At 39.2% G+C, this 57,671-nt stretch carries 50 protein-coding genes, 2 pseudogenes and 2 CRISPR repeat arrays (1 of these 54 running past the window's edge); of the genes and pseudogenes, 30 read left to right on the top strand and 22 right to left on the bottom strand.

Going from position 1 to position 57,671, the window contains the following annotated elements; translation table 11 throughout:
• The 4 genes from ACM0OS_RS03185 to ACM0OS_RS03170 all read right to left on the bottom strand — a co-directional run.
• Positions 1-102 carry the 5' portion of an NYN domain-containing protein gene (locus ACM0OS_RS03185; protein WP_414541702.1) on the bottom strand. Its footprint begins 471 nt before the window's first position, so only the first 102 of its 573 coding nucleotides appear in the window; its start codon is at positions 100-102; the stop codon falls past the left edge of the window.
• Positions 103-573: 471 nt separating this feature from the next.
• A CRISPR array of direct repeats spans positions 574-1,550; the repeat unit is 36 nt; unit sequence GTTTCCAATTATTCCGAATTAACCCAATCGGTGGGG.
• Between the two features lie 219 nt (positions 1,551-1,769).
• Positions 1,770-2,045: a CRISPR-associated endonuclease Cas2 gene (cas2, locus tag ACM0OS_RS03180; protein ID WP_414541701.1), complete on the bottom strand. Its 276-nt coding sequence runs from the start codon at positions 2,043-2,045 to the stop codon at positions 1,770-1,772.
• A gap of 164 nt (positions 2,046-2,209) precedes the next feature.
• Positions 2,210-3,397, bottom strand: coding sequence for a CRISPR-associated endonuclease Cas1 (cas1, locus tag ACM0OS_RS03175; RefSeq protein WP_414541700.1), 1,188 nt, complete (start codon positions 3,395-3,397; stop codon positions 2,210-2,212).
• Positions 3,398-3,414: 17 nt separating this feature from the next.
• Positions 3,415-4,350 (bottom strand): reverse transcriptase domain-containing protein, encoded by a 936-nt coding sequence (locus ACM0OS_RS03170; RefSeq protein WP_414541699.1) that lies wholly within the window; start codon positions 4,348-4,350, stop codon positions 3,415-3,417.
• Between the two features lie 143 nt (positions 4,351-4,493).
• Between ACM0OS_RS03170 and ACM0OS_RS03165 the strand changes: the two genes are divergently transcribed.
• On the top strand, positions 4,494-5,528 hold the full coding sequence (locus tag ACM0OS_RS03165) for a M48 family metallopeptidase (RefSeq protein WP_414541698.1): 1,035 nt from the start codon (positions 4,494-4,496) through the stop codon (positions 5,526-5,528).
• A gap of 325 nt (positions 5,529-5,853) precedes the next feature.
• Here ACM0OS_RS03165 and ACM0OS_RS03160 read toward each other — a convergent pair whose 3' ends face one another.
• The 8 genes from ACM0OS_RS03160 to ACM0OS_RS03125 all read right to left on the bottom strand — a co-directional run bounded on the left by ACM0OS_RS03160 (position 5,854) and on the right by ACM0OS_RS03125 (position 15,856).
• Positions 5,854-7,326: a TIGR03985 family CRISPR-associated protein gene (locus ACM0OS_RS03160; RefSeq protein ID WP_414541697.1), complete on the bottom strand. Its 1,473-nt coding sequence runs from the start codon at positions 7,324-7,326 to the stop codon at positions 5,854-5,856.
• 380 nt (positions 7,327-7,706) lie between these two features.
• Positions 7,707-7,868, bottom strand: a complete 162-nt coding sequence (locus tag ACM0OS_RS03155; RefSeq protein ID WP_414541696.1) for a hypothetical protein — start codon at positions 7,866-7,868, stop codon at positions 7,707-7,709.
• Positions 7,869-8,028: 160 nt separating this feature from the next.
• Positions 8,029-9,759: a hypothetical protein gene (locus tag ACM0OS_RS03150; protein ID WP_414541695.1), complete on the bottom strand. Its 1,731-nt coding sequence runs from the start codon at positions 9,757-9,759 to the stop codon at positions 8,029-8,031.
• A gap of 15 nt (positions 9,760-9,774) precedes the next feature.
• Positions 9,775-11,553, bottom strand: a complete 1,779-nt coding sequence (locus ACM0OS_RS03145; RefSeq protein ID WP_414541694.1) for an RAMP superfamily CRISPR-associated protein — start codon at positions 11,551-11,553, stop codon at positions 9,775-9,777.
• Positions 11,554-11,620: 67 nt separating this feature from the next.
• Positions 11,621-12,055, bottom strand: coding sequence for a hypothetical protein (locus ACM0OS_RS03140; RefSeq protein WP_414541693.1), 435 nt, complete (start codon positions 12,053-12,055; stop codon positions 11,621-11,623).
• 2 nt (positions 12,056-12,057) lie between these two features.
• The gene (locus ACM0OS_RS03135; RefSeq protein WP_414541692.1) at positions 12,058-12,990 is read right to left on the bottom strand and encodes an RAMP superfamily CRISPR-associated protein; all 933 of its coding nucleotides are present in this window, start codon (positions 12,988-12,990) and stop codon (positions 12,058-12,060) included.
• Between the two features lie 32 nt (positions 12,991-13,022).
• A complete protein-coding gene (locus tag ACM0OS_RS03130; RefSeq protein WP_414541691.1) occupies positions 13,023-14,081 on the bottom strand; it encodes a type III-B CRISPR module-associated Cmr3 family protein in 1,059 nt (352 codons plus the stop codon).
• The gene (locus tag ACM0OS_RS03125; RefSeq protein ID WP_414541690.1) at positions 14,048-15,856 is read right to left on the bottom strand and encodes a Cas10/Cmr2 second palm domain-containing protein; all 1,809 of its coding nucleotides are present in this window, start codon (positions 15,854-15,856) and stop codon (positions 14,048-14,050) included. Before ACM0OS_RS03125 ends, ACM0OS_RS03130 begins: the two co-directional genes overlap by 34 nt.
• Before the next feature lie 297 nt (positions 15,857-16,153).
• A CRISPR array of direct repeats spans positions 16,154-17,134; the repeat unit is 36 nt; unit sequence GTTTCCAATTATTCCGAATTAACCCAATCGGTGGGG.
• A gap of 506 nt (positions 17,135-17,640) precedes the next feature.
• Between ACM0OS_RS03125 and ACM0OS_RS03120 the strand changes: the two genes are divergently transcribed.
• The 8 genes and pseudogenes from ACM0OS_RS03120 (at position 17,641) to ACM0OS_RS03085 (ending at position 25,163) form a co-directional block, all read left to right on the top strand.
• Entirely contained in the window at positions 17,641-19,764 is a 2,124-nt protein-coding gene (locus tag ACM0OS_RS03120; protein WP_414541689.1) for an AAA family ATPase, read from the top strand.
• Between the two features lie 1,478 nt (positions 19,765-21,242).
• Positions 21,243-21,629: a hypothetical protein gene (locus ACM0OS_RS03115; protein WP_414541688.1), complete on the top strand. Its 387-nt coding sequence runs from the start codon at positions 21,243-21,245 to the stop codon at positions 21,627-21,629.
• Positions 21,630-21,722: 93 nt separating this feature from the next.
• Positions 21,723-22,019 (top strand): annotated as a pseudogene (locus ACM0OS_RS03110) (XisH family protein); the annotation flags it as partial.
• A gap of 400 nt (positions 22,020-22,419) precedes the next feature.
• Positions 22,420-22,650 (top strand): element excision factor XisH family protein, encoded by a 231-nt coding sequence (locus tag ACM0OS_RS03105; RefSeq protein ID WP_414541687.1) that lies wholly within the window; start codon positions 22,420-22,422, stop codon positions 22,648-22,650.
• A complete protein-coding gene (locus tag ACM0OS_RS03100; protein ID WP_414541686.1) occupies positions 22,638-22,973 on the top strand; it encodes a XisI protein in 336 nt (111 codons plus the stop codon). The genes ACM0OS_RS03105 and ACM0OS_RS03100 overlap by 13 nt, the downstream gene beginning before the upstream one ends.
• A gap of 4 nt (positions 22,974-22,977) precedes the next feature.
• The gene (locus tag ACM0OS_RS03095; RefSeq protein ID WP_414541731.1) at positions 22,978-23,994 is read left to right on the top strand and encodes a tyrosine-type recombinase/integrase; all 1,017 of its coding nucleotides are present in this window, start codon (positions 22,978-22,980) and stop codon (positions 23,992-23,994) included.
• A gap of 3 nt (positions 23,995-23,997) precedes the next feature.
• Positions 23,998-24,465, top strand: a complete 468-nt coding sequence (locus ACM0OS_RS03090; protein ID WP_414541685.1) for a hypothetical protein — start codon at positions 23,998-24,000, stop codon at positions 24,463-24,465.
• Positions 24,466-24,467: 2 nt separating this feature from the next.
• The gene (locus ACM0OS_RS03085) at positions 24,468-25,163 is read left to right on the top strand and encodes a hypothetical protein (protein ID WP_414541684.1); all 696 of its coding nucleotides are present in this window, start codon (positions 24,468-24,470) and stop codon (positions 25,161-25,163) included.
• Between the two features lie 1,265 nt (positions 25,164-26,428).
• Here the strand turns inward: ACM0OS_RS03085 and ACM0OS_RS03080 are convergent.
• The 8 genes from ACM0OS_RS03080 to ACM0OS_RS03045 all read right to left on the bottom strand — a co-directional run bounded on the left by ACM0OS_RS03080 (position 26,429) and on the right by ACM0OS_RS03045 (position 30,887).
• Positions 26,429-27,364 carry a ParB/RepB/Spo0J family partition protein gene (locus ACM0OS_RS03080; RefSeq protein ID WP_414541683.1) on the bottom strand — a complete coding sequence of 312 codons (936 nt, stop codon included), beginning with the start codon at positions 27,362-27,364 and terminating at the stop codon, positions 26,429-26,431.
• Positions 27,357-28,001, bottom strand: coding sequence for an AAA family ATPase (locus ACM0OS_RS03075; protein WP_414541682.1), 645 nt, complete (start codon positions 27,999-28,001; stop codon positions 27,357-27,359). Before ACM0OS_RS03075 ends, ACM0OS_RS03080 begins: the two co-directional genes overlap by 8 nt.
• 287 nt (positions 28,002-28,288) lie before the next feature.
• Positions 28,289-28,951 (bottom strand): Uma2 family endonuclease, encoded by a 663-nt coding sequence (locus ACM0OS_RS03070; RefSeq protein ID WP_414541681.1) that lies wholly within the window; start codon positions 28,949-28,951, stop codon positions 28,289-28,291.
• Positions 28,952-29,076: 125 nt separating this feature from the next.
• The gene (locus ACM0OS_RS03065) at positions 29,077-29,370 is read right to left on the bottom strand and encodes a hypothetical protein (protein ID WP_414541680.1); all 294 of its coding nucleotides are present in this window, start codon (positions 29,368-29,370) and stop codon (positions 29,077-29,079) included.
• 68 nt (positions 29,371-29,438) lie between these two features.
• A complete protein-coding gene (locus tag ACM0OS_RS03060; protein WP_414541679.1) occupies positions 29,439-29,840 on the bottom strand; it encodes a hypothetical protein in 402 nt (133 codons plus the stop codon).
• A 300-nt stretch (positions 29,841-30,140) separates the two neighbouring features.
• On the bottom strand, positions 30,141-30,347 hold the full coding sequence (locus ACM0OS_RS03055) for a hypothetical protein (protein ID WP_414541678.1): 207 nt from the start codon (positions 30,345-30,347) through the stop codon (positions 30,141-30,143).
• 8 nt (positions 30,348-30,355) lie between these two features.
• Positions 30,356-30,619 (bottom strand): hypothetical protein, encoded by a 264-nt coding sequence (locus ACM0OS_RS03050; RefSeq protein ID WP_414541677.1) that lies wholly within the window; start codon positions 30,617-30,619, stop codon positions 30,356-30,358.
• Between the two features lie 43 nt (positions 30,620-30,662).
• Positions 30,663-30,887, bottom strand: a complete 225-nt coding sequence (locus ACM0OS_RS03045) for a hypothetical protein (RefSeq protein ID WP_414541676.1) — start codon at positions 30,885-30,887, stop codon at positions 30,663-30,665.
• Positions 30,888-31,069: 182 nt separating this feature from the next.
• Between ACM0OS_RS03045 and ACM0OS_RS03040 the strand changes: the two genes are divergently transcribed.
• The 5 genes and pseudogenes from ACM0OS_RS03040 (at position 31,070) to ACM0OS_RS03020 (ending at position 36,735) form a co-directional block, all read left to right on the top strand.
• On the top strand, positions 31,070-31,288 hold the full coding sequence (locus ACM0OS_RS03040; protein ID WP_414541675.1) for a hypothetical protein: 219 nt from the start codon (positions 31,070-31,072) through the stop codon (positions 31,286-31,288).
• A gap of 311 nt (positions 31,289-31,599) precedes the next feature.
• Positions 31,600-31,830 (top strand): hypothetical protein, encoded by a 231-nt coding sequence (locus ACM0OS_RS03035; RefSeq protein ID WP_414541674.1) that lies wholly within the window; start codon positions 31,600-31,602, stop codon positions 31,828-31,830.
• Between the two features lie 219 nt (positions 31,831-32,049).
• Positions 32,050-32,421 (top strand): annotated as a pseudogene (locus ACM0OS_RS03030) (Uma2 family endonuclease); the annotation flags it as partial.
• A gap of 440 nt (positions 32,422-32,861) precedes the next feature.
• The gene (locus ACM0OS_RS03025; RefSeq protein ID WP_414541673.1) at positions 32,862-33,347 is read left to right on the top strand and encodes a hypothetical protein; all 486 of its coding nucleotides are present in this window, start codon (positions 32,862-32,864) and stop codon (positions 33,345-33,347) included.
• A gap of 361 nt (positions 33,348-33,708) precedes the next feature.
• The gene (locus ACM0OS_RS03020) at positions 33,709-36,735 is read left to right on the top strand and encodes a plasmid replication protein, CyRepA1 family (RefSeq protein ID WP_414541730.1); all 3,027 of its coding nucleotides are present in this window, start codon (positions 33,709-33,711) and stop codon (positions 36,733-36,735) included.
• 620 nt (positions 36,736-37,355) lie between these two features.
• On the opposite strand, the gene ACM0OS_RS03015 is transcribed toward ACM0OS_RS03020, so the two are convergent.
• Positions 37,356-37,538, bottom strand: a complete 183-nt coding sequence (locus ACM0OS_RS03015; protein WP_414541672.1) for a hypothetical protein — start codon at positions 37,536-37,538, stop codon at positions 37,356-37,358.
• Positions 37,539-38,141: 603 nt separating this feature from the next.
• Between ACM0OS_RS03015 and ACM0OS_RS03010 the strand changes: the two genes are divergently transcribed.
• The 16 genes from ACM0OS_RS03010 to ACM0OS_RS02935 all read left to right on the top strand — a co-directional run bounded on the left by ACM0OS_RS03010 (position 38,142) and on the right by ACM0OS_RS02935 (position 53,938).
• Positions 38,142-38,486 carry a hypothetical protein gene (locus ACM0OS_RS03010; RefSeq protein ID WP_414541671.1) on the top strand — a complete coding sequence of 115 codons (345 nt, stop codon included), beginning with the start codon at positions 38,142-38,144 and terminating at the stop codon, positions 38,484-38,486.
• 283 nt (positions 38,487-38,769) lie between these two features.
• On the top strand, positions 38,770-39,225 hold the full coding sequence (locus ACM0OS_RS03005) for a hypothetical protein (RefSeq protein WP_414541670.1): 456 nt from the start codon (positions 38,770-38,772) through the stop codon (positions 39,223-39,225).
• 95 nt (positions 39,226-39,320) lie between these two features.
• Complete coding sequence (locus tag ACM0OS_RS03000) at positions 39,321-39,653, top strand: hypothetical protein (protein ID WP_414541669.1); 333 nt, start codon at positions 39,321-39,323, stop codon at positions 39,651-39,653.
• Positions 39,647-42,388, top strand: a complete 2,742-nt coding sequence (locus tag ACM0OS_RS02995; RefSeq protein WP_414541668.1) for a helicase HerA domain-containing protein — start codon at positions 39,647-39,649, stop codon at positions 42,386-42,388. The genes ACM0OS_RS03000 and ACM0OS_RS02995 overlap by 7 nt, the downstream gene beginning before the upstream one ends.
• Positions 42,385-42,906: a hypothetical protein gene (locus tag ACM0OS_RS02990; RefSeq protein ID WP_414541667.1), complete on the top strand. Its 522-nt coding sequence runs from the start codon at positions 42,385-42,387 to the stop codon at positions 42,904-42,906. The genes ACM0OS_RS02995 and ACM0OS_RS02990 overlap by 4 nt, the downstream gene beginning before the upstream one ends.
• Entirely contained in the window at positions 42,872-43,606 is a 735-nt protein-coding gene (locus tag ACM0OS_RS02985) for a hypothetical protein (protein ID WP_414541666.1), read from the top strand. Before ACM0OS_RS02990 ends, ACM0OS_RS02985 begins: the two co-directional genes overlap by 35 nt.
• An 84-nt stretch (positions 43,607-43,690) precedes the next feature.
• Positions 43,691-44,749: a type IV secretion system protein gene (locus ACM0OS_RS02980; RefSeq protein WP_414541665.1), complete on the top strand. Its 1,059-nt coding sequence runs from the start codon at positions 43,691-43,693 to the stop codon at positions 44,747-44,749.
• Entirely contained in the window at positions 44,749-45,474 is a 726-nt protein-coding gene (locus tag ACM0OS_RS02975; protein WP_414541664.1) for a hypothetical protein, read from the top strand. The genes ACM0OS_RS02980 and ACM0OS_RS02975 overlap by 1 nt, the downstream gene beginning before the upstream one ends.
• Before the next feature lies 1 nt (position 45,475).
• Complete coding sequence (locus tag ACM0OS_RS02970; protein WP_414541663.1) at positions 45,476-46,963, top strand: TrbI/VirB10 family protein; 1,488 nt, start codon at positions 45,476-45,478, stop codon at positions 46,961-46,963.
• A complete protein-coding gene (locus ACM0OS_RS02965) occupies positions 46,960-47,868 on the top strand; it encodes a hypothetical protein (RefSeq protein WP_414541662.1) in 909 nt (302 codons plus the stop codon). Before ACM0OS_RS02970 ends, ACM0OS_RS02965 begins: the two co-directional genes overlap by 4 nt.
• 57 nt (positions 47,869-47,925) lie before the next feature.
• On the top strand, positions 47,926-49,116 hold the full coding sequence (locus tag ACM0OS_RS02960) for a hypothetical protein (protein WP_414541661.1): 1,191 nt from the start codon (positions 47,926-47,928) through the stop codon (positions 49,114-49,116).
• On the top strand, positions 49,113-50,975 hold the full coding sequence (locus ACM0OS_RS02955; RefSeq protein ID WP_414541660.1) for a TraM recognition domain-containing protein: 1,863 nt from the start codon (positions 49,113-49,115) through the stop codon (positions 50,973-50,975). Before ACM0OS_RS02960 ends, ACM0OS_RS02955 begins: the two co-directional genes overlap by 4 nt.
• Positions 50,976-50,984: 9 nt before the next feature.
• Positions 50,985-51,416, top strand: coding sequence for a hypothetical protein (locus ACM0OS_RS02950; RefSeq protein WP_414541659.1), 432 nt, complete (start codon positions 50,985-50,987; stop codon positions 51,414-51,416).
• 71 nt (positions 51,417-51,487) lie between these two features.
• Positions 51,488-52,795 (top strand): hypothetical protein, encoded by a 1,308-nt coding sequence (locus ACM0OS_RS02945; protein WP_414541658.1) that lies wholly within the window; start codon positions 51,488-51,490, stop codon positions 52,793-52,795.
• A 448-nt stretch (positions 52,796-53,243) separates the two neighbouring features.
• A complete protein-coding gene (locus ACM0OS_RS02940; RefSeq protein ID WP_414541657.1) occupies positions 53,244-53,522 on the top strand; it encodes a hypothetical protein in 279 nt (92 codons plus the stop codon).
• Positions 53,519-53,938 carry a type II toxin-antitoxin system VapC family toxin gene (locus ACM0OS_RS02935; protein ID WP_414541656.1) on the top strand — a complete coding sequence of 140 codons (420 nt, stop codon included), beginning with the start codon at positions 53,519-53,521 and terminating at the stop codon, positions 53,936-53,938. The genes ACM0OS_RS02940 and ACM0OS_RS02935 overlap by 4 nt, the downstream gene beginning before the upstream one ends.
• Positions 53,939-54,091: 153 nt before the next feature.
• Here the strand turns inward: ACM0OS_RS02935 and ACM0OS_RS02930 are convergent.
• The coding region (locus ACM0OS_RS02930) for an AAA family ATPase (RefSeq protein ID WP_414541655.1) at positions 54,092-57,671 on the bottom strand (3,580 nt) is incomplete at its 5' end.

Genomic DNA, 57,671 nt, shown 5'->3' with positions numbered 1-57,671 from the left:
GTTACATATTTTTTGCCAGTCGATTTTTCTGTTGAAGCTTTGTGCTGCTAGGTAGGTATTATCGCTGTCTGCAAAAATCAAGACACGACGAGATGTAAGCATAGGTTTTTCCCAACTGCTTTCTGTTTGGGTTTGGACTTTGATATGGTTTATTAAAACCTATGCTCGGAAACGCGGGTTTCCAAAAGAAGCGATCGCCTAACAGTTTGGTGACACACCCATCAATTTAAGGTGTTGCGTTAGCGTCCGCGCAGCGTTTCGTAAAGCCTGCGGCATAGCTACGCTTAGGGCGCAGCCTCTCGTAGAGAAGGAAAGCTTACCGCAAGGTATCGTTTGTTTATGAGGAGTATTTAGTACAGATATATTATTGAGTGCTATGAAGACTATATCGATTGTTTTCATTAATAGTTGATTTTTATTAATAGTTGATTTTTATTAATAATTAAAAATACCTGAAACTGCCTTTTCATAATAATCATTACAGTTTCAGGTATCATAATTTCTTCAATTATCCGAATTAACCCAATCGGTGGGGAGTCTCAATTGCGTGTGGAATCGTCACAATTACGTCAGGTTTCCAATTATTCCGAATTAACCCAATCGGTGGGGTCGATACGGTGGAGCTGGTTAAGTCATTGCCTCCAAAGTTTCCAATTATTCCGAATTAACCCAATCGGTGGGGGTTATTAGCAGCAAAAGCAGACAACGATACATACGTTTCCAATTATTCCGAATTAACCCAATCGGTGGGGATTATTTATTATTGGAGACAAAAATTTGGATTTTTGGTTTCCAATTATTCCGAATTAACCCAATCGGTGGGGTCAGGGCAAGGACAAGAACTACACCCGTATCATCGGGTTTCCAATTATTCCGAATTAACCCAATCGGTGGGGATTTTCAGGTGGATATGGAAAATGTCTGTGTCCATGGTTTCCAATTATTCCGAATTAACCCAATCGGTGGGGTTGTGAGGGAATATGCTCAAACATTACAGCATTCGTTTCCAATTATTCCGAATTAACCCAATCGGTGGGGTGAAAAATGGGTAGGCAGAACTATGGAAGCACTAGATTTACGTTTCCAATTATTCCGAATTAACCCAATCGGTGGGGCTTATGTGAACTGTATGGATTTTCCGAAGCTGATGCTTCGTTTCCAATTATTCCGAATTAACCCAATCGGTGGGGTTGGCGGGTAGATCTCGACGTGATGGGAATAGAATGTTTCCAATTATTCCGAATTAACCCAATCGGTGGGGTCACTAAGTCAAGTAATGATTTATTTTGAAGTCTCAGGTTTCCAATTATTCCGAATTAACCCAATCGGTGGGGTCAATGGGAACTTGACACTCAAAGGTGTCAGAAAAGTTTCCAATTATTCCGAATTAACCCAATCGGTGGGGATTAAACGAACCTTTGCAATCGCAAAGGCAGTTTGTGTTTCCAATTATTCCGAATTAACCCAATCGGTGGGGAAAAATGCAAAAATTCTTCTTGTCCGGTGGGAAATATGTTTCCAATTATTCCGAATTAACCCAATCGGTGGGGAGTTCGTCTAGCAGCCCTTACCCAGTAAGGGTTTCAGACCACAAATCGACACCACTGGTAAAATGATAATACATTTATCCAAAAAACGAAACATACACACACCTCAAAAGCTTACCCTATAAGCAATCGACACCACTCAACGAAAAATATGGGGTTTGGGCGATTCTCTGACTGGTGTCGATGGGGAATCAAAGAACACAACCCATAAAAGCCTCAAACCTAGATTACATAATACTTTGGCGGTGGTTGGGGTGCTTCACCACCGATTGTTAACACCCTCTCAACGGCTTCTTGGGATATCCAATAAAAGCGCACATTATCCTCCGCAGGTTTAACTAACTTTCTCACATTTATATAAAGTTGTCGCATTTCCTCCAAACTCAAAAAACACTCAAATACAGAAAACTGGACTCTTCGCCCGTAACCTTCTAAAAAATTGGATAACTTCGTGCGCCTTTTGTCATTAGGAATATCATATACAACAACGACTAACATTTAGATAAATAAAAAGTATAAATTAATGAAACTACAAGTTATTTTACTGGTATTATAAAACTATTTAACACAAATCCCATCATATTCCACCATAGGGTTTAGGATTCCTAAACCCCTACAGGCTTTTCGTAAAATCAGGGTTTTTAAATCAACTTTAAAAAAAATTAAGAAGGTCTTAAAAATGCTGCATAGGGAATATCCGATAATAAACAACGTTTATATCTTCTGACTTGTAATTGAATTGCATGACGGTATGCGACTTGAGATTGTAAATCGGGGTGGGATGTTTCTTCATTCATTCGGGCTTCAAATTTTTGGAGAAAAATTCGCCTTGCTGATTGATTTAAATACACTCCTCCCGTACTATCTAAAATATCGAAATCCTGCGGTTTAAACACAGAATGATTAATTATGTTCATAACCAAACTATCGACAATAACAGACCGAAATTCCTCCATTAAATCAAAAGCTAAATAAGACTTTTGTCTTTCCCCATAGTGAAAATTACCGATATATGGTGAAAGTCCTTCCGCAACAATAAAACTCATGACATTATTCAATAACAGTGTATAACCAAAACTTAAGAGAGAATTTATCGGGTCTGTTGGTGGTTGACGATTGCGGAGAGAAAACTCAAAATTGGGGTTAGTAACTAACTGTCCAAAAGCCGGAAAATATCTTGCGGCTGTGATACCTTCATAACCGCGTAGAGAATCTAAATTCTCAACTAATTCTAAAGAGTCAATATCTTTGCTGATGCCATATATTGCCTGCTCTACTGCTGTTATTTTGCGTTTGCGATTAAAGCGCATTAATAACTGCTTGGAATTGGTTAATTTTCCATAAACGATCGCCTTGGACACATGAAATTGAAAATAGTCGTCATCGCGTCGTTGCATTTGAATGAGATGATTATCTATATTTGTAGATTCCTCACTGGCTAAATGTCCGTGATATTGACCCAGTTGATTGAGAAACAATACAGCAATTTTTTCTTTAAAACAGGCATTAATCACGGGAGTAGAGAGTTGGATATTGCCAAAAATCATGATTTGTTCGACTTCACGAATTGGTATTTCCAGCTTGGGTTTTTCGCTGACATGAATAATAAAACGGAGGTGGTCTTTATAGATACTTGTTCCTTGTTCGAGCAGATAAATTGCAGCCATTTCCTGATTCCAAATGTTTTTTTGTAAAGGACTATGTTTGTCATCACCATCATCAGAGATAATTTCCTTGTCTGTGGTGATATCTGTTTCCACTAAATAAGGTTGATGGAGGAATGCAATTTGATGTTCTTGTCCTTGTGCTAAAATTTCTAGTTCTTGGTTTGGTTCTGTATCTAACTGCAACCTCTCAATTTGCGGTGCTAATTGGCGCGGAGGCGTTTTTTTTTACGTTGCTTTGATTGTGGTTGGGGAAGTGAGTTATTTGTAAATTTGGTGCGGTTTGTATCGATGGGAAAAATCGCGTTATCTATAAATCCATGACCGAGAAAACAAAATCCATGCTCAAAATTAGTAATTCTGGTTTTTTCGGGATGTATCTCTAATCCCATCCCAGCTAATAAATTGATGATTTCTGTTTGCGCTGTCAAAATCTCTGCATGGGTACGTGCTAAAACCACAAAATCATCAGCATAACGCACAAGTTGTAAATTACTGGCGGTGATCATTTCATCAAACTCATGCAGGTAAATATTGGCTAAGATTGGTGAAATTACTGCACCTTGAGGAATACCTTTTTGAGAGAAGATTAAACCCGCATCGGTTTGTACACCCACTGATACCCAGGATTTAATCAAACATAAAATACCGGGATGGTCGAGATGGAGTCTAATTTGTTGTAATAAGCGGGAATGTTCGATATTATCAAAAAATTTGACGATATCAGCATCGAAGACCCAAATATAACCTTCATCACGAAAGTCGGCGATTTTTTCCACTGCATTCAGATAGGATAAATTGGGACGATAGGCAAAACTTGCACTCGAAAATTTGGACTCCAAGACGGGATAAAATACATTTAATAGCGCTTGTTGAACAATGCGATCGCGTACTGTTGGTATTTTTAATTCTCGTAAATTACCATTACGTTTGGGTATGACAACTTGTCTGCAAGGTAGAGGTTCATAGCTACCATTAGCAACTGTATTGCGTAATTCATAGATATTTAATGCTTGATTACGAGCAAAATCATCGATGGTTTCTCTGTCGATACCCGCACAGCCGCGTTTCTCTGCAACTTTTTCCCAGGCTCGTTGAAAATTGTGCAAAGCCAAAAATTCACTAATTATTGCTTCCATAAAACCGATGGGATTGAGGATTTTTGATTGGGAGAATCCAGGTTTTAGTTTAGTTCCTGCTTGGAAAGGCGAGTTTCCATAGGGATGGTAAGTTACAGCATTGAAAATTTTCTAGCTGTAATTTAACTAAATGGAGTCAAGAGATGAGATTTAAAAATGCTGGCGGTAATTTAGCTGTAATTGCGATTATGGCACTATTTTGTTTGATAGTTTTGATTTATGGTTTGTGTGCCAGCTATTACGGTTTACTGTTATTTCAGCAGGGCGCATTAAGTTTTATTCTGGGGTTGTTTTTCTTGGTTTGTATTGGATTTCCCAGTCTTTATTGGGTTGTTACTACAAGTTACCGATACTTTTCCGCAGTTCCTACTTACATCAATCAAAGAAACATTCGGGTGATTAATCCATTTTTAGTAGATGAAAAAGGGCTGTATTCAGATACAGAAAAATGGTTGTGTAGCACAATTCGAGATATTGCGATCGCTGAAAATATCCCCAAAACTCCTGTAGTGGGAATTGAATTGTGTGATGATAATCCCAATGCTTATGCAGTTGGTGCTACTCGCTCGTATTCAATGGTAGTTGCAACTACAGGTTTAATTAAAAATTTAAATCGGGAAGAAGTAGCTGCGGTTATGGCTCATGAAATCGGCCATATTGCTAACTTAGATACGATGGCAAAAACCTTACTTTCCGCAACCTGGGGTGGGGTAATGATGACTCTTTTTAGACCCATGCTATTGGTTGTTTGGTATTTAGGTAGATTTGCAGCTTTATTAATGTTAATTGCGGGTTTAATTTATGGTTTGTTGGGAAATTGGCAACACGCAACGGGCTTTTTCATTGGTGTTGTAATTTGGCTAGTATTAATGTTATTACCATCAATGACCCAACTTTTGGTGACATTACTGACCTTTTGGCACAGTCGTTGGCGAGAATATCACGCCGATGCTGTTGCTGCAAGACTCACCAGCGTTGACGCGATGGTATCAGCACTCGCCACCTTGGACAGACTTCCCTTTCAACCACCAAAAAAGAACCGTGAAGAAATGTCAACTTTATGGATACGAGTGGAAATGAAAGAAGAAACCGGGGTTTTTCATTGGTTAAAACATAGCCATCCGCCAATTCACAAACGAATTGAGGCCTTAAGACGGGGATTTTATATGAAAACGTAGTACCGGCTCCCGGAAGTAAATTTAGGGTGCGTTATAAGGCAGCGCAACGCACCGATTTATCATCAATCATAGAGATGCGTTAGAAGATATTTGAAAAGTGATGGCTGATGTTTAAAAACTTTATTTCCTCCTAAATCTTCCTTAAAAAGGAGGACTTTGAACAGGTTATTCACCCCTTTTGAAAGGAGGTTAGGCAGGGTGGTTTCATACAACCGTAGACTTTTGAAACACCCTCTTAGCCTACGGTGTAACACACCCTAGCTTAAATTCCTATTTCTTGATATACATTGAATTTTTCTCACCGACTTACTTGATATAAAATTAGCTAACAATCATAAAATGTATACGCTTCACGAATGTTCTTGGCGATGTGTTTTCGTAATTCCATCGGCAATAAAACCTCAACATTAGCACCCCAAGCAAGCAAACGCATGATGATATTATTATCATTGGCGCGATAGATGACACTGTAATAAGCATCGTCAGGATGTTTTGTTACAATAGTATTTAATAATTTTTCTTCCTGGGGATTACTTGTATAATGATGAATTATTTGTGCTAGTTTGGCAGGTGATTTTATGTAAGTAAACGTGTTATGACGAAAGGTATTTTTAATGTAGCGTTGGTGATAATCGTGCTTAAATCTCAGCAACATGAAGTGAGGAGGTTTATTCATTTCAAATCCCCAAGCACTGCTGATTTCTTTTTCCACATCATCTGGCTCTGGTAGTTGATTATTGAGATATTTATCTAACATTTGTGGGGGAATAATTTGATTTGACCAATCCACAAAGGCAAATGATTTAATCCGTTCCAAACGATAAATGTACCAATTCACATCACCTTGAGGATTTAACCCATAACCACAAAGATATTTTGCCCTTTGCAGGTAATAAATACACACCGGATAAACCAAGCATTTTTTATCACCACAACGAGCGCTAGCATAGTTTAAAAATATTGGTTTAATTTCCCGACTTTGCCAATTTGCTTGTAATTCCTCTTGTAAATTATCAGTATTAAGCTGGTTATCCTCAGATAAAATATAATCTACGTGCAAAAATATCCGTCGAGTTCCGTAAACTTCCCCAGAAATTTTATCGGCAATCGGTGCTAATTTGGGGTCGAGAAAACTCAACATATCCAAGGCTTGGGCTAAATCTGCCATTTCAGTAGGATTTAATTCGGGAAAAAATCCACTCCAATTTATTGGCTTTTTAGCAACCTTGGTACACAGCCAATCGGGTAATTTATCTACTCGATAGATAATATTTTGCTTTTTAAATAGGGATGTTTCGCATTTGAGACATCCTTTAGCTATCAAAGTATTGATATCTGCCTGTAGGCTTTTTCTCACTTTAGCAAACAGACGATGGTGAATTACTTTAATAATCGTTTCTTGGGATATATAAATATTTTCTTGTAATTCCTCCAGCCACTCATCAACATTAATATTATAAAATCGTAACCAATCGACAGTCGTTTTATAACAGGGGCAGAGGGGATGATGGGGTTTGAAGATTTCGTCATTTTTCTCCAATAAACGACCAAGGGGATGTCCCGATTGAAATGATGGTTGCAGATGGAATAGGTCTTGATTAAAAAAGTATTCGCTCCATTCATTGAAGGTTATACCAGTATAGCGATCGCACTCCAAATTTTTGCTTGCTTCTCCATAAAACCAATTGATTAAAATCCAGCGTCGCATTGCTGTAATTAGGTTTTGGCTCTGGTTGAGGGAACCATCCACTAATCGCTGGAGGATGAAGAAGTGGGGGAATAATTCGGGTATATGCATTGCAAATTCCCTCTGTTGTGCGCGCAATTGTACAAGCTGGGTTTATTCTTATTTCTTTTTATTATTGTTGGGAAGGAGTAAAAAATCGTCTGTTTGTGATGCGATTGACGAATTTTTATGAAAAAGTCTCCACGCTGTTATTGGAGACAATTTTTAGATGCACTGGGGATAGACGATGAAAGAGGTTTCCAATTATGCGCCTCCACATTGTTAGTGGAGACACAAACTTTAACTTTGTGCAGGCTGATTACAGTAGGTTTCCAATTATGCGCCTCCACATTGTTAGTGGAGACCTAAATATCGTGAAGACTACCAAGAAAGTTTGGAGTTTCCAATTATGCGCCTCCACATTGTTAGTGGAGACCTTAGCAGTAGAAGCATCAATGCCAAAGGATGCGGAGTTTCCAATTATGCGCCTCCACATTGTTAGTGGAGACTGCTGGAGTCGATAAGACTTGATATACAAGGCTTTCAACACCCGTTTGCGCGGATGAAATTAAAAAGTATCGTTTGCGCGATCGCTTGTCAAGTCCTCCTTTCATCAAAATGACCTCAAACACTTTCCTGGTATAGATTACAGAGTTTGCGCGAACCTCTTTTTCTCCTAAAAACATCCAAAGCCATACCTGATAAGCCTTTACAGGTTATACAACAAGCGTTCTATAAATCCACCTGCTGGTTCGCGCAGTTTTAGGTGGTGTTTTAAGTGATGTCGTTGGCGATCGCTTCTAGTTCATCATACAAGTTCCTGTCATTATAAGGTAGACCTAAATTCTTGATTTCCTTAATAAATTTTTCTTTAACTTCTTTTCGGTATGTAGTCAAAACATCTGTGTAAGTTGATGTTTTTGGATTCCCTAACAGGTATTTAATTACTTCTTGCTCGTTAAATCCCACAAGATTATGCATTAACCCATTACGAATATCATCATCATATTCATTTTTATCCCTTTTCCCAATGCATATCCATTCAAGTAAATCCCAATGTTGGAAATTTGGTTGCAGTCCACGAAGCCATTTAAATAAAGCCGGATTATCTTTGATTAGCTTAAAGTTGATTTTTTTAAATTTCTCTTTTTCCGTATCTCCATCATCGTAAAAATGATTTAAAGGAAAAGATATTTTTTTTAAGATTTCGATTTTAAGTCTCTTTTTATCATTCTTTTGTAATTTTCCAAAGGAATTTTCAAGCTCTGTATCAGCACTATCTAAAAATAGTAAGCCTAACTCTTGCCACTTAATTAAAATGGAAATATCAAAATCTTTCTCCACTTCTTCATGTTTCAAAGTAATTATTTTATCTTTAATTGCATGAGAAATCGCCGCTCTCATAAAAGTTTCCTGTGCCGCAGCCAATAAAGCAATACCCGGAAGATAATTTTTTTCTTTAAAGAAAATTTCTATTAAGGTGAGCGCATCAACAACACGCTGTGTTGCTGCTTCTACATCATTGAAATCTTTTCCCTGAGTTAAACTCTCACAAATATTAAACACGTTCACCATATTCTCTAAACGCGGTATGACATCTTTGGTGTGAACATAACCAATTTCTTTTAACATTGCCAAAGCTGTACCAGGTAAACCATCGAGAGTTAATTGTTTCGCCTTCTGGATTTGGATTCCCATCCAATAATTAGAAATATTGACTAATTGAGGTTCTGATGCTGGCTGATTATCATCATTGAAAAATATGTTGCTAGATAAAAATTTGATATTTTTAAAATTACTTAGACTGATAAACTGTACTGCCGAAGAAATTGCCGGAGTTCCCGCTTGATGGCTAACATATACAGTTTCGTTAGGGTCATATTCAGAATATTCTGCTAATTTATTTTTAATATTTTTGAATTCTTCTTTCACTACTTCTAAAGTTTCATTCCAGTTATCGAGTCCTTGCTGGAATGGTCTTAAAGTGAAAAACTCTAATTTAGTTGATAAGAAAAGTTTATGTTGTTGAAAATATTGATTAACTATAGGCTTTAAAGTGCAAGTATCTTGCCAAAAAGGAGAAAATATATTTCTGGCTTTTTCATTCAAATCACTATTCTCTTCAACAAATATATTTCTTTGGTCGGTCAGTAATACAATAATAAGAGATGGTGTATTATTACGATTTTTTAAAAAGTGTTCTGAAAATGTATTTAACAACGGAAAGGCTAAATGCTTATCATTGTTTTCTGCATTTTTTACATCGTTCTCATATAAAATATTATCTTCTATATGGTTTTCATATACAATACCTAACACCCTTGCAGGAACTGGGTAAAAACTAGTCATTTCGTCTTTTATGAAGTTGCCGGCACTGGAAAAATCCTGAAAATTTTTAAGATCAGACTCACCTTCTACTTCATTATGAAAAATATTCCAGTCATCAAGTGCATTTTGTGTTAATTGCACATCGCTGTTTCCGGTAGTGATAATCCAAATCGACATATTTAATTCCCCTAACTAGCAAACTTTTATAAACTCAGTTTTGTCTCTGAGAAAATTCAAAAACTTTTCTGTTTCGTTTTTCATTTCATCTGATTCGTCAGGAAAGATAGTCAGGATTTCCACATAACCTTCACCTCTCACAATCTCGCGTTGATTATTAGTAATAAAGTGTGGATACATGCGATGCCAAATACGTCCGGTATATCCCATACTTCCGGCTAAAGTGTTGGGTATGTTGGAGTTTCTCGATGCTTTAATTGTGTCATGACCATTATAAGAGTCATGAAACCAACGGATTGCTTGACTTTTACCATTTTTGGCGAAATGCGCCCATACTTCAACTTTTGGTGAATACCAAGCCTCCCGCCAGTATACTATGTCATTGTTTTGATTTGGTAGGTTGCGATCGCGTTCTATTCGCTTATTTTGTGGTTTAGTATCTATCCAAACACGTAATTCATCGCGGATTTTTTGAATATATTTAGGAATATCAACTTCAAGATTATCAACAGAATAATATTCTGATACATTCAAATATTGCCAATGACAACCAATTACTTTTTCTGGATAGTCATCAAAATAAGTTCGATCGAATTCTTTGTGACAAACCCTGCGCCAAGATTTTCCAAATCCACCAAATAACATAGCAAATTTAACTAAAGCCTTGGCTGTATTTTCTAAAATTTTCCTATCTGCATCATTTATCTGAGGATGCATACAAAAAATATTTAAAGTTCCCTCTGAGAGTTCGTAGTGTCCAGGATGGGTTTCAGTAGAAATGATCTGTGAGGAGTCAAAATTAAAATCTACTCCTAACTTTCCAACAATTGAATCTCTCTTACCAAAACCACCCCATAATTGATTAGTAATGTCTTTAGCTGTTCTTTCGTCAGTCATTCCCGCCAATAAGCGTAAGGTATGACCACGTAATGCAGCTTTGAACATATTTGGACGAAATTCGGTTATTTTATTAACTAATTTTGAGGCTGCGCCTTGTCCTTTTAGTTTAATCGACAATAACAAATCCGACCTATTAATAAAACGATTTTTTTCGGTATTGTCTAAGGTATTATCTAGGAAAATAAAATATCCGTAACCAGCACTAACTCTAGAACCAAGTCCGTTTGCTAAGGTTATTTCCCAGATCTCTTTGATTTTACGCCACTCTGAATCATCTAAATTTTTATTACTGGAAAATCCGAATTTTAATGTACTTTGATATAGGGATATCTGGGAGTTAGCATTAGTAATTTTGTCTTGAATTACTTGCTTTTCTTGTTGACTGTGGATAACATCTACCAGACTTTCAGGATTTTCTGTCCAATCCATATTGATTGGATAAGCACCATGAAAACGTAAAATTCCCGGTTCGCTACTACCATTAGATAGCTTTTTTCCACAATATTTCTCAGCTTCTTTCTTCCCCTGTTCTTTCCCATACTTTTGCTTACAAGCGCGGATGAAAGCACCTTTCATACTTGCACCAGAGAAATAGGGAAAACCTCTAGCACCAATAATCGGACGAATAACACCTTCATCCTGTCCGCTATTAGAAACTAATCTCCATTTAATTTTGTATTCCCATAATTTCACCTGGGAACCAAATCCTGGGAGTTTTAAAGTATTTTTTGAATCCTTGTTTGAGTAGTAATCAAAAACAGCCATCCACTCATCAACCCATATCTCTGCATCTTGATACTCATCGTTTCTCGTTCTCTGTGTATCTACACGCTGAATTTGGCAACGCCCCCCAATTTGAGCGCGAAACATCATTGGTACATCTTGAGAATTCATAAGTTATCTGCCATCGTTACAGGAATTTTGATTATTGAAATTCGTTCATTGCTGGTTTTAAATTTACTTAATCATTTGACTTTTTATATCGTTGTGTCCACCAAACCAAACTGTCACATAATTGAGTTAAAACAGCTAAAGTGACTCTCTGGTGTTCGATGGGGAATTTTTTACTATCCCAGAACTTTTGGGTCATTCTATCAATACCTGGGGTACTAAAATTTCTCCCATTCCGTTCTATATTGTCATTTGGGACTTCAATTCCCGCAATTTTCATGGTATCTACTAATTTGTCCCAGACTGCTTTCCAAAATAGACCTTTTTTGAAATCTTTGGTGTTTTCTCCTTTACACATTAAACGTAAATGCTCTCCCCAAAATCTTTCTAAACCGTAAGCTGCGGTGACACGCATTTTGTGAGATTCATTTAAAACATCGTCATCTCGGTATTTAAGTATCAGTTTTTGAGCTTCACGATCAAATTCGTAATAATGCAATGTCATAGTTATTCCTGGCCTTGTTTCTCTGATTGTTGAGCTAATTTATTTTCTGGATGATGTTTAATTGTTAAATGGCAATTACCGAAACCGATAGATTCGAGTCCACCCAAATATATCTCTCCATTTAATTCTCCCTTAATTGGTTTCCAATTCCAATTTTTATCATGTGGTTTAATAGCAATTGGAAAGGCTAAAATTGTACCTTCTGGCAAAGCTTCTATATTGAAAAAATGTCCTTCTTTTGCTTTCTTCATATCATCATCTAATGCAACTCGACTCTGACGATATAAAGCCATATCATGAATCATCGGCATATCATTGTCATCTACAATAACTGCTGGCAATTCTTCACCTAAAGGGAATAAAGCTAATAAGTCTTCTTTTTCTTGACAATTTAATTCTTGAAGTTCTAAAAAGCCAAAATTGAAAAAGAGAAATTTCTTATTCTTGAATTTAGAGCTTTCTGATGTGGATTTTAGTGCGCTATTCCATAGTTTTTGCGAAGCTTTATACTTGAGAAGATGTATGTTAACTTTATTTAACCCAGCTATCCGGTTATATCTTTTCAATAAACTAGGACAACTAACCCAAACTATGGGTTGTCCTGGACAGAAAACAGGTAGCCAGACAATGGAAGCGTGTTCTAACTTAATCACAGCTTCTGTGGTGCTATCTGGTTGTCCTAGTTCAGCTTTTTGACCATACCAAAATTCCTCATTTTGTTCAGGGGGAATTGTTTTTCCTTGTTTCTCTAAATATTTGCGATATTGCCGCATATCTGCTCGTAAACGCCCGCGAATTGAACTACCATTAATAATGCCTGTTTGAGTAAATTGGTCACGAAATATCAAGTTTAAATTACCGTTTTCTTCCCCTGCGCTTGCACCAACATGAACTGGTGCTAAAGTTTCAATAATCCCGTAAGCTTTTTGATACATTATTCTCTCTCTTGTTTGGTTGATAATTGATTTTATTGATATTTTTGTAAGCCTTTAAGATCTACTGGTAAACATAAACCACAACCGATTTTCTTTAAGCTATATCCCTGACAGGGAAACCAATTTTCATCAAACTCACTCCACGATTTATTAAGTGGTTTTGGTAATACATATACACTCCCTGCGGGAACTGCATAACGTCCTCTACCCAATCTTTCACCTGAACTATACCGATAGGGTATGGCTTTATCAGTTAATAATTTAGTTTTATCTTCTGGAAAATATGACGCTAAATCTGGGTGTTGGGGAAATCGATAAGAAAAGCGTGTTGAACCCCAAATAGCAGGAGTAATTAAAGCAAATGCTTGTTTGATTGGTTCTTTGAAAAGTTTCAAGATTTTACTTGTCTCGTCAATTTTTTGACATTCAATTTCTACAATATGGTTTTCTCCTCCAAAGCGATACCATCTATTATTTAATTCATGTAATTTATTTGATTCATGTAATTCATGTGTTGATAAGTAAACTAAACAAATATCTTCTGGCATTTGTACAGCATTTTCTAAAAATAATCCATCTTGTTTTTTGGGGTGACGTTCTTCGTCTTTCATATGAGGATGAAGAAAAGATATATATCTCCACGGTTGATTTTGACATTTTGGTTGCTTGTCTTTCCAAGAACTAATTCTTTGCCATTGAAATGCTGGTTCTAGTTGTTCTTCATTTGCTGCATATTTCTTGTCACGTTGCCAATTACCATTTTCAAGTTTCCATTCATCTTTTTGATTATTTTTACCAATAATTCTGTGCCAAGGAATCGGTACATAAAAATCTTGTTTGTTTTGTTCTTCTGCCCAAAACGGCCCTGCGGTATGTAAGTTTTCACATAATTCTTGATGAATTTGTGTTTTTTGTGATTCTGTGAGATTCTTTCCTGCTAATTTTGCACTAAAAAATAAACCCGAAAGTGCAGCAGCACTTGGTGGAAATTTTTCTCCAGAACGACCAACTAAATTTTCTGGAGACAGAAATGCTCCTGAACTACCATATAAGAAACCTAATGGTCTAATGAAGATGAAGTATTTGAACATAAGTGCCAACCAATTGTAATTAAGTTTTCTATCCAATCAATCATTTGTGATGCACTTTCTGCTGGGTTTATATCTTTATCTGCTCCGATAATAAATTTTTCATGTTTGGGATTTAACTGTTGTTTTTTGGGATTTGATGTATCTTTTTTGGATTGAGATTTTTTATTTTGTGAATGGGATTTTTCTACACTTGAATCTATTAATATATCTTGCCAATCAGGAAAATAAATCTCAAAAAAATCTAAAAAAGCTTGGCGATCGCTCTCGTTTCTGTTTTGTTTATCTGTTCTCTGACGACGGTTTTCTCCTAGTCCAAAAGCGTGACGGGCTTTGAGTTGGGCTAAATCGCTATATATATGCGTCCAATTCGGTTCATATTTACTATCCCGACCTTTGCACTCCCATTCTGGATAGGTGTTACCATTGCGATCGCGGTAATTTTTCAAAATATGCAAATACTTCCACGGACAAGTCCACTCCACATACTGTCCACTATTAAACACGATTCTAATGGTCACGCGATCGCGCTTTAAACTTTTGGCTGTTTCCTGTGCTTGACGACAATGTTGTAATACATCTCGCTGAGGAACACTTCCTGCAACCCAAACAAAACCAACACTTACACTAATACCTTGTCCGTTCTCTTGCCATTTATCATTTAATATCATCAACCATGACAACGCAGTCAATCCAGGAATCGGTTCTTTGACATTTTTACTATAAATTACACCTAAAAAATCATCTCCACCAGCATAAACTACTCGTCCAATATCATCTTGTCCTGCAAAGTTATTATAGAAATTCTTCCCCCAATTTCTTAAAGCCAGAGTAAAATCTCTTATTCCTTGTTCACCATAATTTTTCGCTATTTCTTTGAGTTTATTACCAACCTTATCTCCATCACCCATAAACCAACCCGTCCATTGTCCTGGTTCATATTCTGATTGTTTGGTTAGCGATTCCGTAATTTTTTCTTTTATCGTTGGTTTGCGTTGAATTTCGCTAAAATTCTTTTCTAGTTCTTCAAATGGTTTATTCTGATTTCTTCGTTGGTTAATTTTCTTCCTCACTTCGTACCGTGTTACCAGGCGTTTAGTTAACTCTGGAATGCTAAGTTTTTCAGTAGAATCAATAACTTCATTTGTAATTCTTTCCAATTCTTCATAAAAAGGCCTTATATTGCTATCTTCTCTTCTATAGTTGAAATGGTCTAAATTCGGAAGCTTAGGCAGTTCTCCTCCTAATCCTGGAAATGCAATTCCATCTGTACCTGTTAAACTCGAACTTTCCCCAATCCAGTTAATCGCAGTCCAAGCACGAGAAAGTTTGCGAGTTTCCAAATCTTCCATTGCTGCAATTATTCCTTCACCTTCCGTTTTTCCTACTCCCGTTCCCCAAAAGATTTCCCAAGCATGGTTTCCCCAATGTCCCCACTCACGTTCCCATTCATATTCATAATCGGATAATTCTGTCTCAATCCAGTTACGACAGACTGCAAGTATATCCTTCCAAGCTGTTAATAATTCCTGCCGTGCAATATCTTCAGGAAAATTACCTTTTATAAGGATGCGGTTCGGCATTCCTTTTTGCAAGTGAATATTTCCAGGGGAAATTACCTGAGTATCTGGATGTCTATCTGCTGCTAGCACTATTTGTTGACTGAGGTAGGACAAAATTAACGACGCACCATATAAATCCCTCAACTTCCGCGATTTTTCGATAAATCCCTGCACTGGTGCAAAGGTAATTGCTGTATAGATTGCTTCATCAGCCATACTCTTTCTCAAATGGATAATAATCTAAACTTACATTCTGGTGTAAAAAACGTATCATGGACAACTCGATCGCTATCCAAAAATACTGATTTTCTTTATCTCTGTAACAATACGTAAAAAAGAAAAAGAAAAAGTAAAAATAAGTTCCTTTACTTTTTAGTATTCAGGCGATCGCTTGTTATATTTAGTTTTGCAGAGATGACCTAAATTGAAAATACGAACTCATGCGAATGACGAAAAATACTTTGATGAGCGGTAACTTCGGGGTCATTGGACGGGGATGAAATAGGCACCTATGTTTCCAATTATTCCGAATTAACCCAATCGGTGGGGTAACACTTCTACCTTTGTTTTCTACTAAATCAAATCTGTTTCCAATTATTCCGAATTAACCCAATCGGTGGGGTTGGATGATAAGTGTTTACATTCCAGAACAATCTTTTTTGTTTCCAATTATTCCGAATTAACCCAATCGGTGGGGTGTATTTTTTGGGATTCAGACTATGTCTTTTATTACTTCGTTTCCAATTATTCCGAATTAACCCAATCGGTGGGGCTAATTGGGATTTCTCGCTCCCAAGATGATTTTATGTTTCCAATTATTCCGAATTAACCCAATCGGTGGGGATATTTATATGCAAGTTGATCGCTGCGTAAAATGCGTTTCCAATTATTCCGAATTAACCCAATCGGTGGGGTATCGAGAGTTATCAGCTTGCCTTCAAAACTAGCTGTTTCCAATTATTCCGAATTAACCCAATCGGTGGGGGCAATAAGGTTGAATTATGTCCATTTCAGTTTCTGACGAGTTTCCAATTATTCCGAATTAACCCAATCGGTGGGGTATGGGGGCTAGTCGCTTGGGGTTATTTAACTCTTGAAGGGTTTCCAATTATTCCGAATTAACCCAATCGGTGGGGTAACAATCAAAGTTCGTCAAGCTCTTCGGCAACGTGTTTCCAATTATTCCGAATTAACCCAATCGGTGGGGCTAACAAGTTCCAAATTATTCAAGTGATTGATAGAAGTTTCCAATTATTCCGAATTAACCCAATCGGTGGGGTGAGGTCTTCTCAAATTCAAATGTAGAGGTAACACCCTACTGTTTCCAATTATTCCGAATTAACCCAATCGGTGGGGTTAAGCGGGAAGAACGATTGGCGATTGCGGAAGTTTCCAATTATTCCGAATTAACCCAATCGGTGGGGTCAAGCATGGTGAAAAACCCATTGAAGAGCTGGAGTTTCCAATTATTCCGAATTAACCCAATCGGTGGGGAGTTCGTCTAGCAGCCCTTACCCAGTAAGGGTTTCAGACCGCAAATCGACACACCTCTAAAAAACATTGTAAATCCAGTCGCAAAATTAATCAAACACATAGCTCAAACCCTTAAACAGCAAGCAATCGACACACCTCAACGAAAGAATAGGGGTTTGGGCGATTTGGGGAGGTGTGTAGATAGTCATGTTACAAAAACTCCTAAAATAACCTCAAAACTAGACACAGAAAGACTTTGATACCAGACTTGCTTTGAGATAACATCTGATTGGTCATTCGCACAAGCAATGTAAAATTATCATTTGTACACGACTAAGATTAAACCTAGAGCGGCAAAACTAACTTGAGAGGTGAAACGAAAGGCTTAATTGCGTTTGCGCGAAAGAAAATCAAAAACGATTTTTCTAGGTTTCCAAAATATCTCTAGCAAGTTTTACCACACTAGAAAATGATATTGCTCTGTGATATTACAAATTCATCAAAGCAACTATAAAATTATACTTTATATGCCAACGTCCCAACTCAAGACTCAACAGGCAGCTAAAACCGACTCCAAAACCTACGCTCATTTTCTCATCGGAACACCAGGAAGCGGTAAATCTACCTTTGCAAAACTCCTATCCAGCCTGGAAAATTGCGAAATTATCTCTACTGACGAAATCCGCCAAGAACTGTATGGTGACGTGACAATTCAAGGCGAATGGCACACAATTGAAGCCACTGTTATCAACCGTATTTGTACTGCATTTAGTTTAGGTAAAAGTGTTATTTACGATGCTACCAATTATAAGCGTTCCTTTCGCATGGACTTTTTACTCAAAGTCAAAACCCAACTTGCACAATGGGAGTTACCCCAACTCCACTGGGTTGGCTGGTATTTAAAAACTCCCTTAGAAATTTGCATTAGCTGGAACCAACAGCGCCAACGCCAAGTTCCCCCAGATATTATTGAAAGTATGTATAAACTGCTGCAAGAATCACCACCGATTACTGATGAAGGATTCGCCGCAGTCAATAATATTGATGTCACTTCACCCGAATTTTCCCAACACCAAATTGCTAAATCAATTGCAAGTGTTCCACGTCAAATTGTCAGCTTTCAAAATCGCCATGCAAAAATCACACTCCATCGTTACAGTCATCTACTAGATTTTGAGCGGTTGATGTATTTGATATTCTTAATTATTAACTATCCTGGAATTGGTGAGTTGCACTTAACTAAGCCTCAACTCCTAGAAAATATACTTGGTCATATTCCAGATTTTGCTAACTCCCTGCAAGAAATTACTGCCGTTATGGCCAAGATGCGGGGTGAAATCTATGCTAGGGAAGATGCTATAGCTGCTGATTTAAAATGGCTAGAAGCTGAGGGAATTATCAATAGTAATTTAAAAGTCAGCGGTCAAGATTTATCAACATTTGAGCCTGATGAGTTGATATCTTTAAGTGCAACACACTCCTACTCAGACAAAAAAGTTTTTGGACGTTTAATCGGGACAATCCGCTTTATTTTCCACTACCCTTTTTTAGCTGACATGGGTGTAGGTAGTTTGAACACTTTACTTCGATCTCTTGCACAAGCCGGGGTAATTGACAACTATCGTCAAGAAAAAGATAGAATTCGTAAAGATATTGAAAAAGTTTTAAAACCCTATAAAATATTACCTGAGTTTCCTATGCGTCACGGTTATTTTGCTGGTACAGGCATCCTTTCTAAACCAGAATTAATCAAAGTCTTTGATATTATTCAATCCCAAGCCAACAGTTTAAATGACCCCCAAGCTCTAGCAATCTACGAAACATTTAAGCAACGTTTGTTACAAACCCGTACCATAGAACATACTGAAAATATTTATCCCGTCAGAGCGATCGCTAATAGCTCCATAGTAGACCCCAAGCATCTCCATAGCAGCGCCTTAAGTAATAATCTCACCCAGTTGGAAACAGCAATTGTCGAAGGAAGGCTGTTGGAGTTACAACGGTTTGCAGGTGCGGGTAGATACGAAGGGGATGAAAAAGACTTTTTCTTAGCCTATCCATTGCAAATGGTGTTTTCCAATTTTGCTTGGTACTTGGGTTATGAATGTGTGAGCGGTGAAACATCTAGTTTACTGCGATTTGAACGTCTGGATAGATTGTTTTTAGGTAAACCTCAAACCCAACAACGCAGCCGAGAAGCACAAGAAAAAGTGTTGCAAAAGTTACAAAAATTATTTAAATCTGGTGCGGGTATGTATTTAGGAAATAGCAGTACTGACCAACAACAATTTCTTAGTGCAGATCAACAAGAACGAATGCAAGTCTGTGTGACAGTGGAACTCTGGTTTAATGATCGGATTTATCCCTTTATTACCGAGGGGACAAAACGGTTCACACACATGAAAATGTCCCCACCAATTCAGAAGACAAGGAGTAATTTACCCAAGTCTCTATTTTGCTTGGCTAGAACTGGCGATCGCAATTTTCCCCATCGGTTTCAAGCAAAATTTCCCAAGTGGACATTAGATGATTTTGATTTGTGGAGATGGATTGTGGGGTTTGGTGGCAATGTTAAGGTAGTAGCACCACAGGAGTTAGTGGAAAGGGTGAAGGAAATAGGTCAAGGAATCGTAACTAATTATGAAAGTTAAGATACAGTTGTGGGTTCGCAGATAAGATGAAATGTGAACAACGAAGTTATAGGGGTTCCAGGCACCGAGATTCGCGCATAAAGTGAAATCGATTGTGGGGTAAGCGTTTGAGCCTCTTAGCGACTTTGCACATAAAGTGAAATTTTGCATCTAATCACAGAAATTCACAGTATTTTTGGCAATAGTGGTAGTATTTTATATCCAAGAATATAAACGTTACGCACAAAAGCTACTTGACTACCTTCTTATCAAGAATGTATTGGTAATTTTATAGAGCGGGCGATTGCGCGGAGCGCAGTGCCGGAGGCAATCGCACAGGGAATAACACTTAGATAATGTATTGTTTTTGTGGGTTTGCAGACTAAGTGAAATTTTTTCAACGCAAGAATAAGGGTTTGAGTAATTTTTGTTGCAGACTAAATGAAATTTTTTGCGGACTAAGTGAAAAATTCCCCCTAAATTCGCAGACTAAATGAAATTTTCCGCAAAATAAGTATAAGATGTGTCAATTCGTTACCCCACAAACCTTTGGAGCAAAATTTTATAATTAGCGATCGCTCTGTGGCTACGAAAGAATCAGGGTTACACCAGCAGATTTTCAATTAGTCTGCAATAGAATTTCACTTAGTCCGCACGAATTTCAATTAGTCTGCAAACCGACATTTTATACTTTAAAATGGCAGACTATTTTGTAAGCATATAAAAAAGTTCAACAATTCTAGTCTCTCAAAGCATTGATTTTTCGTGGTTGGGTGCAAGTCCACGTAAAAATAAGTTGAACAATTTGGGGATGGAAAAGTGATCACTCTACCACTTTTTCAATACAGAGATACCAAACTCAAATAAAAAAGTTGAACAATTAGGAAAGTAATCCTACCCGAATGTGGGCGCGATCGCTCTAGTAATAATGTAGCGATCGCACGGCGTACAGACAAGCGAGCGATTTATGGACGGATGCCTGGAGCTGGATAAAGCACCTAACAGAAATTGTTGGACTTTATTATTTATTGTTGATGTCGGTTCGCAGACTAATTGAAAAAATCTTAACGGAGTAATCAGGGTTCTGGCTTGTTTTGTCGCAGACAAAGTGAAAATTTGTCGCAGACTATTTGAAAATTTCCTACCAAATTCGCAGACTATTTGAAATTTTCCGCCAAATGAGGAGAAAAAAGTGTAACTCTTTACAGTACAAGGCTTTGGAGCAATAATTCTGTAACTAGCGATCGCAGTTTATCACGAAAAACTTAGGGTTTCAGAAACATAATTTTCAATTAGTGCGCGAATATTTTCACATAGTCTGCGACAATTTTCACTTTGTCTGCGAACCGACACCGTTCCGGCAAACTTATGCTTACAGTCACACTAAGTAGTGAATTATCGGAGTTTATATCGGATAAAAGATAAGGATACTTTATTTTGTGTTGTAGTCTTGTGTTACAATGTAACTTTAAGCATAATATGAGCAAACAGCTTAGTTAATGGTTTCAAGCGTGGCACAATTAACCATTCAAATACCGGATGAACTAGCCGGGCGTTTAGAACCGTTGCAAAGTCGCTTGCCTGAATTGCTCTGGCGATTGTTGGATAGTGATCCCACACAAACAACACAGCAGTCTCAAGTTAATACGGCGACTGGAGAAATTCCCGAAGTTTATCAAGAAGTGCTAGATTTTTTGATTAAGCGTCCAACATCAGAAGAAATTATTGCCTTTAAAGTCTCAGTCAATGCTCAAAGAAGGCTAGAAGTATTATTAGAAAAAAACCGTTTTGGTACACTTACTCCTATAGAAACGGCAGAATTAGATGTTTACGAGCAATTAGAACATCTGATGATTTTGCTCAAGGCGCGTGCTATGAAAAAGTAATCAAAGAAAATGCCTTCTAATTCAATTTCTACAGAACTGAGAAAGCTGATCGTAAATAGAGCTTCAGGACGCTGCGAATGAAGATATGAGAATATGCCAGCAAGAGATGTTTTTCACGATGCAGTCAAGCAAGGATTAATTGCCAATGGATGGAAAATTACCCATGACCCATTGCCAGTTAGTTTTGAATTGGGTGATATGTATATTGATTTGGGTGCGGAAAAACTGTTGGCAGCCCAAAGAGGGGAGGAAAAAATTGCAGTAGAGATTAAAAGTTTTGTTAGAACTTCGGCAATCTATGAATTTCACACAGCATTAGGACAATTTATCAACTACCGACTGGCACTGTCTGAGCAGGAACCAGAGCGCACACTGTATTTAGGGGTGGATCTAGCGAAGCTGTCATGAGGGGCAAGATAGCTGGAAACTATTGCTATTGTCGGTGGAACCATAAGATTGCCGTTTTTACGTGCTTATGCTTCTAATTAAAATTGGCAATCTTATCCTTCTAATGTCTCTAATCCTTGCAGGCTATACATTTGGCAATAAAATGGTTGATAATGCACCCGGACTAAAAAAGTAGGATTGAAATCCCCTAAAAAGCTGAAACTTCTCTGGCATAAGCATTTGGTAATCCTACACCCACTTAAAAATCAAATCTTAAGATTACCTTTTTTTGGCAAGCTTATAATTCCATTTTTGATTTCCGGCAATATTATGGTTCCAATGCATCAAAAAAGGATGCGATCGCTCTCACGGAAGAATAAGTATTACAGCCCTAAAAGCGGCAATGTTATGGTTCCAGTCGCGGCAATGTTATCGTCCCACCGACAGTAAGAGTTTTCAGTCTATCTTGCCCCTGGTGACAGCTTCGCTATATCTACGCCATTTAGCAGTACCAATTGATGCTTACAGTTCATTTTTTACAATTAGACTCGTACAAAATATTATCCGTATTCATCAATTGAAATTAATAGTTTATAACCCAGAGACAGAGGAGATTGTAGAATGGATAAAATAACACAGTACAGTGAAATCGTACAAAAACTGCTACGTGAATATGCAGAAATTGGTAGTCCTGATTCAGATATAGAAACGCAAATAGTATTTGATACCGAACGCCATCATTATCAATTGATGAATGTGGGGTGGAAAAATCAACGCCGAGTTTATGGTTGTTTTTTACATATTGATATTAAAGATGGTAAAGTCTGGCTGCAACATAATGGTACAGAATCCGAAGTTGCAGAAGAACTGGCAAATTTAGGAATTCCTAAGCAAGATATTGTGATCGGATTTCACGCTCCTTTTAAGCGCCAGTTTACAGATTATGCAGTTAGTTAAGCCAATGAACCACAATACAGATTATTTACCTGCAATTAAACTGATTCCCCTGGATGGTGAAAGTTCATTAAAGATTGCCGGAATAAGGACGACAAAAACATCAACACCTACTGATATTCGCCTTGTCAAAGTACAAGAGTTTTTACGAAGTAATAACCTGGCACCTAACAGCCGCAAGCTATATGAACGTGAACTAAAGCGGTTTTTGGCATGGACACAACTGCACTATCATGAACTGCGTCCACGCCATTTAGGGCAATACAAAGAATACCTACGAGATGAAGTGCAAACTGATGCAGGTAAACCGCTTTCAAAAAGCAGCATCAATGCGGGGATTGCGGCACTCAAAAGCTTTTTTAAATGGATGTGCTACACGTATCCTGAGCTTGTTACTAGTAATCCTACATTGGGTATTAAACTGGAGAAAGTGCCACTGCCACCAGCTCAAAGTTTAACCATAGAACAAATGCAACGGGTGTGGTCAGCATTGGATTTGCTGGGAGAAACAAAACAACGGGATACGGCACTGGTTCATATTCTCAGTCATGGACTCCGCGCTGGGGAAGTTGTACAATTAAATGTTGGCTCGTTTGATGGCAAGCTGCTGTTTTTACCTGATACCAAAACTGATGAACCCCGTTTAGTACCGTTGCGAAAAGAAAGTCGGGAAGTGGTAGCAGAGTATTTACAATGGCGAGAACAACAGGGGGAGGTTTTAACCAGCGACTCCCCATTAATGATTTCACACCATGCTTCATATAAAGGCGATCGCTTGAGTTATCACGGGATTTACTTTGCAGTGGAGAAAATTGGGGAATTAGCAGACATTGAAGATTTGCATCCTCACCAATTCCGGCATACTTACGCTACCGAGTTGTTGCTATTGGGTGTTGATCCCAGCCATGCGCGGAAGTTGACGGGACATCAAAGCGAGAAAGCATTTCGGCGCTACACACTCCGTAGCGAACAAGAAGCGGCGATCGCTGCTTACTACCGTGCAATTGGTGAAGAAGTGGAGTAAGGTATGCCAAAGCCACTTGATCCTAAGTGCCAGCTATGTGCCAAGTTACCGACTTCTAAAGCAAAGGTACTGCATGGTGCTGAAGGGGATGGATGTTGGAATCCGCGCATTTGCCATAATCGTCGTTCGTTCTATCGTCGCCGCACTGAGAATCAGTCAACAGAAATTGATGCCATTTCAGTTGAACCACCAGCAACATATTTTGCAGTGCTGTACTTATATAAGGAACCAGGGGATAAGCCATTACACGCCTTGGGTGCAGAATTATGGCTGGGACAAAAGCCAATTTGTCGGTTAGAGCCAATTCACTGTTTTGGGCTAACGGCGGGAAAGATACGCGCCTACACAGATAAGGTGTTGCAGGCGTTTGCCAAAGAATATGGTGTCTCACTATATCAATATAAGGATATGTTTGAGATTAGCCCATCTCATTGCCCAGTACGTCCTTGTCCATTGCATCCAGAATCATAACCATGTCCACGTATCGTCAGTTAACTATCTGGGATGTGCTAGATGAGATGTCAGAAGCTCCACCAACATCTTCACTTGATGCAGTATGGCAGTGTTTAGATGCAGAATTGCATGATTTACCTGTGGAAGTACAATTATCAACCGCAGCACTGGCTTTTTCTCAAATTGCAGATATTCTCAAATCTCGTGCTGAGTCGGTTTTGCAGGATGTACGCGATCAAAATCATCCTGAAGGTCCCGTGATTAGTACCGATATGTTTGCGGGATTAGTACGGACAACAATGCAGTTAGATTTAGACGATTTAATAGAACCAGTAATACCGCAGACTTTTAAACCACATGGGGCGCATCACTTTTCTCATATAGGTGAGTCCAATGATTCAGTAGTAGCCCCGGTGGAGAAAGAAAAAGTGTTGGCAATGGTGGAAGAAGTAACGAGTTTAGAGGATGTTCGGAATTTGGCCAGTGATGAAGATGTAGAGAGATGGCAAAGTGCGATCGCTCTTTATTTAGTCAATATCAAAGACGACATTTCTGTGGACAAACTGCAACGGGTTTTGAAAATGCCAATGGTAGAGGTATGGTTGGGATTATTGCTGGGTGGGTTTCAATTGGAGCAACGTGGTGAGTTCTACAATAGCCAGGATATCTGGCTATTGAGAAATTCTGCGAAAAATTTTGTCCCCTCAAGCCAGTAGTGAGAAATACTACAAATCAAAGTCAAGGGTAAATGTTTGATTGTCAGACTCTTTCGGGGTTTCGGATATAGATGAAAAGTCTGCTGGTCTTGTTTGTTCTTAGCTGGGGACACGAACAACCTCAAAACCATCAACTAAAAGTTGAGGCTGCCATAACCATTATCAAAGCCAGCGGGAAAATTTTTTGCAAGGCGTGAATGTTCGACATGGGGGTCAAGAGGGGTACAAAGATGTCACTTGGAAAAAATACCCTAAGCAACACCTATGTGTACCCTACATAGGGGCTAAATAGTCATCAAATTTCTCAAAGTGTTTTAGGGTATATATAACCCCCATATATACCCCACTGGGAATTTGGAAAATTTTAATTCATGACCAAATTAAGGTTTCACCCCAGAGTGACGGAAGGGAAGCAACGCTCCAAAGTGAGGTGGCTTGGCTGGGGGACTGGGAAAGCAAATACAAGAAACGCCAAATAAAAAGGCGTGTATTTCTTATACAATAATGATTTGACGGTTCGACTGCGCTCACCGTCAACCCTGAGCGCAGCCGAAGGGTTGAGGCATTTAGCTGCCAATGAAAAATATTTTCTTTTCTCCAAGAGCTACTTCCGCTCCCCCTGCTCATTTCACGACGATCTCACTATGAACGCGTTGCTCCCGACGGAAGAGGGTTAGGGACTTCCAGAAATTAAATTCTCCAACTTTGAGAGCGAAGACGATAATCAGATTCTTTCTCCCCCAGCCTCCCGATCTGGCACTGCGCTACTTTCAGAAGCCGCTCCAAGTCTACGCGCAATCACTATAGCTTTAGTCAACTCAATTTGACCTTCTCCGCTCAAAATTTCAGCAGGCAGATTCAGCAGAGGTAAACAATTAGTATGAAAGGATTCCGCAGAAAACCGACCAATGCCAGCCATAACTGATTCAATAGTTTAAAGTTGGAGGAAAACGTTTTCCTCCAATTCTTGACCACGATTTTTGGCATGGTTGGTAGGATGCAACAGAAAATTTATCTCTCTGTTTAATCAGACATTCGGCCAATGCAATCTGTTTTATATATGTGAGTGCATATTTTATTATTCTGTTGATCCTTGTGGGCAATATCTTTGGGTTGCGATTGTATATCGCTATTGCCAGGAGGTCCTTTGCATTTCCCCGTCAGCTAAATCTAGTGGTTGGGGCAGTAACTTATTATGCAGATGGCGTGTACTAATCAGTTTTCTGTTCTAATTTAAAATTTGTTTTTGTCAAAAGCTCAATACCTTACCCATCAGTCTTTTTAACTAAATCTTCTATTTGAGACAGCAAAGAATCTAACTTTGCTCGTTTATCTGGGTCATGCCAAATATCTGCTTTCTTTAATTGTTGACCAATCTGGGAATACCTCTGAACATAGCTGGTACTAGGTTGTTCTGTTTCAGCATTATTTAGTTCTTGGATTTTTTGTTTAATTTCGCTCAAACTCAAATTTTTGGATACTGCTAGCTTGAGTAAAGTTTTTCGCTGTTGCTCATTTTTGACACGCGCGATCGCTCTAGCCTTAGTAAACTCAATCTGACCGAATCGTAGTGCGCTCAAAATTTCAGCAGGCAGATTCAGCAACGGTAAACGACTGGTACGAAATGATTCCGCAGAAAACCGACCAATGCCAGCCAGAACTGATTCAATAGTTTGAAGTTGGAGGAAAACGTTTTCCTCCAATTCTTTACCACGATTTTTAGCATGGTTGGCACGATGCAAGATAGAAGCCACCTCATCATTAGTGATGTTGAGAGTAATGGAAAGTAGCTTAAGAATAGCCTCAGTTTCTTCAACTGGGTTTAAGTCTTCGCGTTGCAGGTTTTCAATCAGAGAGACTTGGAGAGCTTGTTGTTCGTCAAGCTCCTTACTGACTATGGGAACATCAGGTAATTTCAGTTCTTGTGCTGCTCGATAGCGTCTTTCCCCTGCAACTAGCTCATAATTCCCATTTGCCAATGGGCGAACCAGCAAAGGTTCCAAAATCCCATGTTCTTGAATTGATTTGACTAACTGAGCTTGCTTATTGGGGTCAAAGTAACGACGGGGTTGTTGGGCAGGAAGTTGAATTTGTTCAATTGGTATAGTTTGAGAAAATTGAACACTTGCTGGGTCTGCAATAAATTTTTGGGCAATAGAAGCAGCAAGTCCTTGACTAAGTGGCTGCCTAGCTTTAGGCATTTAAAACCTCCAAAGCTTTTTTAAATATTTGTTCAATTTCACGTCTAGCAATTCCGGCTGTGGAGCCAGATAAATCAAAAACTGTAGAATTTTGGCCGTAGCAGTCAGCAATAATTTGGCGCTGATGAAGCACATTATCCAGAACCATAACATTTGGCATCAGTCGCAGGACTTCGATGGCTTCATCCTTTAATTTAGTTCCTTTGACTGCTCGATTTACAAACATCACTGCTTTCGGCTCTCCACGGCGAATCCTTTGAGCTTGCTGAATCAGTCGTACAGTATCCGAAGCACTCTCCAGATCAACACCCGTAGGTTGGCAAGGAACAATCACTAAATCAGCAGTTAAAATCAATGCTCTACTTGTTTCAGATAGTGCGGCTGGCCCATCAGCAATCACCCAATTGTATTCATCTATCAATTTAGGTAACTCATCCAAAAGTACATCAGGTGCTTGAAGAATCTGGCAAGGAACATCATTTTCTAATCGCGCTAGCCATTTGGAAGATGAGCATTGAGCATCAGCGTCTACAACCAACACAGATTTACGTTGTTTTTGCAACCAACGTGCTAGATGCACGGCAACTGTTGACTTGCCGGCTCCTCCTTTTTGATTGATCACTGCAATGATTGGCATAGCTTGGCTCAAAAATACATAGTACAGTTTACGGTAAACTTTCTCTTGTAAAAGTTGTGTTGTATAAAGCTAGTCATGTCGAACTAGCTGCAATATCCAAAAAGAAATAATACTGAATATTCCAATTGATTAAGCAAAAATACGGTATGCCAATTTAGCACAAAACCTTCTGTATTAGGCTGAACAGCCAAACCTAGCTTTAGTTTTTTTGTACTATATGAGTAGCTAATATTAAATCATTTGAACTAAGATGACTGTTAACCATCATCTGTCAAACAGCAACAAAATTAAAATGTATTTGGATCAATTCCTTGCTGTTGTAATCTGACTAATAAGTTTTGTAATTGTTCTTCCGGGGTTTGGTATCTGTTGCCATTTTCGTCATACCAAAACAGCCATTCTCGTGTTCTTCCTTGATAAGTACCCTGTTCCCGTCCAATACCTAAACCAATTTCCGGCATCCAAATTTTATCCCCTGGTTGTAAAATGTATTTACCTTCAACTAAGCGATAAACTTCTAAACGTTGGCGTTTACGACGTAGCCGCGTTGGTGCATAAATAACATAATACAAAATGCCTAATTCGGCATAATCGATTTTTTTCTGTTCATATTCGCCGTTGTAAGTTTGAGAAACAACTTCTAAAGCTAAAATAGGTGGAATTCCATCTTCTTCCCAAAAAACATAGCTAGAACGTCCATTTTCACCAACAAAACGTTCTACACCCAAAGTGAGGAATCCATCGGGAACTATGGCAGGTTTTAAAGGTGTATAGTAAATTCCCATGTTGATGCCGAAAAACCAATCATCGCGGTTTTGCCAAATCGCAGCTAAGATGGCTAACAATAAATTGGGGATTAATATTTGCAGTTCGTTATCCACAGGAGTATCATCAGAATCGGGTAATTCAGCCGATGAAGGTAAGCATTCTAATGGATTGTAGTTATACATAATACCTTGGTGGTTGACAGTTATCAGTTAACAGTCATCAGTTGAACAATCATCAAAACAAGCTTATTTTTCCTCCTTCATTTAAGGGTAACTTAGTCTGCACGCAAGAGACTTTAAAATAGAAGTTAGTCATCAAAATTGATTGGCTTACCGTGGAAGTGCTGGTAGATTTTTTCAGGGTGCATCCAGTTGGGTAGCGTTCTTTCTTCATCCTCTAAGTTGTTTCGATTCTCATCTACAAGCCCGTAGCGGACAAATATCCTAGAGAGTGGTGTTTCACCATTGGCGCTAAACTTTTTCAGTAAAATTGTCCCTGCCTTACGTACTGATGCTGTACGGTCTGGGAATGATTCATTGGTAGCATTATGGGTGATTCCTAGCAAGTATTCTTTGGCTTTACGGGTATTGGTGAGAGTCATTTTGAAGAATGCGATTGCGCTTCGCGCAATCGCACCAGCAGTATAAGTCTTGCCTGAGCCTTGATTACCTATGAGCTACAATGGTTTGAGTGAATTGATGATTTTCCACCATTACTAAACCAGCTATATCTAAATGTTTTAGATACTTGGCTTAAATCAAGTCTTTGCATCAAATCTGCTAAAAATTCGGCACAAGTTAAGTATGTTTTCTGTTGATAGTAGTGCTGAAATAGTTGCCAGGATTCAGTAAAGTGTTCTGAATTAATTCGGAAGTTTCTATGTGTGCGTTTTAAGTTCGCTATATGGTAAATTATTTTACCTGCTTTCGGTGATTCGATATCAAAATCAAAGTAATTCTTCAACTGAGAAATCAAACGATGCCAACTAGTATCTGATATTTGTTTCTTACAGATATTTTCATAACTTCTTTTTAGCTGCCTATATTTTTGACAGTATCTCTTGCTTGCCATTGTTAATTTCCACCTTGTTAATAAATAAAAAAGCACATTTCGCTTTATTCCAGTTACTTACTATATCCAGATAGCTTGAATTAAGTAAGTTGCTATGGCAACGAAGGTTGAAAAACTGTTACTCTCCAATTGGTAACATTGCATTTATCTATGTATTGATGGTTGTAATGCTTGCTAGATAGAGAAAGTGCGCTTTTAGAAGAAATGGAAAACAGCTTTTACCGCCTTAATAGACTTCTTGTAGGGAGAAGGGATGGAATTTTACTTTACCCTTTTGGCGACTGGTGCAATCGCTATTTTTCAGGCTGTAAAACCTTCAAGGGCGAATATTCTGATTGCTTCAGAAGATAGTAGAGTTTGTGACTGAAGTTCGATTAAAGCCTGTTCCGCATCCCCTAGAGTCACATCGGGGTGATATTTTAATGTTTTGAAATCTGGATGCTTGCGGATTTGTGCAAGTAGCTCTTGGGCTTGATTAATCAATTCTGGTAGTGGTTGATTTGGCATAATTTACCTCAAAAAATTGACACTTGCAATGATGATTGACTGAGTACAGAAGCATTAGTAGACATACCTTGCACTTCGTAACAACGAGTCAATAAGCTGTTTCTGTTGATGGTCAAGTCTTTCTTTTTTCGCTGTCCAGCCATTGGTCTAAAAGTATATTTAGGTGCGTTAATTGTGCCGCTTTTATGCCTGTATTGATACAGAGTTAGGTCAATTTGGTACACTTTTGATTGAGTCAGTAGCGTGGCATCATTGACTAGTGAAAGATTCATTATTCTCCTCAAATGTCAAGGGTAATTATGTTGAATGACGGCATCAAATACCGTTATTTTCTGCCTGAGTAGATTGAAAATTTTCAATGCCTTCTTGAACTTCACCTAACGCATGAATTACATCAAGTAAATTAAAATCATTCGCTCTAGTAAATTCTTCAGTAGCTTCTATTTCTCTGTATTCTGATTTGGCTTGCAGCATTCTCAATGTTTCTTCTATGCCTTTAAGAATGCTCTGAATTTGCTCTGTAGTTAAAATTTGAGTCATTGCTTCTTTTTTTTGAGATGAGGTGGTTGGTTCTTTACTCCTCACGCTTATTAGTGTACTTAAATGCCATTATGCTGGCATGGCGGGTGTGACGGTTTTTGTGCTGGCATAATGGCAAGCTGGCACAAAATAAATCTTCTATACTCGTGGCATGACGGCAATTAGCCAAAGGATATAAAATTATGGTGCAAACTGAATTACAGTTATTCGTGCCAGACAAACCCAAAAGCAAACGACAAGACCCGAATTTTACAAAAATTACAGCAGATGTCAGTAGAGATAATGCAGCAAAAGTAAGAGCTATCAGCGCTTTATGTGATATCAGTTTTTCTGAAGCTGTAGACGAAGCTTTAGCAGACTGGATTGAAAAGAAAAAGGCTGATAAAAAATTTGAAATATGATTGACCCTGTTTTGTGGGTTGCTACATTCCACTTGCCCTTGTATGGGTTTGAAACAAGTCCGTACATGAGGTTTAATACTTGCTCTCATTAGCGTTGGGGTGAGAGTGGTCTGTCGGTTGTCCCTCACACTTGCCATGCTAATAACAATATAATAGCTTTCGCAATACATTAACGATACAGTTAGTTGATGTATTTGCTCTTAACAGATAAGATAACTGTATTTCTATTGTATTGCTAATAAGTTTTGATTGTGAGTATACTGCTGATGTGCTGCAATTGAGGAGGTAGAGTGTACAGCGAAATTCTTGAAATGACCAAAAGACGGCGAATAGCGACCACGTATAGGCTAGATAGCTGGGTAACAGACCAGTTAGTTGATTTAGCTAATGAAGCGGGGGAAAGCGTAAACGCCTACGTTGAAAAAGTTTTATTTAAGCATTGTATAGATAATTTGCCTGAAGATGACAGAGTTGAACCATTAGGTGATCAGCGTAGGCGGGCAAGCAAACGAGGTTTAAAATTAGTGGAAGATGAAGAATGATTAACCCACAAACTCTTGACCTAGCCACTCTGCCTTGGCTCCCATTAGAAGAAAAAACCACCTTCCCAAAACAGCATTCATTAAGCCAATTGACAGTGAATCAGCTTATTCACCAGATACAGCACTTCCGCCTGCTATGAGGTACGCACACAGTTGCAAAAGTTAGGATAGGAAAGGGATATGGGTAAAATTGTGCTTCATAATAGCCGGAAGTGCTGTATTCTGCTCCTTAATAGCCCTAATTTAGCCAATGAACCTCTGTGGAAACAAGAATCCACTCTCAGCCTTGCAGCGTCAATTCCGTTGGTTATTGAAGTAGTCAGCACCAACTGGAGAGACGAATATTTCACGAAACTAGGTAAATATGAAGAGGTGGGAATCCCCGAATATTGGATTGTCGATTATCTTGCCCTCGGTGGACGTAAGTTTATTGGCAATCCCAAAAAACCAACTGTTTCCATCTACTACTTAGTGGAAGACGAATATCAAGTTAGCCAGTTCAGGGATGACGATCTCATTCAATCACCAACTTTCCCCGAACTAAATTTAACCGCCGAACAAACTTTTCAGGCGGGGAAACGACTAACGTAGCCACAATGAGGCAGCGAGTTATTAAAATTTATCTTTGAGAGCGGAATGAGGAATGTTATTCTAACTACAGCTATGTTAATCAAGCCCAAACCACCCTTGTATCTACAGGAGGAAAAGCCACAAAGCAGTATATTAAGAAAATAGAAATATCCAGGTGAGCCGTTAGACGAAAGATTGGTGTTCGGAGATCTTGGGGAAGGTCAAAAACACTTAAATCTCGAGAGCTAACCGGAACTCACGACTCAACCCTTGTGGCAATATTAGCACACACGGGCGGGTATGGTATGCCTTTTTTTTCAGAAAAATTCTGGAAGGTATCTAGCGCTACAATTTCTCCCGACCCTAAATAGACAGAAACGTAGACTGAGGTCGAGTTTCACAGTTACAAGTATCTAAAGGAGAATTTCACGACTAGATACCTCATAAATGAGGATAACTTCGTGATTACTTTCATTTTTCAAGTTAATAAATTTTTATCAAGAAAGGCAGAGGGCAGAGGGCAGGAGGCAGAAGGAACACTGTCACAAAAATTGCTCCACCTGGAGAAACCACAAAACCGCATTCTCTCCTCTACTCTGTGCTGCAACCACAAGGAGCAAGGGTTTAAGACCCCCACTGTTGCGTCATCTGACCGCAGGGTACAAGAGTTTAGTGGATCTAAATCAGGAGGAGTTGAATTACCTTCTGACTTGTTCCTTCTGCCCTCTGCCTCCTGCCTTCTGCCTTCTTCAATTACTAAATTCTGCTGGCAAAGTTATCTACAAGCTACTAGCCTCATCAATGAGCTAAAAAGCGCATCAGAACTACTGCAACTAAATTACAGAGAGTTTCCAGCATGGAGTGTCAGACTTCAACCTGAAATCTTTGACAACGCAGCAAATCCGCCACCAGCAAAAAGACACCAGCTGATGACCGATTTTTCTTAAGAATGTACCAAAAATAGGAAATCGGCTAGCTACCCACAGAACAGACATTGTATTGGCATTCTACAAACATTTTGTAGCTGCTCACTCACAGACTGACTGCTGCCAAGCAACCAACCGCAAAAAACGTAATTTTACTTTAACAATGTCTGCACCATTATGGTGAAACTAGTTTAGTTGAGACCAAGTAGGATGAATTGTTTGAAAGCAAAACATTATGAGCATTTCAAAAAAAACACTTCATACATTCAGCTAATAATTTTTAGCTGTGATAGAGAACAGGTTTCAGCATCGCTAGTTTCGCCTTAACTGTGGGTAGCTCCGATAGACGCAATTATTATCGGGGGCTACAAAAGTGTTACAAATCAATACAATTGACATTCAAGGGTCTATCTTTGAAGCTAAACACCTTCAAGAATGGCTGAATAGCGGAATAGATCAAGAAATCTTCGCTCTCAATGCCAAGTCACTTTCCGGCACAGTACCTTATGAATTTCTCATTTACAGCCCGAATATCTCACGCCGTAATGATGGACGACTCAGGGATGGCGACTTAAAAAGATATAGCCACTTGGAGTATGGGGGGTGGTGGTGCAGTGGCATTGATCCCCTGAACGATTACAAGTTAATGATTTGGGGTTGCTTCAAACCCAACCAACCCAGGCGTGACCAGAAAAAAATTCATAAATTTCTCAAGTACGAGCATCCCCCCAAAGAACAGACACGAGCATTCTTCCTGCAAATTACAAAACAGCATTGGGCAAAAATCTCAGACCGATGTAGCATTCCCATTACAAAAGAAGATTTGCAGCATCCTGGCGGTTTCTGGCATTGGGTTTGGCTACATAATGTCCCTGTGACGATTGTTGAGGGGGTCAAGAAAGCAGCTGCATTACTGTCAGCTGGTTATGCGGCGATTGCGCTACCTGGGGTGAACGCTGGTTATCGGACTCCCCAAGATGAATACAGCATCACTATTGGCAAACCTTTCCTCATCCCTGACCTGAAACATTTCGCCACTGCGGATAGGCAGATGAACATTTGCTTTGACCAAGATTCCAAGCCAGAAACAGTGCAACGAGTAAAAACCGCTATCAATCGCATGGGGCGTTTACTCATGGCAGAGGGCTGTGAGGTCAAAGTCATTGAATTACCGCCAGGAGGGGAGAAGGGCGTTGACGATTTTATCGTGGCTGAAGGTCAAGAGGCGTTTCACGCTCTTTACAATACCGCCGAAGTCTTGCAAATGTGGGAAATCAAGCTGTTTACCATCCTCACTTACCCGCCGGCGATCGCACTCAACCAGCGTTTTCTAGGTCAAATTCTCGTCCCAGAAGGCGAAAAGCTGATTGTTTTGAAGGCCCCCAAAGGTACAGGAAAAACCGAATGGCTAGCTGGTGAGGTCGCAAAAGCACACGACCAAGGGCGGAGAGTGCTAATTGTTACTCATCGCATCCAACTAGGAGAAGCGTTATGTAATCGTTTTGGTGTCAACTATGTTACTGAAATTTATGGCTCAGAAACAGGTGATTTACTCGGCTATGGCGTGTGTATTGATTCACTGCATTCTGAAAGCCAAGCCAAATTTAACCCCAATGACTGGTCTAATGATGTGATTATCATCGACGAATGCGACCAGGTGTTCTGGCATCTGCTCAATTCTAAAACCGAGATAGCTAAACGCCGGGTAGCGGTACTCAATAACCTCAAGCAATTAGTTCAAAATGTTCTCAGTAGCCAGCATGGTAAAATTTACCTGTCTTCGGCAGATGTCTCAGATACAGACGTTAAATATATACTATCTTTGGCTGGTGAATACCGAGTTAACCCCTTTGTAATTGTTAATAACTATCGCCCTGATTCCGGCAAATGTTACAACTACAGTGGCAACGATCCCCGAAAATTAGTCGCGGCGATGGATAAAGCCTTGTCCAAGGGAGGCCATCACATACTTTGTTGCTCTGCTCAAAAAGCCAAATCACGATGGGGGACTAAGACATTAGAAGAACGGTTTCGCCGGAAATTCCCAAACTTGCGAATTTTGCGAATTGATAGCGAGTCAGTAGCCGACCCGACACATCCAGCTTACGGCTGCATTGGGCATCTGAATGAAATTTTGACACAATATGATTTAGTGATTGCCTCGCCTAGTTTAGAAACCGGAGTTTCTATCGATATCGTTGGCTATTTTTCTACAGTCTGGGGCATTTTTCAGGGAGTGCAGCCAACTAACTCGGTGCGCCAAATGCTAGCCAGATTACGAGAGACAGCCGACCGTCACATTTGGGTGAGAAAACGCGGTTTTGGCAGAATTGGTAACGGGATGACTGCAATCGGGGCGTTATTGCGAAGCCAACACTCAGCAACTCGCGCTAATATTGCCCTATTGTCCGCAGCTGATAATGAAGATTACAGCTACATTGACCAGAATTTTCAACCAGAGTCGTTACAGACTTGGGGAAAACGTGCTTGTGTCATCAATGCTGACATGAAATGTTATCGTGATGCTGTGCTTAAAGGTTTGCTAGGTGATGGCTACAAGATTTTAGATGCCGCAGATATAGATGACGATGAAGGTAAAAAAATTCTAGAATCGGTCAAGGCAGTATCCCTTAGTGTGTACACAAACGAGTGTGAAGAAACTGCTGCTGTGGAAATTCCCACAGATACTGAACTCAAGAAAATTAAAGAAAAACGTGCGAAAACTCGTACCGAACGCCAGCAAGAACGCAAAGCAGATTTAGCCCATCGTTACGGTATTGAAGTCACAGCTGACTTAATCAGGAAAGATGATGACGGTTGGTATCCCCAACTGCGGATGCAATATTATCTGACATTGGGGCGAGATTTTCTCACAAAGCGTGATGCCAAACGAGCTAAGGCACAAGCAGAGGCAGGTAATGGTGCAATTTGGAAGCCTGATTTTAATCAGCAACAGATGATGCCTGCGGTGATGCTCATAGAAGAACTCAAAATCCTTGAATTTCTTACCCCAGGAGTGAAACTTCGGGGTTCTCTTCCTGAATTACTGGCATTAAAAGCAATAGCAGTCCAGCATCGGTATACTATCCAAAATTACTTGGGGATTACGATTTCCGAGAAACTGACCCCCATTGCGATCGCCCAAAAATTATTAGGCTGTATGGGGCTAAGTTTAACCTATGTCGGTCGGTTAGGTTCTAGAAAAAATCGTGAGCAAGTTTACGAGTTTATTTCCCCCGATGATCAGCGCGATTTAATTTTCCACCAATGGCTAGAGCGAGATGAATCAGCTCATAAGTTTAGTGAGCAAAAAGAAGCAAATTCTCATTTGGTGTCACCTACTAGTAATAAAGAAATGATCACTCAACTAAGCGACACGAAACCAACAGTCCCCCAAACGGTTATTTAAGGGGAGTAATGTTCCAATTTGGTGTCACCTACTAGTAATAAAGAAATGATCACTCAACTAAGTGACACGAAACCAACAGTCCCCCAAACGGTTATTTAAGGAGGAGCAATGTTCCAAAGTCAGATGGCAAGCCTGGGGAGGCTGGGAAAGATACAATCCGGTTGGGATCAGAAATTTGCTCATGAAGGCAAGCTGAGGGGCAGGGGTAGAGGAATATGTTGCTTTCTTCTGTCAAGTCGCTTCTCTGCGAGACGCTACGCGTTAAGCGGAGCTATGCCGCAGGCTCTATTTTTAATTTTGCATTTTGAATTCAAAAAAGGTCAGTGGATAATCCCCATCAACTTTGCCAATGGTTGTAAATTGCTTGCTTGTGATTGGTTAGTTGTAGCATTTAACTAGCTTATGAGCGAGAAAATAGGTAGTTTAAGCAAAGAAAACGTGATTGCAAAAGGTACACTGCAACTGAAGCTTTTGTAGTTCATTATTCCTAAAAAGCTTAAGTTTATTGCAAGTACACTTAGGGCAATTGATAGAAGAGAGAGCATCGATTTCAATTTGAGCCTGAGTTTGTTGTGCGATCGGGGAAGGTTGGGAAAGTTGGGGAACCGATGCTTCTGTTCTCAGGCTACCAATTTTGGGGAAGACTGTGACTCCTCCTCCCAAGCGTGGATTAATAATTCTCGATGAAAATCAGTGCCTTTATCTCTGAGCCATTTACGAACTTCTGTCGGGAGCTTAACGCAAACAGGTTTAGGGTCTAAACTATCTGGTTGACTAGCAAATTTTCCGTCTTCGCCTCTCATGGGAAATTACCAACGCGATGAAAGCAGTATGCAACAAAAAACCGCCGTATACAACGATTAAATTATAGATAATATTCCTCTTAATCTTGATTAGATATAGAGAAAGCTTATTAAAACCAGGGTTTACCGTGGTTTACCGCCGTTTACCACCGTAAACTACGGCTAAAGATAGAGAAAATCAGCAAAAATTTTGATTAGGCATAAAAGTTTTAAATAATCAACTACTGAAAGTAAAGTCATTAACGTAAATTTATACGTAGAAATATCAAGTTCTATTTAATTGGTATTGCTTTCTTTTGCAGATTTAGTTTAGAGTCATGCTACAAAGCATTCACTAACTGTTTGGAGAGTAATTATAAATTTGAGATAACCACCTAAAGCAGGGAAACCCTCTACCTGTGGTCGTTTCTCAAATAAATGTTTGGGCTTTCAGACACATATTATCATGTTTTCCCACTTTCCCTTTTCAAAAGGGGACAAATACGCTTTTTGCTGGCTATCAGCAGAAAAACGCGTGCAAATTCTCAATCAGTTGTTTGGTTAATTTACCAATTTCTAGATGAGAAAGTCTAGTCAAGAAAAATTAGAAGTTCTGAGCATGAGATGGAGGCACTACAAGTCAGAGAATTAACCAGACCAGAAGTTGCAGCAATGATGAAGCCAAAGGTTTCAGCAAGGCAACTCCAGGAATACTTGAATATTGCTCGTAAGTATGTACCAGAATTTAACAAATTTAACGATCCCACTACAGGACGTTTAAAAGGAATGGCCAAACTATACGAGTGTCATGTTCCAGTACTTCAAGAAATTCGCTCCCTAGCGAGGGAACATACCCTAGCAGATATAGAGAGTGTATTTCAAAAAAGAGCGTCATCGAAGATAGCAGGGGGAGCCGGGGGAGAGGAAAGTGCTGGGGGAGTAATACGAATGGCACGCTCGTTTAGCTGAAAGGTAAGTAGCGTAAGGATTGCAGAGGGGCAGGGGTGCAGGGGTGCAGAGGGGAATTTCTAAATATTCGTTCTTCGTATGTCTAAAACTTCTTCTTTCTCCCCTGCTGCTTCAACGATTTTCCCTTTTCTTAGTGCCATTCGGAGTAATACCAATTCATCAAAATTCTGTAACAGATCCAAACCTAAAAACCCTTGTCAAATAGCCTGTTTGATAAGCTTTTTGAATTTTGACTTCCGCGCAGCGGTACTAGGGGCTTGAAAGAAAAATGCCTTCAAAAAAAATGAAAAAAGGAGCTATTGTTTTGATTAACGAACGCTTACCACGACAACCCAAATCTAATAGCCAGAAAGTTGCTAAAGTTATAGGCAAGTATGGACGTAAATATCAGCATCATATTTATGCTGTGGGTACAACTTTGATTATTGCCAGCCAAATAATGCCAGCACAAGCATTTGGCTTGTTCGACCCAACCCAACAAGCATTGACATGTATGTTCGGTACTACTGGTGCTTTGGGTAATGCTGCTATCAATGCATTACCTGGAGTCATAAATGCTGCAATAACGGTCATGCTATTTATTTATTTCGTAGCATCTGGCGTGAAAGTTGCAAATGCTCTAGGTGATGGGCAAGAAGTTACACAGATGGTGCAGCAACCAGTAGGAATTTTCTTTATAACTCTTGTGTTATTCATTGCCCAAAATATACTGTTTGCTGGTATTACTGCGGCTTGTTAAGTTATTCCCATCCAAGGATTAATGTTATGGACATTAATCCTTGACTATCTTCTCAATTCCCATCCACAAAGGGATGTGGTTTCCCGGTGATGCTTATGAAAGATAAACAATCAATCAAACCAGTCAATCAATCTCTGGGTAAAAGTGCATCAATTGGCATCTTTACAGGATTTCAATTTGCTGTTTCTCTTATGTCATTTGGAGTAGGTTTTTTCATTGCTTTTTTCTTTCGCTTAGGGATGATATGGAGCATATTAATTGGTCTCTGGTTTAGTGCGACGACAATAACTTTGTCTGGAAAAAAACCTTATTTGTTTTGGTCAAAAATTTTCCCAGGGGTTCCCATGTGGACGCGTGGTTATGTCCGATATTCTTCCCCTCAAGAGAAGAAAAAAGCCGGCTTGAAAAAACTTCCTAAATCATGGTGAAAACAACATCTAAAAACAGAAGTAAAAAACTCAGCCCTTTCGAGGATGTATTAGACTTGACAACGCTTGTAAGGCTAAGGAAGGGAGGATATACTATTGGTGCTTATTTACTGAGTAAAAAGCAAGTAGGCGATACTAATAATACTTTGCAATTGGTTTTCGGCTATGCCTGTACAGGCTTTCATCCTTTATTTAATTCAGACGAGCAAGTAGAAGCGATTTCCCATGCTTTTGAGAATGGGTGCAAAGAAATACCACCTGGTGAAAAATTCACATTCCGGTGGAGTTCATTGTGTGATGAAGAGGAAGCTGTTGAACGTTTTCGCCATCGTTTAAACAATCCTGTCAATGATGAAAGCGAGTTTTTAGACTGGGGTCAACTAGCCCGAATTCAAGAGTTAACCAGAGAAAAACAACGGAAAAATATCACTCTCAATATTTATACTACTTTTACCATTAAACCAGGAGGAACAGAAGCAGGCGATTCAGTTGACCGAGCCATAGTGAAGCTATCCAATTTCTTACAGCGTAGATTTACACCCACGGGCGCAACTGAGTTAACAAGAAAAGCGATTATTCAAATTCTGGAAAAAGCCATAAATGTTTCACTCAGACATCAACAAATATTGTCGGAAATGGGTTTATTTCCCTCTCCCAAATCCGAAAAGCAACTTTGGAGAGATTTAACTTACAATGTGGGAGGCAAATTAGTAAAACTCCCTCACACCCTGGTTTTTGATGAATCTGGTTTGAGAGAGGAGTTTAACGAAACTGAACCAGAAGACTCACAATATATTGATCAGGCTCATGCAACCTCTGTACTTTTGAACAATGGTATACCCTACGCAGATCGGCAGTGGGTATGTCTGCCGACTCCAAACAATGGTAAAAAGTATGTAGGGGTAATGACGCTAACCCAAAAGCCAGAAGCGTTTGCTGACACAGCAAATCAAGTGCGTTTTTTGTGGAATATATTCGCCCGTGATACCATTCACGATATCGAGATAATTACAGAGATTAGCCCTGCGGATCAAAAGCTGACTAGGCTAACTCAGCAAATGATTACCAGGCGATCGCGCAACGCTGAGATCAATGCTAGCAAAAAAACCATTGACGTAGCATCGCAGATTAACACTGAATGGTCTGTAAATGCCCAAAAGCAACTCTATACGGGTGATGTACCGGAAAATTTAGCTCTGATTGTCTTAATTTACCGCGACACACCAGAAGAAATTGACGATGCTTGCAGGCTGATTTCTGGCTACGTCAACCAACCAGCAGAACTAACCCGTGAAACTCAATACGCTTGGTTAATTTGGCTAGAAACCTTGTTACTAAAACAAAAACCACAACTAACCAGCCCTTACAATCGACGATTAACATTTTTTGCTAGTGAAGTAATCGGCTTAACTGCTGCTGTACAGAATGCTAAGGCCGACACGCAGGGGTTTGAATTGATTGCTGATGAGGGACACTCACCAGTCAAAATTGACTTGACCAAAACCAAAAACATGATGGTCATTGGTACTACTGGAAGTGGGAAATCAGTTTTAGTCTCATCTATTATTGCTGAGTGTTTGGCTGTGGGTATGTCAATACTCATGATTGACTTGCCTAACGATGATGGTTCAGGTACGTTTGGAGATTTCACACCGTACTACAAAGGATTTTACTTTGATATTTCCAAGCAATCGAACAACCTTGTACAACCTTTAGACTTGTCAAAAATCCCGTTAGAGCAAAGAGAAGATAGGGTAAAAGCGCATCGCAACGATGTCAACCTGATAGTCTTACAGTTGGTTTTGGGTTCACAGCAGTTTGATGGCTTCCTCGCTCAAACAATCGAGTCATTGATTCCCTTGGGGACAAAAACTTTCTACGAAAATCCCGATATTCAACGACGATTTGAGTCGGCTAAAAAACAGGGGCTGGGGTCTGCTGCTTGGGCAAACACTCCTACTTTAGTTGATATGGAGCAGTTTTTTGCCGCAGACTGCATTGATTTGGGTTATGAAGATGAAAATGTTGATAGAGCATTGAATTATATTCGCTTGCGACTCCAGTATTGGAAATCTAGCTCCATAGGTGATGCCATTTGCAAACCTTCTACCTTTGAAACAGACAGTCAACTAATCACATTTGCATTAACTAACTTGCAATCGGGTAAAGATGCTGAGGTATTCGGGATGTCTGCTTATATTGCAGCATCACGGCAATCGTTATCCTCGCCTAATAGTGTGTTCTTTATGGATGAGGCAAGTGTTTTGTTACGCTTTCCTGCTTTATCTCGGCTAGTAGGTCGTAAATGCGCTACTGCCCGTAAGTCAGGATGCCGCATTATTCTAGCGGCTCAAGATGTTATCTCTATCGCCAAGTCGGAGGCAGGGGAGCAAATATTACAGAATATGCCTTTACGGTTGATTGGTCGCATTGTCCCAGGGGCTGCGAAAAGCTTTTCTGAATTACTCGGCATTCCCAGGGAAATTATTGACAAAAACGAAACTTTCACCCCAAACATCCAACAGCTATATACATTGTGGCTGCTGGACTATAACAACAAATACATTAGATGTCGCTATTACCCGTCTTATCCCCTCCTCGCCCTGGTCGCCAACAGCCGAGAAGAACAAGCCACACGAGATAAGTTTAAAAAAATTTACAGCGATAAATTTACATGGGTGGCAGAATTTTCTAAGCATTATGTTGAGTGCATTAGGCAAGGTAAACCACTATGAAGAATTTATTACCCTTAGTAATTCAAAACAAAATCCTGTTAGCAATATTGGCAGGAGTTGTTTCAATAGGCAGCTTTCAAGTATGGCAATACAACCAGCAAAAACATGAAGAATTTATAGCTGGAAAAGAGCAAGATTGTAAAGCTCAATTACATATAGGAGAAGTTACAGTCAAGCAAAGTCGTAATCTTAGAAACCTAAAGTACAACCAAGTAGCTAACCCAGACTTAGAACAGCCAGGTATTAATTCAGAGTTTGAACCGGGAAAAGGATATGTTTTGATTTATACAAACGCTAGATCATTATTTCCTGCAAATTCGGCTACTTATGAAAGCGATTTTTTTAAAAGTCTTGCAACTGCCGATGGATTTGCACCACAGCCATTGGTAGTAACAGGTGTTTCAATCGATATGCAGAAAAAACAGGCTTTAGTATCTTCTTATTGTTCATCTAAACCTTTTGTAGTACCCTTAGAAAATTTGTATGAAACTTTTCAAACAATCGATATTAATTTCTAGTTTGGCATTTTATATAGCTTTAGCTACTTTACCTGCTAACGCTCAAACTAACGAACCATCCAAATCTTTTTTAACCCAGTTTGAGCAAATGTATAACAGTTTGCAGATGTACATAAATAGCTATAGAAATGAATTTAGTCAAGGTTGGGGTGAGTTAAATAATGAAATAAACAAAGCAATTCAATCCACTGTAGGAAATTTGGGAATACCAGACCCTTTAAATGCTGGTAAAAAGATTGAAGAAGTTTTTGCAAAGCAGTCAGGCGATTTATTAGAAATAGATCCCCGGACTCAAGCCGAAAATGCTGTAAGAGATTGGAATCAAAAGTATACCCGTGGTCAATCCCAATCGACTTTAGGCGTTGAAGGACAAAAAGTACAAGCCCAAGAAGCGCAAATATCTAACGAAGCTGTAGCGACTTCTTCAAATAATGCTGAAGCGGCCCAAGAGGATATTGTGACTCAAGATATCCTCAAAAAAATTGCCATTCAAAATTTACAAGGCTCAATAATTACAAAATCTATACATGCTGAAGCACAAAAACAATCTCGCGCTTTGGCTGCTGCCAATATAAATTTAACTGATATGTCCAGTCGTATGGATGAGCAGTCAAGAAAAGAGGAGGCTGAAGCGATGACAACAGCTAGAGAGATATTGAAATCGGCTGCTGCTTTAGATGCATTCTGGGAAAATCAATAATTTGATTAAGTTCAGTAACTTAATTTATTCGTATTAAGTTACTGAACTAAAAACTTTTATTTTTTAACCAAATGACTTAGCAAAATGTTTATACCTCTTATTTTGGCTCAATCTAGCGGTCAACAACCAGGGCAAAATACAGGAGCAACAATTTCTGGTGAAATCATCGAAGCTGCCATGAATGGCTCAGATATGATTGTCCAATCTTTTGAACAAGATTGGCAAGATTTTGCGGCTGGTCAAAGTCCTGTTTATATAGCAATTGTATCAATTTCCATGTTAGTCGCTGTGGTATTAGTAAGTTTTTGGTCTTTGGGTTGGTACTCACAATTTAGCGAAGAAGGTTTTTCATCTGGTGTTGTAAATGAGATGGTGTTTCCGCTTTTAGTAATTTTGATGCTTTCTAATAATGGCATGATGTTGGCTGGCTCAACATTGGCTCTTAGAAATGTAACTGTTAACTTAAACAGCCAACTTTTATCTATTACTAGAAATGGAGTCACCTTAAAAGATGCAATTCGTATTACCAATCTAGATCAAGGATTTGCACTTGCTACACAAGCTGCTCTTGCACAATGTGAAAAACATAATGAATTAGAAATTGACTCTCAAGGGAACAGGAATAATCCACGTAAGAAATGTATTGATGAAACAATCCAGCAAGCAAAGACTGAATCCCAAAAAATCAGACAAAAAAAAGGTTTAGGTTCAGGAACTGGAAGCTGGAATCCTTTGGATGTTGGTGGAGAATTAATTAATAACTTGGTACAAGGGTTTGCTTTTCTCATTTTTAGTGGGTTATCAGCAGGGTTTCAATACATAGTCCAGTTATCATTCTTGCTAACAGCATATGTCGCTCCAATATTTCTCGTGCTTAGTTTACTGCCAGTAGGTGCAAAACCTATTTATGCTTGGATATCAGGATGGCTAGCATTAACATTAGTGCTAATTTCATATTCAATCATTGTCGGAATAGCTGCAAGTTCAATTGTTAATGCACCTGCTAATAATCCTTTGTTAACGCAATTAATACAAGCTATTTTTTCACCTTTGCTTGCTGTAGCAATAGGTACTGGTGCTGGAATGGCTGTATTTACAGCTTTTTCTAGTGGTGTTAAATTTTCTGTAGGGTTAAGAAGATAATGCGATTACTTGAAAGAAAAGAACTAAATCTTACCCCAATATTTCTCATGGGTAACGCAGTCTTACTTACTCTTTTACTGTTGATAGAGATCATAAATTTTTCCCGGATAGGAAAAGTTGCTAACTCAAAAATACCTACATTAGTAGAATTAAATGACGGTGAATCTATTAGAGTATCTTCCATAAGTAGTGATGAGCGCTCCCCGCAAGCCATTACGCATTTTGTAGGTCAAACAATGATGGGTTTACTTAGCTGGAATACAGTACCTCAAATAAGTAATGATTACAATGTAGAACCCACTAAAAACCTGAAATTAGATTCTGGTGTGCAAGCAGGCGACAATAAAATTACTACGACAGTATGGGCTACAGGATTTGCTTTATCTGAAGATTTCCGCGCTCCTTTTCTTAAAGAAATAGGTAATCTGACTCCTCCCAATGTTTTTAATGGTTCCACTCAGTCTATTTTAAAAATAAGTTGGCTTAGTGAACCTAAAAAACTCAGAAAAGGTGAATGGTCTATAAATATGATTGCGGAAGTTATTGTGTTTCAGGCTAGCAATATGATAGGAACACCAATAGCATTTAACAAAACTATTTTTGTAAGAGCAATAGACACACCCGCTTTACCAAATATTTCATCTGATTTTCAGCAAACTGCTTATCATGTTCGGAAAGCTGGGCTAGAAATTTATAAAATTCAAGATTTAGAGCTAAGTAATTAACATGACGCAAATACAAGAATCTCCACAAATAGAAGTACAGGATACAGTACAAAAGCCAGGCGAAATACCCGATACACTATCAACGCCAGAAGAGATACAAGATAAAAATAACTTTGCCGCCATGAATGGGGTAAAAGCTGAAATAAAAGAAATTAAATCCCCAGAAATACCTCAACCTGAAGAAATTGTCACTACTCGTACAGTCTCACAAAACCCCATCTTAAAAATGTGTGTTATTGGTGGAGGAATACTGCTTTTTATCATGCTCATTGGTGGTGTAATCAATGGTTCCATGAATGCATTGAATTTGACTACCACTAAAGAAATTGAACCTGCAAAGAACTCTCAAGAAGTGTTAGAAGAACCAGAAATTAAGGACGAGACAGGCGAAACCAAGACAGCTTTAGCTCTAACTAGTCAAAACTTAGAATTTAAAAAGATTCGTGACCAGAAGGCTCAAGTAGAAGCTACGCCCACAGCCACGCCTACACCTGTGGCTGTCGCGCCACCCCCACCCCCATCACCACCGCAAGTTCAAGCTACTAGGACTGTTTCTACTCAACCAGTACCACCGCCTCGCAGATATACCACACCGCCCCCCGCGCCTGTTCCTACTCCTACAGTACCGCCAGTTTCTAGCACGGCAACACAAGCAAAAGCTCCTCCTGTAGATCCCATGCAGCAGTGGTTAGCAGTTTCTAATATTGGTCATTATGGAACTTCAGAGCCAACAGATTTTACATCTTTGGCATCTGATGAATTGGAGAATCTTGAAGGTATTCAAGGTGGTTCAGGTAATCAATTGGTTGATAAACAAGTTTCAAATCAGAACCTTAATTTAAATCCTGACCACAATGGGAAACGAGTTTTGGTAGGAAGCCGTGTAGAAGGTAGCTTAGAAACTCCTATTGCCTGGAGTCGAAATACTACACAACAAGAAAATCAAAATTATTTAATTCGATTAACTAAACCGTTACAAGCATTTGACGACACAGAAGTATTACCAGTAGGTTCTTATATTGTAGCTCGGCTTAATAGTTCTAATGAATCAGGATATGTGCAAATGCACGCTGTTTCTGCCTTAATTAACATAGATGGGAAAACAGAAGAAAAAAGTATTCCAGAGAACTCGGTTTTGATACTTGGTAAAAATGGCAATCTTTTGAAAGCCAAATCCCAAAAGGGTAGTGAATTAGGTGGTTCTTTGATGGCATCAATATTATCTGGAGTAGCAAAGGCGGCGGAAATTCAAAATCGTCCTAATAGTCAATCAACTATTAACTCAATAGGTATTTCAACTGTTACTACTAGCAATGATGATAAAAATTTAGTAGCAGGATTTGCTGAGGGCAGCATAAATGAGATGGTACGAAGAATGCAAACCGCAAATCAACAGCGATTACAACAAATGCAGTCAGAAACCATAGTATTTGTTCTGGAATCAGGAACGTCTGTTCAGTTGTTTGTCAATCAAACTATCTTATTATGAAACGATTTATTCAACAAGGGCATAAACCCAAAACAGTACTTATCTCTGCCTTTTGTCTGCTCAATTTAGTAGTTTTTAATTCTGCTAAAGCCTTAGCTAGTTCAACTAGAGTAGTATATTCACAAGATGCTCAAGGTATAACCGCTTCGGGAATTGATTTAAAAGTTTGGAGTGGGTACGGATTAACTATCAATTTTATTCCGTCTGGTGAAATCATCAAACAAGTGTGGATTGGTGACCCAACTCGTATTTCCTTCACTTCTAATGGTGGGTTATGCCAAAAAATGGAATCAAATCAAGAATGTACAAATGCTGGAGCGACAGTTTTATTTCTGCGGCATATTCAACCAATTAAATTTCCACATCTCACATCTAGTAGTGATGGGAGTACACAACTTACAATTCTCACTAGTGGTGCTGAAGGACAGAAACAATATCAATTTAAATTAACACCGGCCACAGGACAGCCATCATACACAAGTTTAATCATCAAACCTGATTCAGAAAGACCCAAGCCCTTATTAGTGGCTGAGGAAACACCACCAGTAATAACTGAGCCAGTATCTGCTAAAGAAACAGTTGCTGCTAGGAATAATCAAAATACTAACCCTCAGATTACATCTCCTAACCATCAGAATAGTAACGTTCAAATTACATCTTCTAATCTTTCTAGTATAACTTTGATTCCAGGTAGAACGATTCAACGAAATGATGCTAATGCTATAGCTTACGGGTTAGCAATTGCTGGACGTAATGGGGAAATTAAACAAGGCTCTCCTATATGGAATAAACTCCAGGATACTATTAGATTGCTTAGACGAGGTAAGAGCAGAGAAGAAGCTATCGCTCTCTCTGGTATTGATGCTGAAATTTTTAACCAATTAATTGAGTTAGGAAAACTTTAATTAATGCAATTCATCTGGAAAATGTAAAAACCCAGCAATGTTTTTATTCCGAATCAAATGAAATTTAAAAAATATTTGTTAGCTACCACTGCTTTAATTTCGGTAGCTTCACAACCACAACCATCTCTAGCTCAACCGCCAACACTTACCTATTCTGTAGGTAAATATCAAGCCCAAGCCCCTGACTGGGCAAAGATAACTTGGGGAACCCTGCCACCAGTCCAAGAATCTGGTTATCTCAGCATCCCTAAAAATTTAATTCCCCAGTTTGGCTATGACCCCTCTCGTTCATGGTCAGCAGGACAACAAGTAGATTCTATAGTCATGCTGGGAGATGTGGAAGATGCTTTCAGGCTTGATTCATTTACCCTCAACCAGATATCTGCAATTACTCCAGCCAACAGTGCGAAACTGACACTTAAAGACTTTGGGTTGATGGAATGGCAAACCCCTCAATCTTTAGTGAAAGCCATACCGAGTTTGGGAAACCTCAATGTCAATCAGGTTCAACCCATCCGAGATTTATTTATTAAAGCGGGTGTTTCTGGTGGTGGTAAAATTGGTCAAATTATTAATTACAATCCCAAAGCTGCCAATCTGACTTTAGGTAACCTTGATTTAAGTAAGTATTCTCTGAACTCAATTCCCCGCTTGAATATAACTCAAATTAATAAATTCTCAGGTTGGCAACGTAGTTTCATTAATCAAGTTCCCAACCTGGATCAAGTACCTTTTGATAAAATGCCACTGCCAATTCAATCTGGGACTGGGGTAGTTGGCGTGGCCTCGGTTGTACTTGGGAAGGCGGAACGCGGGGACGCAAAAGTAGGCGCTAACTACTTTGTTTCTGGCAGTGTTAACAGTCGTAGTGCAACTATTCCCGTAGCCTGTGAAGCTGGTAAGGAATGCGCCTACATGGAATTAGGTGATTTAGCAGGGCAAGGGGGATCACTTTATGGTAAGCGTTGGGCATCCGGTTCATCCCAACAGGTAAAAGGAGGGTTCGGCTTTTTAAGTGTTGTCAATGGTGGAAAGGAGCCTACAGGCAGACTTGTTTATGGCCCTGGGTTCAAGGTGGCTTTGATTGGGGTAAACGAATCAAAGGGTACGGCTGACTTTGGCTTGTTTTTTAGGATTTGTGTTCGACCGCCTTTGGGTCCCCGAACTTGCACCCCCTATTTCATCGGACCCATTCCTTGGATACCTGTTAGTGAGAATAACCTTGTGATACTGGGGGCGGGAGGATGACAACATCTCAAGAAGTTAGTATCGACCAATTCATTCCACCGGAGATGCAATCCTCATTTTTGTCTCCTGCCGGGCTAGGATTGCTTGCCTGTGGGGCAGTAATTGTCATCGCCAAATATATTGATAGTCAAGGGGGAAAAGCTAAACTAGCTACAGCTAGATGGGGTGGCAGCGCTGAAAAAAAAGCGGCTCGAAAATTAGCTTGTAAGCAAATTCAGCAACGCAAGCATAACCGAGTATCTTTATTTATTGGCACTCCCAAAAATACTAAGGCTCTGATTGTCAATAACAGAAGAATTACCCAAATTCCTGAAGATACTTCCACGCTTTATTTACCAGACGCACAACGGGGGATTTTAGTTTGTGGCGGCCCTGGTTGTGGGAAGTCATTCTCAATGTTGAATCCCTTAGTGCGGTCTGCGATTAACCAGGGGCTACCAGTGATTCTGTATGATTTCAAATATAGTGAACAAGAATCAGCCACAGCTTCAGCCAAAGGACAAGCCCCAATACTCGCCGGCTATGCTTTGGAACGAGGTTATGATGTCACTGTTCTTGCACCAGGATTTAAAGAATCAGCGATCGCTAACCCGATAGACTTTCTTCGTAACAATGAAGACTCTGAGATGGCTAGACAACTGGCCATCACCCTTAACCGCAACTTTAAGCTAGGTTCAGATGAAGGAGGTAACAGTTTTTTCTCTAACGCTGGGGATCAGCTAGTGCAAGCAGTCTTTATGTTTGTAAAAGGGACTAAATACCCAGACATCATGATGTGCCAAGCTATTTTGGGACTGCCTAAATTAGTCAAGCGAATTGAAGAAGCGGAAAACCTAAATTTTATGGTCAGAGAAGCTTTCGCGCAATTTGTTTCTGTTGCTGGTAGTCCCGAAACAGCTGCTTCGATAGTGGGAACAGCCAGTGGTTTGTTTAGCAGATTTATGGTTCCCTCTGCCCTCGCCGCTTTTTGTGGTCAAACTAATATTCCACTGGACTTAAAGGGACGGCAGATGGTGATTTTCGGGATGAATAAAGAAAAGCGTGATGTTATTGCGCCTTTATTAGTTTCAATTTTGCATCTTTTAGTTAGTAGAAATGTAGCAACAAAACGCTCTTGTCCTCTGGTACTTGCTTTAGATGAATTACCTACTTTATATTTGCCTGCTTTGGTAGATTGGCTTAATCAGAATAGAGAGGATGGTTTGGTATCAATTTTAGGGTTGCAAAACCTTTCAATGCTTGAGGAGGCTTACGGCGAAAACACAACTAATGCCATATTTGGGGGCTGTGCTACGAAAGCCTTTTTCAATCCCCAAGATGATATTGCTGCCGAGCGATTTAGTAATTTTCTGGGTGAGGAAGAAATCAAATATAAACAGCGTTCTCGTAGTTCTGGAGGCAAGGGCGGGGCAAGTATTTCTAATTCAGACCAAAACAGTACACGGAAACTATTCGATATCAATCAATTTAATACTTTGCCGGAGGGAAAGGCAGTAATTATTAACCCAGGGTTTCGCGCTCGTGGGCAAATAAGTATACCTGTGTTACAACAAATTCGTATTCCTAAGCATGAAATCAAATCTGAAGGTTTCAGTGTAAAAGCTTGGTACGAATTTCAAAAAGACTTAGCCTCTAAATCATCTCTTCAGATACCTGCTTCTGAAGAAATGAATCTTAGAAGAATGGAAGCTGAAAAACTGTTACCATTAACAGAAAATACAGCTAAATCTTCGGAAAAAGAAGTTCAGTTATTAGCTAAAAAAGCAGAATTAGAGTCTAAAAAATCACAAGTAAAAGCTCGACAAACACAAGCTAAATCTGCAACAGTTCAAGCAGTTAAAAAAGCTCATGACCTTTAGGAGAAAATTATGAATGATAAACAAAAAGCATATTTACAGCACTACCAAGATGAGTGTGCTAAACTTCCATCTGATATAGCAACTTTTGCTAATAAGTATTTTATCCAGTATTTTAATGAATTTGTAAATACTATCGATTCTTGGCATGATGAGCCATTGCCTGATGGTTATATTCCACATTCATTTGAAATTTACTATGGTACATCACATAGTCCTCATATCCATATAGTTGATGGTGTTTTGGAAGAATACACCTTACCAGAGTTAGAGAAAAATAGCCCTTCTGTAACATTAATTATTGATAGTAATTTTGTCTATATCGAAGTTGAAGGGAAAGAAATTCTCAACAAAATTGGTGGGGCTATCTTACCAAAAATAATTACCAATCCTTCCCTGCTGTTAAGTAGTTTAACTAACAGGAGCCAGTATTCTGAATCCTAAATATTGAATCTTGAATACTCTATATCTAGAAAGATAGAGGTTTAATTTATACTCATAAATGGAGACGTAACATGATTGAACCATCAGATGCCAAAGAAATCAAAAATGATTATCTTGATACTTTAGAAACATTACTAAAAACTATCTTTCAAAAAGCTAAAGAAAAAGAGTTTAACCCTGATAAAGAAATATTAATCAAGGTTGGTAATGAAAGAATTTATAAAGGTCTGGCTGATGAAAATCTCAAGAATATTAATCCTTTTATTTCCCAGGATTTAGTTGATAAGTTAGAAAAAGCTTTCAATCATCCTGAAAAACTTAATAATGTAGTATCAATCAAGATTGGTAAGGAAGAAGTCTTTCGTGTAGATAAGGGTGAAACAAAAATAGATACATTAGGTTTATCAAATGTCATAAGCCAAACTCAAAAAAATGTTAAACCTGAACGTGTTTATAGCGTTGAAGCGTTACAAAAGCAAGTTGATGTTTTGCATAAACAGATGCAAGAACAACAGAAGCTTGTAGATGAACTTAAAACACAGCCTCAGTCAGAAGAATCAATCAAAAAGCTGTTCGCTCAAGTTGAAGAAATGTCTAAGTCGCTGGAGAAACAGCAAAAAGCAATTGAGAAAACACAGCAATCATTAGCAGCTTTTAGCGAACGTTCTTTACCTACCATTCAAAATACCAAGTTGCAAAACTGGGTGGGTTCAATTGAAAATAAAGTTAAGCAGACATCAAAAAGTTTGCTTACGCGAGTTAAAGAAGCTCTTACACCTGAAGTTGTAAAATTGCGTAATTCTGTTGACAAACAAATCTCTGAGATTAAATCCCAGATAGACCAGCAAGTTTCTACTCTCAGAAATGAGCTACAAACGCAAGTAGATGGTGTTAAATCTCAAGTTAAAACTAGCATTAATGATGTTCGGGAAAATGTTGATCATAAAATAACAACTGTTCAAGGAGTAATTCAAGATACTCGTCAAGAAATTGCTCAAACTGTTTCCCAAATTAAACAAAAAGCTATTGAGGATAGTGTCAAAACTCTGCTCAATTATCTAGGAGAGAAACAACCTGATGGTTCGATAAGTTTCAAAAGTACAAACTTCAGTTTTCAACAACAAGGTGATACTGTAAGTGTTAAGGCTAATAATGGCACTGAAGTCATTAAAGATGGAGTTCTTACCCATGAGGTTACGCCAGAACAAATTACCCAACTTGAAAAAGTTCAACCTGTAGTTGATGAGTATTTGAACGCTCAAGCTGATTTAGAATATGCTAATGCTGAGTCTGAATACTTACAAGCTGAAGAACAATATTTAAGTGATACTGACAGTATTGAAGAAGAAGAAAATTTATCTAGAGGTTTGAGTCGTTAATACTTAAATGTGTATTGAGTTGGCTTCAAGGAGATGGCAATATTTCTCTTGAGGCTATCCCTCGGCAGATCAACACCTAACTAACATTGAAATTATAAAGCGTGAAACATAATACTAATTCTCCTCAATATCTTTGCCAAAATAAGAGCCTAGATGAATTTTGGCAAAAGTGGCAAAATCAAGCATACAGAAGCGTTTTGATGAAAAGATAGTTTGTCATCCCAAACCCTTATCCTGCTGTCAATACGTTAAAAAACCATTGTGGAAACCTTAAAGAAATTTTTAGGACTGATTGTTTTTGCCAATCCTCAAAAAAATGGGAGTTAATGGTTAAAGTATCATTATCTCACCCTCGTAAATTAGCTACAGTAGTGTTAAATATGATTTTTGATTCAATTGAGAATATAATTGTATCTAAGTATTAGAAGTTAAGAGTAGAGGTAAAACTATGACTCTGGAACAAGCAGTTTTAGAAAGCTTACGAGAATTACCCACAGATAAACAACAAGAGGTTTTAGATTTTATTCAATTTCTCCAATATAAATTATTAGCTAAAAAAACACTTGCCATATCTGACAATCAAGACGTTTTAACAGAAAGTCAAGAAAATAATGATTTTTGGTCAGCTTTACAAGACTTTAGACAAAGGGTGGATTTAGAAAGTATTGATGATGATACTTTTGAAAATTTACGGGATAATTCACCAGGAAGAGAAGTTAATTTATGAGTTTAAAGTATTTACTAGATACTAATATATTATCGGAGGTTAAACGCCCTCAACCCAATGAAAAAGTAATGGAAAAGCTAAGGTTATATAGACAAGAAATTTCCACCGCTACCGTAGTTATCCATGAAATGTTATATGGTTGTTTACGTCTTCCTCTGTCTAGAAAACGCGAAGATATAGAGGATTATATAAATAATGTGGTTTTAGCACAACTTCCTTTATTTGATTATACTCTCCAAGCGGCAAAATATCACGCCCAGGAAAGAGCCAAGTTATCTAAGCTTGGTAAAAGTCCTGCTTTTATTGATGGACAAATTGCTTCTATCGCAGTTACAAATGATTTTATTTTAGTAACAAATAATGTGACGGATTTTCAAGGTTTTGATATTCTCAAAATAGAGAATTGGTTTTTTTGATTTAGCAAATTAAATCTTTCATTATTTTAAAAATATGATTTACTTCATTAGTTTAATAAAAAAAATCGTATATTAAAACCTGTACTCTACCCTCTAAACTTCATACCCTGTCTTCACGAAAAAGTTTTTGATATACTGATTTTGAATATATAGTTAGCGTCTAAAACGGATTGATTGATTTTCCACTTCTGACTCTAACAATGCGATTTCTTCCAGTAACTCAATTTCGGATGACAACTCCTGAATTTCTGCTTCTAGCTCTGATTCACTAGTGCTATTTAGCTTTTCTATAATCTGAGGTTTATTCTCTCTAATTACTTGACGAACAACCTTCATCTTAGATAACTGGGGGTCATTCTTTTGCTGTGGCTGTTCAAAGTAGTCTGACACTTCTAAGACTAAATCTGCTAATTCATCCTTGTTTAAACCAAATATCATCTCCCTGATTTGCCACTTTAGTTGCTGCTGGCGTTCTTCAGGACTCAACTTCTTAGGTGGTGCTGGTGGTGAATGTCGCTGTTTGTTGTTGCGATCGCGCCACTCCTTCAAGGTTAATGCTTCACTACATACCTTCTCGTATGCCAAAGCCCCATGAGCCACAATTAAATCATCAACACCTTTATCTGGCCCTGGTAATGTCACTACATTGACCTTAGCTCCTCGCTCCTCCAGTAGTCCACCGGTGCGCGAGATGGCAATATCTATATTTCTTTTTGTTTCCGGTCGTGTCTCATAGTCAAAACAGAAAGTCATCTCTCGTCCCGGCGTGGTGAAAACAGCTAACTCATCCATCAGCCTTGCTTTCACCTGCTCACCAAACTCATCCTTGCTGCGATAACCAGCATATATCCCTGGTAGTCCAATTGTTGCGTGACCTTGGCTTAACAAACTAGCGGCTTTCTTCGCTCCCTCAGTGATTGTCACTGGGAGGTTATACTGACAAACACAATACCAAAATCCACTTTTCTTATCGCTTTCAGTAGGCTGTACCCCTGCTTTCTCATAGATACGCTCGGCAAGATCATCAGGTACATCTAACAGGAAAATACTTAACTCAGTTTTAGGTGGATGCTCATATTTAATAAACTTACCGGGTTGATCAGCTTTTTCTCGTGGGTTGTTGGGTTTGTAGCATCCCCACAGTTTTCTATCAGGTTCATCTCCTGGTTTCAGGTCAGCAAAGGATTTTGGATTAACACCAGCATCACACCACCAGCCACCAGATTCAATATGAGCATACTTACTCATAAATCCTGATGAAAGCCTACCTGTATTGGTGCGGGGCAATTTATCACTGTACATCAGGTATTCCCAAGCCTCATGCTCCCATTCCCTGGTTTGATGCAGACTTTTGAAGTTACGACTGGCAATTTCCGGGTGAATGGCGCTGTCAAGTACTAATTCTTGCCAGTGCTTTTCGTCAAGGCGTTCCGGTGCTGACACAGAATTTTCAGGAGTCCAAAATGCTACTGTTGGGGGTGGAGTCTTGGAAACTTGCTGTTTAATAACAGGTTTGGGAGTAGCAATAAGAGGCAGAGGGGCAGAGGAGCGGAGGGGCTGAGGGGAAGAATTTGGCAGAGGGGCTGAGGTGCAGAGGGGCGGAGGGGCAGAATTTGCTAGGGGTGCAGAAGTTGGCAGAACAGAGGACGAGGACACATTGTAAAATTGCTCCTCTGCTTTTTCTCTTCGCTCCTCGGCTCCCCCGCTCCTCCGCTCCTCCGCTTTTTCCCTTTGCTGCTTCGCTAATTCCTGTTGTCGCAGTAGAGCCAGAGCATTTTCCTTAGCTCTACTGGATTGCGCCTGGGCTAATAAATAATCCTTATCCTCCGTATACAGCTTTAATTCATACCTAGCACGGCTAACCGCTACATAAAAACTCTCTTGTCCAATGGTGTTATCAGCCGCAATCAATACTCGGTCAGCAGTTTTACCCTGACTACTATATGTAGTGCTGACAATGGCATAATCCAGATGTTGCGCCTGTTGTAAATTGATAACTTCAGTTTGACTGCTATCTAAATACTCAATTTGTGCCTCAAACCCAGTAATGGCTGTGACTACAAATTCCTGGCCATTACGCCTACCTAATTGGCGGTCATTCTTTGTCCAGCGTAGGCGATCGCTCACAGCAATTTCAATTCCCTGCCTTTGATAAACTGCTTGCTCAAATCCCGTATCTACCTGAAATGCTTGACCATTCTCAGCTTTCAGGGTTAAACGGTCATTATCCTTACCCACCACTTCATACAGTTTGCCCTTCTCCAATCCCCGGCGCTTGTAACTGCGCGTAGGCATGACTACATCACCCAGTTCAAAATTATGGGTGTAGCGCCTTTGTACTCTTGTCAAATCTTTGGCTTTTAACTGAGTAATGTTAATCCCAGTACCTAAACTTCCCTCAGCTTTGAGTTTTTCCCGAATGGCTTGGGTGATATCTAGTCTTTCAATATTGGTTCCTGCCAGTACCAAGGTTCTAGCTCGTTGTTCTGGTGTAGCTGTTATGTAATCACGGGCAATTGCCTCAATTTTTAGTTCTCTGCTGACGTTTTGAATACTGCCGTTTTCATCTAACCGTGTAAATCCGTCCTGAATCCTACCTTCAGCAATTAAATCTACTGCTAGTTTTAGCTCTGGGGCGCGTTGTCTTAAGGATTCGTTTAAGTAGCTAGTTTTGATTCCTGCCTGTTGCAGGGATTTAAAGGGGTTGCCTGCTTCTACGGCTGATAACTGCTTTGTATCACCCACTAACAACACTCTGGCTTGTTCTTGGGTAGCCCTTTCTAACAAAGCGATCGCATCTTTGGCACTGAGTAACCCGGCTTCATCTATAATCCAAATTTGCTGTGATTCAATCTCCTGGGACGGTTCAGAAACCAATAGTCTAGCAACAGTTTCGGCTTGAATATCCAACTCTTGACTCAGGACTTTAGCGGCCATTGAACTGGGGGCAAAGCCTTTGATGGTATACCCAGCATCGGCGGCAATATCCTTTAATTCCTTAAGGGCGAAAGTCTTACCAGCACCAGCTACTCCTTGCCAAGCAATAAATTGGTCTGTGGTAGTGGCTACTGCTTCTACGGCGCGGCGTTGACCTAAATTTAGGGTGGTTTCCTCCAAACGGCTCGTAATTATTTCTGGGTGGGCGAGTGAGTTAACTTTGGATTGCCCATCCTGCATGAGTTTAATGGTTGCCAGTTCGCGGTTAACTGCTGCCAGAGTAGTAAAGTCACGGGTATCGGAGGATAGGCTGAGTAATTCGGGATTAGCTTTAATTAACGGTTCTATCTGGCTGACATCTGTGGCTAGTCCTTGATTGAGGATGAATTTTTCTAATTCTTCCTGGGTGAAGGCAACATTTCTTTCTGAACAGTGAGCGATGGCATCTTCCAGGTTGTCATAGCTTACCAGTCTGGGCTGTAGTTCCGGCTGTGCTTCTCCTGGTTGGACAAATTTAATCCCCAGTGCTGCGGCTTCTTCTCTCCACTTGGCTTTTAGTTCTTCTGGGTTAATTTTCTGTTTGATGCTCCGGGTAGTAGTCCACGCTTTTTCTCGTTCTGCCCAAGTTGCGTTTTCACCTACTGCTTCTAATATCTGTTGTCTGCGTTTGGAAAATTCTTGTAAATCGTCTGGTTGAAATCCTTTAATCTCAAATTGTCCATGATTCCTGGCTTCGACCTCGTACCCCAGTTTTTGTACTTCTACTGCGAGGTAGTTTTGGTACACCATGCCGAGA

It is taken from the genome of Nostoc sp. CCY0012, assembly GCF_963920855.1.
In the GTDB taxonomy this organism is placed as follows: Bacteria; Cyanobacteriota; Cyanobacteriia; order Cyanobacteriales; family Nostocaceae; genus Cyanocohniella.
The sequence above is the reverse complement of the archived record's forward strand: the minus strand, read 5'-3'. Positions and strand labels throughout refer to the sequence as shown.

What these genes read in the sequence shown, in the direction of transcription:
- ACM0OS_RS03155 (WP_414541696.1), bottom strand. Translation starts at nt 7,868, where the DNA reads ATGAAAGGAGGACTTGACAAGCGATCGCGCAAACGATACTTTTTAATT.
- ACM0OS_RS03150 (WP_414541695.1), bottom strand. Translation starts at nt 9,759, where the DNA reads ATGTCGATTTGGATTATCACTACCGGAAACAGCGATGTGCAATTAACA.
- ACM0OS_RS03125 (WP_414541690.1), bottom strand. Translation starts at nt 15,856, where the DNA reads ATGGCTGATGAAGCAATCTATACAGCAATTACCTTTGCACCAGTGCAG.
- ACM0OS_RS03035 (WP_414541674.1), top strand. Translation starts at nt 31,600, where the DNA reads ATGACCAAAAGACGGCGAATAGCGACCACGTATAGGCTAGATAGCTGG.
- ACM0OS_RS03145 (WP_414541694.1), bottom strand. Translation starts at nt 11,553, where the DNA reads ATGAATTCTCAAGATGTACCAATGATGTTTCGCGCTCAAATTGGGGGG.
- ACM0OS_RS03160 (WP_414541697.1), bottom strand. Translation starts at nt 7,326, where the DNA reads ATGCATATACCCGAATTATTCCCCCACTTCTTCATCCTCCAGCGATTA.
- ACM0OS_RS02995 (WP_414541668.1), top strand. Translation starts at nt 39,647, where the DNA reads ATGGTGAAAACAACATCTAAAAACAGAAGTAAAAAACTCAGCCCTTTC.
- ACM0OS_RS02935 (WP_414541656.1), top strand. Translation starts at nt 53,519, where the DNA reads ATGAGTTTAAAGTATTTACTAGATACTAATATATTATCGGAGGTTAAA.
- ACM0OS_RS02990 (WP_414541667.1), top strand. Translation starts at nt 42,385, where the DNA reads ATGAAGAATTTATTACCCTTAGTAATTCAAAACAAAATCCTGTTAGCA.
- ACM0OS_RS03130 (WP_414541691.1), bottom strand. Translation starts at nt 14,081, where the DNA reads ATGTTCAAATACTTCATCTTCATTAGACCATTAGGTTTCTTATATGGT.
- ACM0OS_RS03060 (WP_414541679.1), bottom strand. Translation starts at nt 29,840, where the DNA reads ATGGCAAGCAAGAGATACTGTCAAAAATATAGGCAGCTAAAAAGAAGT.
- ACM0OS_RS03105 (WP_414541687.1), top strand. Translation starts at nt 22,420, where the DNA reads ATGTTATGGTTCCAGTCGCGGCAATGTTATCGTCCCACCGACAGTAAG.
- ACM0OS_RS03085 (WP_414541684.1), top strand. Translation starts at nt 24,468, where the DNA reads ATGTCCACGTATCGTCAGTTAACTATCTGGGATGTGCTAGATGAGATG.
- ACM0OS_RS03040 (WP_414541675.1), top strand. Translation starts at nt 31,070, where the DNA reads ATGGTGCAAACTGAATTACAGTTATTCGTGCCAGACAAACCCAAAAGC.
- ACM0OS_RS03100 (WP_414541686.1), top strand. Translation starts at nt 22,638, where the DNA reads ATGGATAAAATAACACAGTACAGTGAAATCGTACAAAAACTGCTACGT.
- ACM0OS_RS03135 (WP_414541692.1), bottom strand. Translation starts at nt 12,990, where the DNA reads ATGTATCAAAAAGCTTACGGGATTATTGAAACTTTAGCACCAGTTCAT.
- ACM0OS_RS02980 (WP_414541665.1), top strand. Translation starts at nt 43,691, where the DNA reads ATGTTTATACCTCTTATTTTGGCTCAATCTAGCGGTCAACAACCAGGG.
- ACM0OS_RS03080 (WP_414541683.1), bottom strand. Translation starts at nt 27,364, where the DNA reads ATGCCTAAAGCTAGGCAGCCACTTAGTCAAGGACTTGCTGCTTCTATT.
- ACM0OS_RS03120 (WP_414541689.1), top strand. Translation starts at nt 17,641, where the DNA reads ATGCCAACGTCCCAACTCAAGACTCAACAGGCAGCTAAAACCGACTCC.
- ACM0OS_RS02960 (WP_414541661.1), top strand. Translation starts at nt 47,926, where the DNA reads ATGAAATTTAAAAAATATTTGTTAGCTACCACTGCTTTAATTTCGGTA.
- ACM0OS_RS02940 (WP_414541657.1), top strand. Translation starts at nt 53,244, where the DNA reads ATGACTCTGGAACAAGCAGTTTTAGAAAGCTTACGAGAATTACCCACA.
- ACM0OS_RS03095 (WP_414541731.1), top strand. Translation starts at nt 22,978, where the DNA reads ATGAACCACAATACAGATTATTTACCTGCAATTAAACTGATTCCCCTG.
- ACM0OS_RS03045 (WP_414541676.1), bottom strand. Translation starts at nt 30,887, where the DNA reads ATGACTCAAATTTTAACTACAGAGCAAATTCAGAGCATTCTTAAAGGC.
- ACM0OS_RS03050 (WP_414541677.1), bottom strand. Translation starts at nt 30,619, where the DNA reads ATGAATCTTTCACTAGTCAATGATGCCACGCTACTGACTCAATCAAAA.
- ACM0OS_RS03000 (WP_414541669.1), top strand. Translation starts at nt 39,321, where the DNA reads ATGAAAGATAAACAATCAATCAAACCAGTCAATCAATCTCTGGGTAAA.
- ACM0OS_RS03065 (WP_414541680.1), bottom strand. Translation starts at nt 29,370, where the DNA reads ATGACTCTCACCAATACCCGTAAAGCCAAAGAATACTTGCTAGGAATC.
- ACM0OS_RS02955 (WP_414541660.1), top strand. Translation starts at nt 49,113, where the DNA reads ATGACAACATCTCAAGAAGTTAGTATCGACCAATTCATTCCACCGGAG.
- ACM0OS_RS03070 (WP_414541681.1), bottom strand. Translation starts at nt 28,951, where the DNA reads ATGTATAACTACAATCCATTAGAATGCTTACCTTCATCGGCTGAATTA.
- ACM0OS_RS02975 (WP_414541664.1), top strand. Translation starts at nt 44,749, where the DNA reads ATGCGATTACTTGAAAGAAAAGAACTAAATCTTACCCCAATATTTCTC.
- ACM0OS_RS03165 (WP_414541698.1), top strand. Translation starts at nt 4,494, where the DNA reads ATGAGATTTAAAAATGCTGGCGGTAATTTAGCTGTAATTGCGATTATG.
- ACM0OS_RS03140 (WP_414541693.1), bottom strand. Translation starts at nt 12,055, where the DNA reads ATGACATTGCATTATTACGAATTTGATCGTGAAGCTCAAAAACTGATA.
- ACM0OS_RS03005 (WP_414541670.1), top strand. Translation starts at nt 38,770, where the DNA reads ATGAAAAAAGGAGCTATTGTTTTGATTAACGAACGCTTACCACGACAA.
- ACM0OS_RS02965 (WP_414541662.1), top strand. Translation starts at nt 46,960, where the DNA reads ATGAAACGATTTATTCAACAAGGGCATAAACCCAAAACAGTACTTATC.
- ACM0OS_RS03075 (WP_414541682.1), bottom strand. Translation starts at nt 28,001, where the DNA reads ATGCCAATCATTGCAGTGATCAATCAAAAAGGAGGAGCCGGCAAGTCA.
- ACM0OS_RS02970 (WP_414541663.1), top strand. Translation starts at nt 45,476, where the DNA reads ATGACGCAAATACAAGAATCTCCACAAATAGAAGTACAGGATACAGTA.
- ACM0OS_RS02985 (WP_414541666.1), top strand. Translation starts at nt 42,872, where the DNA reads ATGAAACTTTTCAAACAATCGATATTAATTTCTAGTTTGGCATTTTAT.
- ACM0OS_RS03115 (WP_414541688.1), top strand. Translation starts at nt 21,243, where the DNA reads ATGGTTTCAAGCGTGGCACAATTAACCATTCAAATACCGGATGAACTA.
- ACM0OS_RS03015 (WP_414541672.1), bottom strand. Translation starts at nt 37,538, where the DNA reads ATGAGAGGCGAAGACGGAAAATTTGCTAGTCAACCAGATAGTTTAGAC.
- ACM0OS_RS03090 (WP_414541685.1), top strand. Translation starts at nt 23,998, where the DNA reads ATGCCAAAGCCACTTGATCCTAAGTGCCAGCTATGTGCCAAGTTACCG.
- ACM0OS_RS02950 (WP_414541659.1), top strand. Translation starts at nt 50,985, where the DNA reads ATGAATGATAAACAAAAAGCATATTTACAGCACTACCAAGATGAGTGT.
- ACM0OS_RS02945 (WP_414541658.1), top strand. Translation starts at nt 51,488, where the DNA reads ATGATTGAACCATCAGATGCCAAAGAAATCAAAAATGATTATCTTGAT.
- ACM0OS_RS03055 (WP_414541678.1), bottom strand. Translation starts at nt 30,347, where the DNA reads ATGCCAAATCAACCACTACCAGAATTGATTAATCAAGCCCAAGAGCTA.
- ACM0OS_RS03010 (WP_414541671.1), top strand. Translation starts at nt 38,142, where the DNA reads ATGGAGGCACTACAAGTCAGAGAATTAACCAGACCAGAAGTTGCAGCA.
- ACM0OS_RS03170 (WP_414541699.1), bottom strand. Translation starts at nt 4,350, where the DNA reads ATGGAAGCAATAATTAGTGAATTTTTGGCTTTGCACAATTTTCAACGA.
- cas2 (WP_414541701.1), bottom strand. Translation starts at nt 2,045, where the DNA reads ATGTTAGTCGTTGTTGTATATGATATTCCTAATGACAAAAGGCGCACG.